This window comes from Bartonella rattaustraliani AUST/NH4 (assembly GCF_000312565.1).
Lineage (GTDB): Bacteria > Pseudomonadota > Alphaproteobacteria > Rhizobiales > Rhizobiaceae > Bartonella > Bartonella rattaustraliani.
In genome coordinates this window covers 1-57,671 of the sequence record NZ_CALW02000031.1, presented here as the reverse complement: position 1 = coordinate 57,671, position 57,671 = coordinate 1, and the positions used below count along the sequence as shown (strand labels likewise).

Below are 57,671 nucleotides of genomic sequence, written 5' to 3'. Positions count from 1 at the left end.
TCGGGTCTAAAAGGTTACAGTGTTGCTGGCTCACTTCATGTCATTATTAATAATCAGATTGGTTTTACGACAGATCCACGCTTTTTGCGCTCTTCACCTTATCCATCTGATGTAGCAAAAATGATTGATGCTCCTATTTTTCATGTGAATGGTGATGATCCTGAGGCTGTTGTTTTTGTTGCAAAAGTAGCAACAGAATTCCGTCAAATTTTCCATAAGTCAGTAGTCATTGATATGTTTTGTTACCGTCGTTATGGGCATAATGAAGGCGATGAGCCTTCTTTTACACAGCCACTTATGTATAAGGCTATCCGTAATCACAAAACAACGTTGCAGCTTTATGGCGATCAGTTGGTAGAAGAAGGGGTGGTTTCTGTAGAAGAAATTGAACAGAAAAAAAAGCTTTGGCGTGATAAATTGGAGGGTGAGTTTGAAGAAAGCTCTTCTTATAAACCTAGCAAAGCTGATTGGCTTGATGGAAGCTGGATGGGGCTCAAATCTTCAAGCAATACTGGTGAACAACATAATAAGAAGACAGGGGTTGAGTTAAAGACTTTAAAGGAAATTGGTCAAAAACTTGTCGAAATTCCAGAAAACTTTCATGTTCATAAAACCATCCAGCGCTTTTTAAACAATCGTGCTAAAATTTTTGAGACTGGTGAAGGTGTTGATTGGGCAACAGCTGAAGCACTTGCTTTTGGTTCACTTTGCGTAGAAGGATCACCGGTTCGTCTTTCCGGTGAGGATGTTGAACGTGGAACTTTTTCACAACGTCATTCCGTTCTTTACGATCAAGAAAATGAAAAACGTTATATCGCTTTGAATAATTTGCAAAAAGGACAGGCATTTTATGAAGTCGTTAACTCGATGCTTTCTGAAGAAGCTGTTCTTGGTTTTGAATATGGGTATTCTCTTGTTGAACCAAGGGGATTAACGCTTTGGGAAGCGCAATTTGGTGACTTTTCTAATGGTGCACAGGTCATTTTTGACCAATTTATTTCATCTGCAGAGCGTAAGTGGCTCCGCATGTCTGGTCTTGTATGTTTGTTGCCTCATGGTTTTGAAGGGCAAGGGCCAGAACATTCTTCCGCGCGTTTGGAACGTTTCTTGCAACTTTGTGCAGAAGACAATATGCAGGTTGCTAATTGTACGACCCCTGCAAATTATTTTCATATTTTGCGCCGACAGATTAAACGTTATTTCCGTAAGCCATTGATTTTAATGACACCAAAATCACTTTTACGCCATAAGAAAGCGGTTTCTCTTCTTGATGATATGGGGCCGGAAACAAGTTTTCATCGTTTGCTACTTGATGATGCGGAGTGTCTTAGAGATTCCGTCATTAAATTGCAGAAAGATGGTAAAATTCGGCGTGTTGTTCTTTGTACGGGTAAGGTTTATTATGACCTTTATGAAGAGCGTGAAAAGAGGGGTATTGATGATGTTTATTTACTTCGTGTTGAACAGCTTTATCCTTTTCCTGCAAAAGCTTTGGTGGATGTGTTGTCGCGCTTTTTGCAGGCAGAAATTGTTTGGTGCCAAGAGGAACCAAAGAATATGGGGGCTTGGTCATTTATTGAGCCTTATTTAGAATGGGTTTTGACGCATATTAATGCAGAATACTCACGCGCACGTTATGCAGGGCGTCCTGCGAGTGCATCACCTGCGTCTGGGTTGATGGTGCAACATCTTGAACAGCTTGCTGCGTTTCTTGAGGACGCGTTAGGCTTTTAATTTACGACTACTCTGAAATGTATGGAAAAATATTATGACTACTGAAATTCGTGTTCCTACTTTGGGCGAATCGGTTACCGAAGCAACTGTTGGAAAATGGTTTAAAAATCTTGGTGATGCTGTTGCTTTAGATGAGCCCTTGATTGAATTAGAAACTGATAAGGTAACAGTTGAAGTTCCTTCACCTGTTGCGGGAAAATTATCTGAAATCATTGCAAAAGAAGGCGATACGGTTAAAGTAAATGCGCTCTTAGGAAGAGTGGAGGCTGGCGCTGCTGGTGCTTCCAAAGCGGCGCCGTCTTCTGAGGCGTCTGTGTCTTCGACACCTTCTGAATCAAAGCTGTTTACTTCGGGTGATGCGATGCCTCCTGCACCTTCAGCAGCAAAATTGATGGCGGAAAATGATCTTACAAAAAACGATATTTCAGGTTCTGGAAAGCGTGGACAAATTCTCAAAGAAGATGTTCTTAATGTGTTGACACAAGGAGCAAAAGAGTCTGTTTCCGCACCTCGTTTTGCGTCTGTTTCTAGTTCTTCTCGCGCTCCTGTTCAGGAAGTGCATGAGGAACGGGTTCGTATGACAAAATTACGTCAAACAATTGCTCGTCGTCTTAAAGATGCACAAAATACGGCAGCAATGTTAACCACATTTAATGAAGTTGATATGTCTGCGGTGATGGATTTGCGCAAGCGTTATAAGGATGTTTTTGAAAAGAAACATGGTGTTAAACTGGGGTTTATGGGCTTTTTTACCAAAGCAGTTTGTCATGTATTAAAGGAACTTCCTGCTGTTAATGCAGAGATTGATGGAACTGATATTGTTTACAAAAATTATGTCAATGCTGGAATTGCTGTTGGAACGGACAAGGGTCTTGTTGTTCCAGTGGTGCGTAATGCGGATCAGATGTCTTTGGCAGAGATTGAGAAAGAAATTGGTCGTTTGGGGCGTCTTGCTCGTGATGGAAAATTAGCTGTTTCTGATATGCAGGGTGGAACTTTCACCATTACCAATGGGGGGGTTTATGGGTCGTTAATGTCCACGCCAATTTTGAATGCACCACAATCTGGTATTTTGGGAATGCATGCGATTAAAGAGCGGGCAATGGTCGTGGGGGGGCAAATAGTGATCCGTCCTATGATGTATTTGGCACTTTCTTATGATCACCGTATCGTAGATGGCCAAGAAGCTGTGACTTTCCTTGTGCGTGTTAAGGAAAGTTTAGAAGATCCGGAACGTCTTGTTCTTGACTTGTAAAAGTACAATTTTCAGGATGAAAGGAAAAGCGGATGTCTTATGATGTGGTGGTGATTGGCGCGGGTCCAGGTGGTTATGTTGCAGCAATAAAGGCGGCACAATTGGGGCTTAAAACAGCAATTATTGAGAAGAGAATGACTCTCGGTGGTACATGTCTTAATGTTGGCTGTATTCCATCGAAAGCGTTATTACATGCTTCGGAAGTTTTTGCTGAAACACAGCATGGTTTTGAAACACTTGGTATTTCTATCACAAAATCTAAGCTTAATCTTGAGCAGATGATGGCGCATAAAAAAGCTGTTGTGACAGCCAATACAAGTGGTGTTTCTTTTTTGATGAAGAAGAATAAAATTGACACTTTTTTTGGTACAGCAAAAATTTTAAGCGCAGGTAAAATTGAAATTGTGGCGAGGGATGGGAATTCACAAACCGTAGAAACAAAAAATATTATTATTGCTACCGGTTCAGGAAGTGCTGGCATTCCTGGTGTGGATGTTGAAATTGATGAAAAAATGATTGTTTCTTCTACGGGTGCACTTGCTCTTGAAAAAGTGCCAGCGCGTATGATTGTCGTTGGTGCTGGAGTCATTGGTTCAGAGCTTGGTTCTGTTTGGAGTCGTTTAGGTGCTAAAGTCACCATTATTGAATATCTTGATAAAGTTTTGGGATCAATGGATGGTGAAGTTTCACGGCAGTTTCAAAAAATAATGGAAAAACAGGGGATTGAATATAAGATTAGTACAAAAGTAACAGCCATTACGCAATCTGGCTCAAAAGCGCAGGTGGTTTTTGAAGGTGTTAAAGACGGTGCATCTGAAACTTTAGAGGCTGATGTTGTGCTTATTGCAACAGGACGTTTTCCTTATACAGAGGGTCTTGGTTTGGAAGAGGTTGGTGTTGCATTGGATGAACGTGGCTTTATTGCCATTGATGCACATTGGCAGACCAATGTTCCAGGAATTTATGCAATTGGTGATGTCGTGAAAGGGCCAATGTTAGCGCATAAGGCAGAAGAGGAAGGTGTTGCTGTCGCAGAAATTTTGGCTGGTCAAAAAGGCCATGTTAATTTTAATGTCATCCCTAGTGTTGTTTACACACAGCCGGAAATTGCTAGTGTCGGAAAAACAGAAGAAGAACTCAAAGCTGCCGGTGTTGATTATACTGTTGGAAAGTTTCCTTTTATGGCGAATGGTCGTGCACGGGCAATGCAAAAAAGTGATGGATTTGTTAAAATTCTTGCTGATAAAAAGACAGATCGAGTTTTAGGAGGGCATATCCTGGGATTTGGTGCTGGTGAAATGATCCATGAAATTGCGGTTTTAATGGAATTTGGTGGTTCATCAGAAGATTTGGGGCGTTGTTGCCATGCGCATCCTACTTTATCAGAAGCAGTGCGAGAAGCAGCTTTAGCAACCTTTGCAAAGCCACTTCATATCTAAAGTTTTTATGTATATTAAATATCTCAAAGTGCCGGTTTTGCACCTTTTGAAAAAGCACAAGATATTTTTTGCTGTTTTATTTTGGTCTCTAAATAAGGTGTTTTTACGTTTTTAAATTTAAAGTTGTTCTTTTATCTTTGTGTCTTAAAAAACCACCCTTAGAAGGGTGGCTTTTCTTTCTTTATTGCTGGTATGTAAGAATATTTTTAGCCCATGAAGAATGGGTTAAAACTGTAGTTTTTTCTCTTCTTGTTGTTCTCTTATATAAGTAGGAAGTCCCATATTATCGAGAGATTTCAAGAAAGGATGCGGTGGTAATTCTTCAACATTGACCATCGTTTTAACATCCCATTCACCGGTGGCAATAAGAAGGGCGGTGGCGGCGGCTGGGACACCCGCAGTATAGGAAATTCCTTGTGCGCCGGTTTCATTAAAAGCTTGTTTGTGATCGGTTATATTATAGATAAAGACTTCTCTTGGTTTTCCATCTTTTTCGCCTTTGATAAGGTTTCCAATACATGTTTTTCCTGTGTATTCGGGTGCTAAAGAAGATGGGTCAGGTAAGACAGCTTTGACAACTTTTAAAGGAACAACCTCTTGTCCTTCCGCTGTTTTAATGGGTTGTTCTGATAAGAGACCAAGATTTTTTAAAACAGTGAAAACAGTGATATAACGTTCACTAAATCCCATCCAGAAACGGATATTTTTTACATCAAGATTTTTGGATAATGAATGAATTTCATCATGTCCTGTCATGTAGGCTTTTTGTTTTCCCACAACGGGGAGGTCCCATTCATGACTCACTTCAAACATTTTATTGGAAACCCATTGCTTATTTTGCCAAGACCATACCTGCCCTGTAAATTCGCGAAAGTTAATTTCTGGATCAAAATTGGTGGCAAACCAACGTCCATGGCTTCCGGCATTAATGTCAATAATATCAATATCGGTAATCGTATCAAAATAGTGTTTATGGGCTAATGCTGCATAAGCATTGACAACACCTGGATCAAAGCCAGCACCCAAAATAGCGGTTATACTAGCTTTTTCACATTCTTGACGGCGGGGCCATTCATAATTGCCATACCAGGGAGGTGTTTCACAAATTTTCAAAGGGTCTTCATGAATTGCAGTATCGATATAAGCGCATTTTGTTTCGATACAAGCTGAAAGAACAGACATATTAAGAAAAGCCGACCCAACATTGATGACGATTTCACATTTTGTTTTTTTTATGAGTTTCACAGTTTCTTCGACATTCATTGCATCAAGTGTATGTCCGATAAAAACACCTTGTTCTTTCATTGTGTTTTTTTCTTTAATGGAAGCAATGATGGCTTCACATTTTTTGAGCGTTCGTGAAGCAATATGGATTTCACCGAGAATATCATTGTTTTGAGCACATTTATGCGCAACAACTTGTGCAACACCTCCAGCACCAATAATGAGGATGTTTTTCTTCATTGTGTGTTGATCTCCTTCTTTAAGACTGTTCCAGATGATTTTTAAAACGGCTTTTTTATGAAAGACTACTTTTGTAGTCATGATAGCTAAATTGTCGTTGAATTTTTAGGGTACCATCAAGTTCTTTAATAACAATAGCAGGCATTGCAACGCCATTAAACCAATTCTTTTTCACCATTGTATAGCCGGCAGCATCTTGAAAAGATAGTCTGTCACCTATTTGGAGGGGCTTGGGAAATTGAAATGTGCCAAAAACATCGCCAGCAAGGCACGATTTTCCACAGACCATAATTTCATGACGTCCTTGTTTTGTTTCTAATTTTGCATTTTCGCGATAAATAAGAAGATCAAGCATATGTGCTTCAATGGAACTGTCAACGATAGCAAGGTTTTTTTCATTATACAATGTATCAAGAACACTTACCTCCAGCGTGGTGCTTTTTGTAATGGCAGCCTCTCCTGGTTCCAGAAAAACGGTGACTCTATGGGTTTTTGAAAAATCTTTTAAGCGTTTGGCAAAAGCTTCTAGAGGATAATTTTCAGCTGTGAAATGAATTCCGCCACCAAGACTTACCCAGTCAATTGCAGAAAAAAGTTCTGAAAATTTTTCTTCTATATTTTTGAGCATTTGATTGAAGAGATCAAAATCAGCATTTTCGCAATTGTTATGAATCATCAAACCATTTATAAGGGGCAAAACTTCTTTTATGGCACTTGGATTGATTTCACCCAAACGGCTAAAGGGGCGAGAAGGGTTTGCAAGGTCAAAATGGGAAGCACTGATTCCTGGATTTAATCTTAAACCTCGTTTAATGTTTTTTGTTGCATCAGCAAAACGCTGAAGTTGTTGAATGGAATTAAAAATTATTTTATCGGCATAACCACAGGCTTCATCAATTTCATGATCTGCCCAAGCGACCGAATAGGCATGGGTTTCTTTACCAAATTTTTCTCTTCCCAATCGCAGTTCATAGAGAGAGGATGATGTGGTGCCATCCATAAACTCAGACATAAAGTCAAAAACGCTCCATGTGGCAAAACATTTCAAAGCAAGCAAAATTTTTGCACCAGATATTTCGCGTAAGCGAGCAACCATTTCCATATTTTTTATGAGCTTAGATTTATCTATAAGATAATAGGGAGTTTTTATCATTATTTACCCATTCTCTTTTGAAGGATCTTATTCTTAAGATTTACGTTTAATGCAAAGAGTAACAGAATGTCTCAAAAAAAAGAATTTGTTTCTGTTTTATGGTGGATAAGGCTTTCTGTAACTGCGTTTTGTTTTGATATTTTGAGTTTGCGTTATGTGTATGAAAAAAAATTTATATTATGTTTTGCTTCTTATATGTGTTGGCAGTTTCTTTATTATAACAACCAATATTGTTGATTTTTCGCAAAATAGAAGTGACGCTAAAGCGAAAGCGGTTCCTCAAGCTTCTGTTCAGGAGAATGCGGTCCCTTTGATTGTGACGGGACGTAGAGAACTGAATGGTTTTAAGGGTTATCATAATTATCGACCTGGTTATCGTAAATATGGAGATAATTGGTGGTATCCTGAAGCAGCTTTCGTTACAGCCTCGCATTTAAACACGAAGCATACGCCATTGAGAGTTGTATCCAGTGAGAAAGGGGTGCTTTCAACCTCTTCTTTAGAAGGAAAGAAGCCATGGATGATCAAACAACATATTGAATCTTGTCGCAGGCGTTATCGTTCTTACAATCAAAATGATAATAGTTATCAGCCTTTTCATGGACCGCGTAAGCAGTGTCTTTCACGCTTTTTTTAAGGGTAGACATTTTTAAATGTAAAAAAAATTCTTTCAAACCTTGTCGTGGGCATTATTGTTTTTAAAATAAAAAGGAAACTTCAATGCTGTATCATTTGGGGTGCAGCAATTGTTTTTTGAAAAATTTAAATGCTTTTAAGTTTTATTAAATTTTATTATCGTTAAGTACAAGATAGGGGGGCAATATCAATTTGATTTTGTCGATGACAAAATATTGAAGGGCAGTATGGAGTTTGAAGAATGACAACACGGGAAGCAATGTTGATGTTGCTCGTTTTGCTTCCCTTTTGTGGAAGTGCTGTTATTGGTTTTTTTCGTTCGACAGCAAAAAATAATGAAGCGTGGCTTGCTGGAGCTCTTGCACTTTTCGCTCTTCTTTTTACAATAACGCTTTATCCAGCAGTTCGCGAAAACCACATCGTGCGTTTAGATATACCATGGCTTTCAGAGTGGGGCGTTGATTTGGTCTTGCGTATGGATGGTCTTGCATGGCTTTTTTGTTTACTCATTACAGGAATTGGGCTGCTTGTTGTTGTCTATGCACGTTATTATATGGACCCATCGGATTCTGTGCCGCGGTTTTTTTCTTTTTTTCTCGCCTTTATGGGTTCAATGACAGGGATTGTTTTATCTGGAAATCTCATCTTTTTGGTTGTTTTTTGGGAACTCACTAGCATTTTTTCTTTTTTGTTGATTGGCTATTGGTACCGTAATGCAGGTGCGCGTGATGGTGCACGAATGGCTTTAACAATCACAGGTTTTGGTGGTTTTGTTCTTTTTATCGGGATTTTATTGATTGGATACACTGTTGGCAGTTTTGATTTGGATAAGGTATTGCAGTCAGGGAATATCATTCGGTCAAGTCCTCTTTATAGTCCTATCCTTATTTGTATTTTATTGGGAGGATTGACAAAAAGTGCGCAGTTTCCTTTTCATTTTTGGTTGCCTGGTGCAATGGCTGCACCAACACCTGTATCGTCTTATTTGCATTCAGCAACAATGGTAAAAACAGGGCTATTTTTGCTTGTTCGTTTATGGCCCGTTCTCTCTGGAACAGAATCTTGGTTTTGGTTGGTTGGCTTTTCAGGACTCTCAACCCTGTTACTTGGTGCTTATTTTTCTATGTTTCAGCAAGATTTGAAAGGACTTCTTGCTTATTCAACGATTAGTCATCTTGGGTTGATTACCACGCTTTTAAGTCTTGGGAGTTCCCTTGCTTGTGTGGCAGCGATCTTTCATATGGCTAATCATGCTACTTTTAAAGCCTCTTTATTTATGGCTGCGGGCATTATTGATCATGAGACAGGAACGCGTGATATGCGTAAGCTAACAGGTCTTTATCGTTCTATGCCTATTACGGCAACGCTTGCTTTAGTAGCGAGTGCAGCGATGGCTGGTGTTCCTTTGTTGAATGGTTTTTTATCGAAAGAGATGTTTTTTGCTGAAGCGGTTGAAACGCATATGGAGTCATGGCTTGATTGGATTGCACCTTATGTGGCAACGCTGGCAAGTCTCTTTAGTGTGATTTATTCTATACGTTTTATTCATGGTGTTTTTTTAGGACAAAAACCTGTTAACTTACCTAAAACTCCGCATGAACCACCGCATTTTATGCGTTTACCAATGGAATTTTTGGTGTTTATTTGCTTAGCAGTTGGTATTTTTCCTAATTTAACAATAGGACCTATTTTAGATAATGCCGTTGTCTCTGTTTTAGGGCCGATGACAATTTCCTATAGCTTGGTTGTTTGGCATGGCTTTACAACCCCATTAATGATGAGTTTGGCGGCTTTATTGGGGGGTGGTTTTCTTTATGCTGTCGGACATCGTTATTTTTTATCTTGTGATGATGGTCCTCCTTTTTTTCGTCATTTGAAAGGAGCACGTATTTTTGAACGTATTCTCGTGATTATTTCTTGGAAATGGGCACGTGCTTTGGAGTCTTTTTTGTCAACACGCCGTTTGCAAATACAATTGCGTTGGATTTTTGTCTTGTGTTTTGCCTTTGTTGGTCTTTTGCTTTGGTATGATGGTTTTATTTCGGTGGGCCCATTACCGCTTTTTCCACTTGATATTCCTTTTCTTGCTCTTTGGTTGGTGGGTGGAGTGTGTGCGCTTCTTGTTGCTTGGCAAGCAAAGTTTCATCGTCTTGCATCACTTATGCTTTTAGGAGGCGCTGGTTTGATGACTTGTGCAACCTTTTTATGGCTTTCTGCACCCGATTTGGCAATAACACAGTTGGTTGTTGAAGTGGTGACAATCGTCTTATTATTACTTGGTTTACGGTGGTTGCCCAAGCGTTTGTATAGTCCTGCTTCAATGTCTGTGTGTTTTTCTGTACGTTTGCGTCGCATTCGTGATTTCTTTATCGCTTTTGTGGGTGGTGTTGGTGTTGCGTGGCTTTCTTTTGCGATGATGACACGCCCTCAAGGGACAACAGTTTCCGATTTTTTTCTAAAAAATTCTTACAGCGATGCTGGTGGTCGCAATGTTGTGAATGTTTTGTTGGTTGATTTCCGTGGTTTTGATACTATGGGAGAAATTGTTGTTTTGGTGGTTGTTTCTCTCACTGTTTTTGCTCTTTTGCGACGGTTTCGTCCTGCGCCTGAAAGTATTGAGGCGCCTTTTCAACAACGTGTTCAGAAAGCTTTTGATATGGCACAACCTGATAGGGATGTGGGGGATACAGTCTTAAATTATCTTACTGTTCCTTCTGTCATTATGGGGTGGCTTTTTTCAGTGATTATTGCTTTTTCGATTTATCTTTTTATACGCGGGCATGATCTTCCAGGAGGCGGGTTTGTCGGTGGTGTAACTTTAGCAATAGGCTTTATTTTGCAATATCTTGCACGTGATATTCGTTGGGTGGAAAGCCATTTGAGGGTTTTACCTTTACGTTGGATGGGGTTTGGATTATTGTTATCGGTTACAACGGGAGCAGGGGCTTGGTTTTTTGGCGCTCCTTTTTTAACATCCTTTTTTCAATATATTCATCTTCCGTTGATTGGAAAGGTTCCTATAGCCTCCGCCTTTTTATTTGATTTTGGCGTATTTTCTCTTGTATTAGGAGCGACTGTTCTCATTTTAATTGCCCTTGCACACCAGTCAATTCGTAGTTACCGAATTGGTAAGAAACCTCTTTTGGAAGAGAAGGAAAATTAATGGAAATTATTCTTTCTTTAGGGATTGGTATTTTGGTTGGATCGGGCATTTGGCTCATTTTACGTCCACGAACTTTTCAAATCATTCTTGGTTTGTCTTTGATTTCCTATGGTGTCAATCTTTTTATATTTTCAATGAGTAGACCGCGTAGTAATGCTGCACCGATTGTTGATCCCTCCACGGTTATCAATCCTGAGAATTACGTCGATCCTCTTCCACAGGCTTTGGTTTTGACAGCAATTGTGATTGGTTTTGCAACGACAGCTCTCTTTTTGGTTATCCTTTTGGCTTCACGCGGATTAACAGGTTCAGATCATGTTGATGGACGTGAGGTACAATGATGGAAACTTGTTTGCACCATCTTCTTATTTTGCCGATTCTTTTACCGTTAAGTACTGGGGCACTCCTTCTTTTTTATGATGAACGTCGTGCAAAACTGAAATCCTCCATAAGCTTTGCTTCTGCGGGCTTGTTGGTTTTGATTGCTGTTTTATTGATTATGCGTGCTCTTGAAGTTGCTCCGGTTTCGGATGTTTATCAGCTTGGCAATTGGCCTTCTCCCTTCGCAATCGTTTTGGTCCTTGATCGTCTCAGCGCTATGATGCTTTTGCTTTCCAGTTTGTTGATCATTGCTGCGTTGGTGTTTGCACGCGCGCATTGGGATAAAGCGGGGCCCCATTTTCAATCACTGATGCAATTTTTTATGGTTGGAGTAAATGGTGCTTTTTTAACGGGTGATTTATTCAATTTATTTGTATTTTTTGAAGTGATGTTAACAGCTTCTTACGGGCTTGCATTGCATGGTTCTGGGCAGCTACGTGTGCGTGCAGGGTTGCATTATGTTGTGGTGAACCTTGTTGCTTCATTGTTTTTCTTAGTCGGTGCTGCACTCATTTATGGGGTTGTTGGTACTCTTAATATGGCTGATTTAGCTGTAAAAATAAGACATATAGCGGCTGAGGATATTGTTTTATTCGAAATAGGTGCTGGGCTTTTGGGGATTACTTTTTTACTCAAAGCGGGTATGTGGCCTCTGAATTTTTGGCTGATACCAACTTATAGTGTAGCTGCAGCGCCCGTTGGGGCTGCTTTTGCAATTTTGAGCAAGGTTGGTATTTATGTTATTTTACGTTTGACATTGTTATGGTTTGGTCCTGAAAGTGGACATTTTAGCCATTTTGGTCATACAGTTTTGTTTTATGGTGGGCTTATCACCATGGCTTTTGGTTTTATTGGGATTTTGGCGAGCCAAGTTTTGGTACGTTTGGCAGTTTATAGCGTTCTTGTTTCTTCTGGTACATTGCTAGCAGCAATTGGGATTGGTCATACAGAATTGATATCAGGTGCACTTTTTTATATTGTTTCTTCAACCTTGGCACTTGGCGCTTTTTTTCTTTTGGTGGAGCTGGTGGAACGCTGTCAAGATGTGGCTGCGAATGTTTTGTCTGTCACAATGGAAGTGTATGGTGATGATGAAGAGGAAGAAGATGATGAAGCTGCCATTTATTTACCAGTAACTTTGGCAATTCTTGGGACTTGTTTTGCTATCTGTGCTCTTTTGATTATTGGTCTTCCACCCTTTTCGGGCTTTGTTGCCAAATTTATAATGTTTATGGCAATCTTAAACCACTCTCATGAGGAGGGGACTGCTTTTCTACCGGTTTACCAAGATTGGCTTTTTCTCATTTTTGTTACCCTATCCGGTTTTTCCGCTTTAATCGCTTTGATGCGAACAGGAATTCGGACGTTTTGGGTTTCTCTTGAAGGAAGGATTCCGCGTGTGCGGGTAATTGAATTTGCACCTATTGCTGTGCTTCTTGCTTTGTGCTTCCTTATAACAATTGTAGCGGGTCCTGTTAGCCACTATATGTCTGAAACCGCTAAGATTTTGTATAATCCTCAAAACTATATTGGGAGTGTTTTAGGTGACTTTTCTCTTAAAAAAAGGGGAATTCATCAATGAATTATTTTTGTCCTTTTCCTTTTTTTAGTGGGCTCATTGTTTTAATGTGGTTAACCTTAAACGGTTTGAGTTTAGGTCAATTGCTTTTAGGAATTATAATCGCTCTTTTGAGTGGTTGGATCATGCGGCTTCTTGAACCAGAAAAGGTCACAATTAAGAACTGGCGTGCAGTTTTTCGTCTGATTTTTCGTGTGTTTATTGATTCTATCGTTTCAAATTCTTCAGTGGCTTGCTTTGTTTTAACAAAAAGATCTCGAAAACAGCAGTCTGGTTTTGTTGTTATTCCTCTTTTACTTGAAAATCGTACTGCTTTGGCTGTTTTAGCATGCATTCTTGCGGTAACTCCGGAAACTGTTTGGATTGCTTATAATAGAAAAAATAATGAGCTCTTGCTTCATGTTTTAAACTTTAAAAATGGATATAATTACCAACAGATGATTAGAAAACGTTATGAGCAATTGCTTTTGGAGATCTTTTCATGAGTATGATGATTCTTTATTGGGGGATTTTTATTGCACAGCTTTTTTTAAGTCTAGCAATGATTCTTGCACTCTTTCGGTTGATTCGGGGTCCACGAGCGCAAGATCGGATTGTGGGCTTAGATGCTCTTTATATAACAACTGTTCTTTTGTTTCTTACATTCGATATTCGTTCAGGAACAACTATTTATTTTGTTGCAGCTCTTATTATTGGGCTGTTAGGTCCTCTATCAAGTATTGCCTTGGCAAAGTTTTTAATGCGGGGAGAAATTATTGAATGAAAGATGATGTGTCGCTTATCATTGCTATTGCTGTCACAATTTTTTTAATATTGGGATCTGGTCTCACATTGATTGGAACAATAGGGTTGGTTCGTCTTTCCAGTTTTTATAAGCGCTTGCATATGCTGTCACTGAGTACAAGTTGGGGGGCAGGAAGTATTCTCATCGCTTCATTTCTTTATTCCATATTTGTAGATCATCATTTTGTCTTTCATGAAATTTTATTGATGATTTTTTTATTCATAACAATACCCGTGGCTTCTATGCTGGTTTCACAGGCAGCCGCTTATCGACATCATTCAGAAAATATATTAGAAAAACCGCTGACTCTTTTATCGCATAAGGGGGAGGAAAAACCATCCTTATCGGAACAAATATCACGCGATGAGAGTCAGCATGGTTTTTGATATAAAACATTTTTTATTGTGGATTTTTTTCTGCTACACAGAAAATAGGCTTTTTTTCTTCTGGGTCACTTAGAAGATCATAAAATGTGGCTTCATCTCCTTTTGTCCACCAAATATATGGGCCTCCTACATATTTTGCGCCAGAAGCAGCAATGACATTGGACGCAATAACACGCTTTCCTTTCCATTTGAAATCAACGAGTGAAATTCCTTCAGCATTGTGATAAGTTGCTTCAACACGTTCCTTATTTTTTTCCATATCACATTGATAGGTGATGGTTTCTGCTGTTGCCTCTGGGGTATCTGGCACTTCAATGATTAAAGAGCCTGCGAAGGTTTTGGCTGAGCCGAAAAATAAGAAACTTAAAGTCGTAAAAAGTCCTAGGGTAAAAAATTTTTTTTTCATCATATTTCCTCCGTTATTTAGAATAATAAGGTTGTTTCATCTTTACAGAGTATGGGATTTTGTTTTTCTGGATCATAGATAAGATCATAAAGTATGATCTCTTTGTTATTTTCCCACCAGATGTATTGAGCACCCGCATATTTTTTCCCCGTGGTAGCGATGACATTGGCAGCAATAACACGATCGCCTTGCCATCTGAAATCAACCAACGAAATATTGCCAGTGTTAAGGTAAGTTGCTTGAACGCGTTCTTTGCCTGTTTTTGTTTCGCACTGATAAGTAATTGTTTCTGTTATTGGTTCTGGATTGTCTGGTACTTCAAAGGTTAAAGCACCAGCAAGAACGTTGGTTAAATTGAAGAGTGATAGATTCAAAGCGGTGAAAAATCCTAAAATATGTAGAGTTTTTTTCATAAATGCTTCCCTAATAATTACGCATTTGACTGATGCGATGGTGTCTACGGCAGGATTCGAACCTGCGACCCCAGGATTCATACCACTTCGGTTTTCACCGCCAGCTTTACTGTTTGTGGTCTGGACTGTCTCTTCACCCTGAAGCTTACGCTTTTTAGGTGCTGCCCGTTCAGTCTCTACACCTTCCTTCCATTTGAGGAGAGGCTTGGCTCGGGGTTGGCATATGGTTACCCATAAAGCTTTCCCCGAATTTGAGCAGATCCACTTTGAGGATTTCTCCTTAAAGCGCCCAATTTCTTTAGGAATCCTGTGCTCTATCCTACTGAGCTACGCAGACATCATCATTCTATCACTTTAATAGAAGTATAAAAACGAATCAATTATATTCAATATGAATTAACGGATTTCTGCTAATTTTTGTTCCAAAAAGATAAAAACTTTATCTGGTGAGACATTTTTTGCAATAAATGATTGCCCAAGTCCACGTGTTAATATGAACGTTAAGTCGTTTTGAGAAACTTTCTTATCTTGGGCAATAAAAGTCATCAGTGTTTCGGCATTGGGTAAATGGCCTGGAACATCTCCTATACGTGTTGGCAATCCCACGGCTTTAAAGTGCGTTTCAATACGCTGTGTAATTGTAGGATCTATTAAATTCAGTTGAGTGGAAAATTGGTGCGCTAAAATAGTTCCGATTGCGACAGCTTCACCGTGAATTAAACGGTTTGAGTCATAAGCGGTTGCCGTTTCAAGCATGTGCCCGAATGTATGGCCAAGGTTTAATAATGCGCGTTCCCCTTTTTCATATTCATCGCGCGCTACAATTTCAGCTTTGAATTGGCATGAACGGACAATAGCTTCTGTTCGTATTGAGCCATTAGAAAAGACTTTTTTCCCGTTTTTTTCAAGCCATTCAAAAAAATCAGGCTGGTTAATGAGACCATATTTGACCATTTCTGCATAGCCAGCGCGAAATTCGCGTAGGGGTAGTGTATCAAGAAGAGAAGTGTCAGCAATAACGCACCATGGTTGATAAAAAGTACCGATAAGATTCTTACCAAACTGGCTATTGATTCCCGTTTTTCCGCCAACAGAAGAATCAATTTGTGCCAGTAATGTTGTGGGCATTTGAATGAAGTTCATACCACGACGTATGATGCTTGCAGCAAATCCTCCCAGGTCACCAATAACACCGCCACCAAACGCAACAACGCAATCACCTCTTTCTAAACGTGCAGAAAGAATTTTATTGATGACCGTTTGCAGCGTTGAAAATGACTTTGATTGTTCCCCTGCTTCGACAATGATTGGAACAGTATGAATTTTATTTTTTGTTAGTTCTGTTTGGAATCTCTCTAAATGCAGAGAGGCAACATTTTTATCTGTAACAAGTGCTAAACGTGTTTGATGAAGATCTTTTTGCTGAAGAGCGCGCTTAATCTGTGAAGCCGCCTGTGTGATAAGATCTGGACCAATGATGATGTTATAAGAATGCTTATCCAGTTCAACAGTGACTGTTTTTGCTTGCATGCTTGTTGTTCCTATCATTATTTTCTGTATACAGATAGTGTTCTATAGACCATATGACATTTCGTGCTACGGTTTGGCGGCTTTCTTTATGGCTGTTAATTGTTAAGTTTGCTTTTTCATAGATAGGATAACGCTGTTCCATGAGTTTTTGCATGGTTTCTTTCGGATTTGGTGTTTGAAGAAGTGGTCGTGTCGGGCGCAATAAAACACGTTCCATGAGAATATCAAGATCGGCTTTGAGCCAGATGGATATTCCATTTTGATGAATGGTTTTTCGAATATCTTCATTTATATAAGCACCGCCACCTGTGGCTAAAACAAGAGGTTTTTTTTTCATGAGGTTTAGAATAATACGTTGTTCAAGAGAACGAAATTTTGGTTCTCCATAAACTTTAAAGAGTTCAGTAATGGTCATTTGTGAAGCTTTTTCAATTTCATCATCAGAATCATAAAAGGGTAAATGGAGCATGTTAGCGACACGTTTTCCAATCACTGATTTACCTGCACCCATAAGACCGACAAAGACAAGTGCTCGTTTATCAAGAAATGATAAGAGCTGATTTTTTAGCTGTGTTATCGGAATATGTTTGGGGCGATCATTTTTCATATCTTATTTCGGCATTTATCTGTTTTAAAGTCAACTCCTGTTAATCTTTGTCAGGCATAATCTTAAGAGGTGAAGTATTTTTAGACAGTTTATTATTTTATGCCAACATTAACCAGATTTTTCATAATTCTTTTTATTCTGTTTGTTGTTCTTTTCAGTATAATGGTTACTCTTGTGGTCTTTGTTGAACCAACAACTGTGGATATGTCAGTTGATGTTCCTTTGGATTCATTCAATCTTTTTTCGAAAAGCGAATCAATGAGATGAACAGTGGTGCTGTGATAGAACGTTTTCTTGAAATGATGAGTGCAGAACGGGGTGCTGCCGACCATACGCTTGCAGCGTATCAACATGATTTGCAGTGGGCACAAGATAAACTGCTTTCGCATTCTGTTTCCATTTTTTCAGCGCAAAAAGAAGATTTAATTGGTCTTTTGTCTCTTATGCACACTCTTGGTTTTGCGGCATCTTCGCAAGCGCGTCGTTTATCAACTTTGCGTCAGTTTTATCAGTTTCTTTATGCAGAGGGTTTAAGAACAGATGATCCTTCTGATGATATTGAGGCACCCCGCTCGGGGCGTCCTTTGCCTAAAATTGTCAATGAGGATGTGGTGACAAAATTACTCGATTTGGCGCAATTAGAAGTGGATGAAGCAGATTATGGGTCAAAGGGCTATTTGCATGCACTGCGTCTTCAGCTGTTGATTGAAATGCTTTATGCAACAGGGCTGCGTATTAGTGAATTGGTAAGCCTTCCGGTGCAGGCTGTTCGGGGGAAGGAAGACAGTCTTTTGGTTCGTGGTAAGGGCAAAAAAGAGCGCGTGGTGCTCTTATCAAAAAAAGCATACCAAGTTCTTTTACAGTGGCTCAACTTACGCGATCAAGGAAAGGATGCGGCAAGTTCTTACCTTTTTCCTGCTCGTTCAAAGACAGGGTATATTGCTCGACAAGTTGTTGCACGAGAGTTGAAAAGTCTTGCTGGAAGAGCGGGAATAAAAAGTAATAATTTTTCTCCGCATGTGTTGCGTCATGCTTTTGCTAGTCATCTTTTGCAAAATGGTGCCGATTTGCGTGCCGTTCAACATTTGTTAGGTCATTCTGATATTTCTACTACGCAGATTTATACACATGTGTTGGAAGCAGGACTGTACCGTTTAGTGAATGAGCATCATCCACTTGCCGATGAGCAGGAGACTGGATAAGAATAATGTGATGTTTTTGAAAAATACTTTATAAAGCACATTATAAGTGTATAAGTGATACCAAATAAGTTGGATACAATGTATAATTATCTTGATTTTGAAAAACCAGTTGCTGATCTCGATGGAAAAATTCTTGAGTTAAAACAGATTTCTCAAGAAGAGGGCAGTCTTGATATGAGTGACGAGATTGTGCGTCTTGAAACGCGTTCTCAAACGGCATTGCGTGATATTTATAAGAAATTATCGCCATGGCAAAAAGCACAAGTTGCTCGTCATCCTGATCGTCCCCATTTTATGGACTATTCTGCACGTTTGCTGACCGACGTTACGCCTTTAGCAGGAGACAGAAAATTTGCTGAAGATGAGGCTATTCAAGCAGGATTTGCACGCTTTAAAGGTGCAGCAATTGCCTACATAGGTCAAGAGAAAGGTCATGATACGCAAACGCGTTTGCGCTATAATTTTGGTTCTGCACGCCCAGAAGGGTATCGCAAAGCCGTACGTATTATGGAAATGGCTGATCGTTTTGGTTTACCATTGCTGACTTTTGTTGACACAGCTGGTGCTTATCCTGGTGTGAGTGCTGAAGAACGTGGTCAAGCCGAAGCAATTGCTCAATCAACCGCCGCGACTTTGCGTTTAAAAGTTCCTGTTGTTTCAGTGGTTATCGGAGAGGGTGGTTCAGGCGGCGCCATAGCGATTGCTGCGGCTAACAAAGTTTATATGTTGGAACATGCAATTTACTCTGTTATTTCTCCAGAAGGTGCAGCTTCTATTTTATGGCGTGATTCAGCACGTGCGAAAGACGCTGCAATGAATATGCGTATTACTGCTCAAGATTTGCACCGGTTGAAGATTATTGATGGCATTATTCCCGAGCCATTAGGAGGCGCTCATCGTAACAAGCAGAGTGCTGTTGATGAAACGGGTGCAGTGATTTTTACTGCTTTAGAAGCTATGGCCGGTAAAGATGGTGAAGTTCTTAAACAAGAACGTTGGGAAAAATATCTTCAAATTGGTAGGTCTTTAGCATAAGTCATGTTTTGTAAGGGAATGATTCGGAGGTTTATTCAATGATAGTCAAGAGGTTCCTCACAATATGTGTTTTGTTTGCTGTGGGAGTTTTAACGGCATGTGAGGGAAGGTTGCCAGCCTCTATCCGTGCTAAAGTTGAGCAGCCACTTCCGCAAGAGATCCAAAATAGAATGGCTCTCTATGATATTGATCCCTATGCACCGATTATGATGCGTTTTTTTAAACAAGAGAATCTTGCTGAAATTTGGAAACAATCCCGCTCAGGGCGTTTTATGTTGGTGGCTCGCTATGGTATTTGTAAATGGTCGGGGCAGCTTGGACCCAAATATAAGGAAGGGGATCTTCAGACACCGGAGGGTTTTTATACTGTTAGCGCAAAGCAAATGAATCCTTATTCGAAATATTATCTTTCTTTTAATATAGGATTTCCTAACCTTTATGATCAGGAAAATGGTCGTACGGGAAGCAATCTTATGGTGCACGGTTCTTGCTTTTCTGCAGGGTGTTATTCTATGAGCGATAAAAATATGGCACAAATTTATGCTTTTGCACGTGATGCCTTTAGAGGGGGACAGAGAGAATTTCAGTTACAAGCTTTTCCTTTCCGCATGACTGAAGAGAATATGGCGCGTTATAAAAATGATCCTCATTATAAATTCTGGGTTATGCTTAAAGAAGGTTATGATCTCTTTGAGGAAAATCGTAAACCTCCAATGGTTGAAGTTTATGGAAGACGTTACGTTTTCAATCGTAATAATGGTGAAGTTTCAGCTTCTTTAAAACCATGAATATCATTTTATTGTGACAATGAAGATCAATTTATTTAAAATGCTGTATGAATGCTTGGAGAGCTTTTGTGATACAGTAAATGGGGTGCTTCTGGATATCACAGCTCTCTTCTGTTTTAAACAGTATAGGTTCATTTGCAACACTCTCTGTTCCTCTCAGAGCACAGGGTATCCTTGTTTTCTTAGTTTTTGTTTGAACAGATTAACGGCTTTTCTGTGATAATATCTATTTTCATTGCACAATTCTGGATTTTTGGTTCGAAAGCGTAGATAACTGGTGCTTGTCTTTATTAGGTGCCAAGAACTCTGCTACTCTATCAAGAAAAGCATAATTGAGATATTTTTCCTTTGCGACTTCTTTTGCTAGTACTATAGCACGTTCAAGATAGGTTTTTCTAATGCTTGTATCGAAGCCAAGGCGATAGCCTTGTGAAAAGCTTTTGTGATAAGTTTGCAAGGTCTCGACGTCGTCCAGCAATGCAAGAGCCCTAAGATGAAGTAGAGAATAAGAAAGAAAGTTTTGAACATCTCTGGGATGTTCAAAAAAGACTTCTTCCATTTTTAAATCAAAGTTCGAGCTCTCATTCTCTTGCAAGTTTTCGTTATTAGGTTGTAAGGTTTCGTCATCATCCGACAATTTAAACATCCCCAAATTACCCTGATAATAACGCGTTTTCTTAACGGCCTTCATTTTACAAGGTGGTGTGCTATAATAGAAGAGAAGCATTTCCTTCAGGTCAACAACTTCTGCTGCCCTTATTAAAGATCTACAAAGCTCTTTCTTTAAGCGCTTTTTAGTGACCTTGTCTTCGCAAATTCTCAATCCCTTTGCGTCAAAATCCAGTTCGAGATCTGGTAATGTTTGAGAATTGACAGGATTAATCAGGTGACAAGCAGCAGTAAGAATACCGTTGACAACCAAAAATCCACCATCAAATTGCGGAAAATCCTCATGAATTTCATCATTATAAAAGATCTGTATTTCGCGATCGGGTAAAAAGAGTGTCGCTACATGATTTCCCACACTGTCGATTTCGACCGACCATCCCAATTTTTTTAGAAGTGCTGTTGCATTCTCCATGGTTAAAATTTCATCATCATCGTCGTTATAATCATCTTCAACATTTTCTTCTGATCTTTTTTGCTCAGATGTTGAAACAATATTGCTCTTGTTTTCATTATGTAGTCTTTTCAGTGTTTTTTCACATTGCAATACATTCTGGCACGTTTGAAAATAAAGTAGCAGAGTGTGACAATAAACTTTAAAGCGAAAAATAAAAAAGCCACTGTAAGTCATACAGTTAAAAATGTTATAAAATGATTGTTCATTTTTCCCCCATCGCCCTTTAGGTGACTTGTTTTTAAGACAATTTATTTTGTGTTGTTTTATGTGCAGATTGCTTTCTTAATTTCTGGATCTTTTTCTTTAATTATGATCCAGAAAATCATATGAAACCCCAATATAACCACTACGAGAAACATAAAATACATTACAACAAACTCTTGCTATGCAAAAAAAAGAGCGACAATGGCAGCATCCTGTTATTTTCCACTCGTAAAGAGAGAAACATATAATTTCGTTGTAATAGATAAAAGATCACGAGGGTAAAAAAGATTCTTCTGCAATCTCTTTTTGATAAAGAATCTTCTTCAAACGAAAAGAATCTCAGCGTCTTATGCGGCTCTTGATAAAATTCCCAATTTTGCCCTCTGTATTTCCCCCTTTTTGTCTTTTATTTTTGCTAGATTTTTTTAATTTTGTACCAAAGAACGCAATCATTTTATCTAACAATGAATTTCTCTCAACCAGTTTTTATACCCACTCACATTCTTTAATATTTGCTTCCACAAAAACCAATGTTTCACCCTCTTCTATTAAAGACAATGCTCTTTCGCAGCTTCTTTTACCAAAGCTAGCGCTCTTCATCATTTTTTCACCACATAAACTGTTCTCCTATCTTAAACAATATATTGATTTATAATGACTATTTGTTGTTATTTCTCTTGGATCATAACCCTGAATATCCATAAGGTTCTCTCTTTTCAAATCTCTTTCTATTGAGTTAATTTTTTCACTTGGCTTTATACTATTAGCGGGGTTGGCATAAGGATCAAATTATAGAAGAAAGGAGGAAAATACCTCTCAGTAACAGCCTTCATGCAGTGGCTGTCGCAATCTCACAAGTTTGTCAATATACCATGAGTTGGTAAATAGAATGACGGTGCTGACTTTTCGCAACACCATGAGCTAGTAGAGATATGGTGCCGGCTTGTCTCTTTACTAGTGTGAAGATGGTGGTGCTCAATGGGTTTATTAGTATACAGGCTTTATCGTTATACAATTCACTAAAACAGCGCCGCGAAATGGGTTTAAGTGTTTCTCAGAGAAGTCTCTTTAAGACAAGCCTATGAACGTGCAACATGGGTGGCGTTCTGTTTTACATGAGGGTCGTGACCCCATTAAAGAGCGTGAGAAACAAAAGCGTGAAGCAATGCGATATCTTCATTCTCTCAAAGGCTGTGGGTATTTTTGAAAGCCGTAAAACTGAATTAAAGGATGATGATAAGTCTGGATATTGGTTTTCATCTTTACAATTTCATGTACTCCCCAAATGAAGCTGTCTACCCATTTCAGAAATTACACAAACAGAAATGCGCAACACATTTGCCCGCGTATGGCATACAAAAGCAGGAATAGCCTATGAACATGTAACGTGGGTGGCGTTCTGTTTTAAATGAGGGTCGTGATCCCATTAAAGAGCGTGAGAAACAAAAGCGTGAAGCAATGCGCACTCTTCATTCTCTCAAAGGCTGTGGGTATTTTTGAAAGCCGTAAAACTGAATTAAAGGATGATGATAAGTCTGGATATTGGTTTTCATCTTTACAATTTCATGTCTTCCCCAAATCATGCTGTCTATTCATTTCAGAAATTACACAAACAGAAATGCGCAACACGCTTGCCCCCGTATGGCATACAAAAGCAGGAACAGCCTAGGACGCGCTCATTCGTCTTAATCTTTGTTTCAAACATGCTGCTGCATTGGGATTGGATGTTGATTGACAAGTAACAGAGAAAGCACGCGCCCTCTTAGGAAAACAACGCCATAAAGTTATGAATATATCTGCAATGGATTGGAAAGATGTGCAGGCTTTTTATCAAATACTTTGCCAAACACCACCTCTCACACAATTAACTTTGCGTTTGCTTATTCTGACAGGTGTTTGTAGCGATCTTTTGTGTTATATTCGTGAAGATCAGATTGAAGGGAATATATGGACTATTCTTGGCTCGGAAATATGAAAGGAAGGTGTGATGTGATAACAGAATTTCGCATTCCTTTCCCAAATACAGTTCTGGATTTGTAGCGTACAGAAGCGCTTCTTAACATCCTCTTTCATTCCCAAAAATACCTTTTAGCATCCTTTCTGGAAGTCACAAGTTTGTATCATTATTCTCTTTATCGGTTCAATTCTCTTTACTTGCTTATGGTGTTGCGATGGTCTTAGCATGGGGACGATTCATAAAAGGCTTTTTCGTTTTTTAAATCGTTTTTCTCTACAATCCTTTTCATGATAGGCGAAAGAGTGGTTGTGTGGTTTCAAGATTAACTAGGTTTGAAATGAAAGAATTTTCAAGATTCAAAACTCTCACTCACGATGTAAAATGATGATTTATCATTATAAGTCAATGTGTTGTGCTATAGTATGGTCTGATTAAAGGTTGGCTCTCTTGTTTATTAAGGTTTTCTTACTGAAGATTTAAGTTTCTCACTAAAGATTTGAAAAAAATTAAAATTTTATTCCTGGAACAATCAGGGGATTGTCCAGTAGAGCGGTTTTGTCTGCAGTATCTATTGCTGGTTTGTTTAGAAAAGCATTGAAGAGTTTTTCTATTGCTTCTTTTTCAACACCATCGGCAATAATGACAAAATGCGTTTGTGTGGTCTCTTTTGGCCATGCTTCTAGTCTTACTGGAGGGTGGAAAAATGTTTGTACACCATGCAAGACAAGCGGACGATTTGGATCATCATGCAATGCGATGATTGCTTTAATACGTAATAATTGACGGCCATAAAGGTTTGTTAAGAGATCTAAAAAAGCTTCGATAGTGGCATAATCCATAGTCTCTTCACACTTTAGCGAAAAGGTGTGAAGTGTCTTGTGATGAGAATGGTTGTGAGGGAGGCATTGTTGAGATTGTGTATTTTCTTCTTTTTCATCCCATAGTGTTGTATTGATTAAGGAATTTAAACAGAAATGATCAGAATGGACATCAATTATTTGTGCCGTAGGATTTATTGTTTTGAGTGTACCAAGGAGTGTATTTGAAAGCGTTTTTGAAGTGATAAGATCTGTTTTTGTAAGGATAATTTTATCAGCAAGTACGAGTTGTTTATATATTTCAGGATAGCATTCGAGTATGGAAGGTGTGTTTAAGGTATCAAATGTTGCAAGAACAGCGTCGATTGATAATGTTTGCATAAAGAGTGGGTGGCTTAGAAGAGCTTGTAAAATAGGCGCTGGATCAGCCATTCCTGTTGTTTCAATAATAATGCGATTGAGTTGTTTGAGACTTCCTGTTTGAACGCGATTGATTAAATCAGCCAATGTATCGATAAGTTCACTGCGCAAATTGCAGCATAAACAGCCATTTGCAAGTTCGATAATTCCTTCCGTTGCTTTTTCAACTAGAAGGTGGTCAATGCTTATTTCACCAAATTCATTGATGATAACGGCACAATCAGTCAAAAGAGGATCGTGTAGAATGCGGTTGAGTAAAGTTGTTTTACCAGAGCCTAAAAAACCGGTAATAAGTGTGAGAGGAATGCGTTTTGTTTTCATATATCTTATCGATTGTGATTTATAGGTTTTGTCATAGAACGATTGGCTGGTTTTGGGTGCGGAATATGGAAATTTTTTATTGGCTTTCCTTTAACTTCACGTTTCTTTGGTGCACGAATGAGTCGTACTGATAAAGGCGGTGCAAAAGCAGGTGAATCATTGATTAAAGGTGAAGTAAAAACAATATTTCCTTGATCGTCATAAGAATTTTCATGCATTTGTATGTTTTCAGGAGTGCACACTTGTTTTCTCATATCCGTTGCTTGTGCTATTTTTATACCATAGGGTTCTAGTGTTGCCAATGTTAATTGGAGCGATCCGTTATGTAAAAATCCGGTTTCGAGCAATTGTGCGGCTTGTTCTTCTCTTTCATTTATATTGTGAGCCCCTAAGATAACAGCAATAATTGTGCGTTTATCGCGGGTTGCTGAGGCAACAAGATTGAAACCGGAGGCACAAATAAAACCTGTTTTCATGCCATCTATTCCATTAAAGCGACCAATGAGGTTGTTTGAATTGTGCTGGATTTTTCGTTTGTTCCCAAAATCAATGGCGGGAATAGAGAAATAATGGGCATATTGAGGAAATTCACGGCGAATTTGCACCGCTAAAAGAGCAATATCACGTGCTGTAGAGTAGTTTTGTGTGTTTGGTAAGCCGCTTGCGTTCGCAAAATGTGTTCCAAACATACCTAGGCGTTGAGCGTTTGCATTCATTCTTTGTACAAAAGCCTTTTGTGAACCAGCAACTGCCTCACTCATAGCAATAGCTAAGTCATTGGTGGATTTAACCATAGTAATACTTAAAGCCGTATCAAGTGTGAGAACGGAACCAGCTTTATAACCTGAATTGTAAGCAGGTGCTTTTGCTGCATATTCGCTGATGGTGATACGTTTGTTTGATGAAATTTCTCCTTGGCTCATGGCACGAAAAATGACATAAGCGGTCATTAATTTTGTTAAGGAGGCTGGGTACCAACGCTCAAAAGCTTGATTATGTTCTAGGATACGTCCTGTTTCAACATCAACAGATATAAAAGGATGCGCCAAAGCAAAAGTGCTTGTTAAAAGCAAAATAAAAGATAAAAATACATTATAAAAGAGTCGTTGCATTCAGTTAAAGTCCAATACTTTTTTATCAATTCTTTAGAATAATGTAATACACAGTGCTTTTTTATCCGTGATAGAGAAGGAAAATGGTTAATATTGTATCAGTTTTTCTTTAGAGGATAAAATCAATCTCTCTTTGATCATTTTCCCCCTTGAATCCAACTTTATAACTTATAAAAAGTCTTTCGAACACTCTCTTTCCAAGAATGGATATTATGCAACGTCTTATTTTGTTTGTCATGTTCTTTGATAGAATTACATTTTTCTTGAAGAAAGTTATAGCGTTGCTTTGCTTTTTCATATACTTATTTTGAAAAAAGAAAATTTATTTTGTCTTAATTTTATCTTGAGCGCAACCCGTGAATGATATTAATGATATTATAGTCTCAAGCACATTTTGCCCCCTTATTTTTATGCTTAGAAGGGGATGAGATTGGCATAACATCATATTGCTTTTTATCTTATGGACACCTAATTTTTGCATTGAAATGATTGATTAAGGGGTATCTTTACGTCTTTCCCAAAAGTTTTTACTTACACATTCTTTGCTCTTTGCAAGAAAGTTTGTTGATAATTCATTGATGAAGATAAAAATGAATTATCCTCTATTTCATATTTTCGACCTTATATACTTATATGAATGATAGTGAATTATCTTTATTAAATCAATCAATTAACTTGCTTTTATTGAGTTCCTTAAGCCTTTTAATAGCACAAGGCGGCATAGGTGGAGGGGTCGGGTCTTGGGCGGCTAATAAAAGCAGTTCATCACAGGCTTTTTCTGTTTTCTGTACAAGTTGATCTAGGAAATCACGTTTACTTAAACCGGCTTCTATGGGGGGAAGAATGCGAACGCGAATTGTTCCAGGATAACGGCGAAAATTATTGCGTGGCCAATATAAACCGGCATTGTGTGCGATAGGAACAACTTGAAGTTTTAATTCATTGTAGAGCGCAACGATTCCTGATTTATAATTTGGCTCTTGACCTGGTTGTTGGCGTGTTCCTTCGGGGAAAATCAGAATTTGGCGTTCCTGTTTTACTTTTACTTTTGCTTTTTGTATGATGGTTTTTAAGGCTTTAGTGGGTGTTGTTCGGTTGATGGGGATAATTTGCGTTTTTGCCATATACCAGCCAAAAAGTGGAATCCATGTAAGTTCACGCTTTAGGATGAGGGCTGGATCATCCAAATAGGGAACAAGGCCGAAGGTTTCCCATGCAGACTGATGTTTGGGAGCGATGATATAGGCTCCTTTGGGGAGATTTTCTAATCCTTCAATTTCATAACTTGTGCCCGCGATATATTTTTGTAAAAAGAGTGTGACGCGCGCCCATGTTTTAGGCACAATCCAGGCTTTTTTACGTGGCATGAAAAAATAGACAGGTGCATAAAGAATCATTTGTATGAGAGTCACTATATAAAAAGTTAATGTGAAAAGAAGAGATCGAAGAATAAGCACTGTATTTTCCATTTTATATCTGCAAAAATACCATGTATATAATGTAGTTTAACATGAGAAAACATCTCTCTTTACGTTTTTTCAGATGTCTTTTTTTTTAAGAACCTATTTTTTGATATTTTAAGACATAAGGAAAGAGGCTGATGAAATCACAGGTTGGCCAAGATAAAACTTTTATTCCACGTATTTTATCTATTGCTGGAACTGATCCTTCTGGTGGTGCAGGAATGCAGGCCGATTTGAAGGTCTTTTCAGTGATGAAAACCTATGGCATGAGTGTGATTACAGCTGTTGTTGCACAAAATACCCAAGGTGTACGTGCTTTTCAGGCATTGGAGGCGGCTTTTGTTGCGGATCAAATTGATTCCGTTTTTGAGGATGTTGATGTTGATGCCGTGAAAATTGGTATGGTTGCAAATGCTCAGATTGCACAGGTTATTGCAGAGCGTTTAGCTTATCATAAACCCCGTTTTATTGTCTTTGATCCGGTGATGGTAGCAAAAAGTGGCGATGTTCTTTTAAAGCCTGATACAATTGAAATCATGCGTGATTTTCTTGTTCCGCTCTCAACTTTGATCACTCCAAATTTGCCTGAGGCAGCCATGTTGTTGGGATGTGAAGTCCAATGGTCATTAAAGGCGATGTATCAATATGTTCCACAGCTTTTGACACTTGGTAGTAAGGCGGTTTTATTAAAGGGTGGGCATCTTAGCACTCTTTCCCAGGCACACGAGGCTTATTATGAGCATTCTAGCCCTGATCTTTATTGTGATGGTGAAGGTATCGTGACGCTTGAAGCTTCACGTTTTGTCACCACCAATGATCATGGTGCGGGTTGTACCATTTCAGCTGCAATTGCAGCTTTGTTGCCGACGCAGCCTTTGGTTTGTGCGGTTAAACAAGCAAAAGATTATTTGAGTGGTGCTTTATCTGCTGCGAGCACTTTACAAGTAGGGAAAGGTCGAGGCCCACTTCACCATTTTTATACATTATGGAAAAATTGATGAAGCCATTAATGTGAGGGGAAAAAGAGAGGGCCAATTAGCTTGTAAAGCCTGATGCGATTGAAATTATGCGTGGCGTTTTTGTTCCGCTCTTAACTTTGATCACTCCAAATTTGCCTGAGGCAGATCTGTTGTTAGGAAGTGAAGTGCAATGGTCATTAAATACAATATGTCCCACAGCTTTTAACACTTGGTAGTAAGGTAGTTTTATTAAGAAGGTAGGCATCTTAGTGCTCTTGCTCAGGGGAATGAGACTCATTGTGATTATTCTAGCCCTGATCTTTATTTTATGATTGTAAAGATCTTGTACAGCTATGTTGTTAGGAAGTGAAGTGCTCATAGTTATTAAACACTCTGTATCTATGTAAACACGGAAAACCAAAGTAAGTGCAGAAAGTCAAAAGGGAAAGTTATTCGTGGTCATTAGATACTAAAATGATATGGTAGATTTTGCTGTTTGATCAGTACTATTATTTAATCAAAGAGCGAATTTTGTATTTTGCTACAAAGCTTAGCTATCTTAATATTTACTGCTTGTGGTGTTCGTAATCACTCTATAACTTATGAAAGTCCAGGTTTTTCTTAAACGATTTTATTGACATTTTAATTTGGTTGGTGGTGGGTGTGTGGTTTTATTCATTCATCATAAAAGTGAGAAGATTTTATGGTACTTTTTGTTTTCAATTTATGTCGGAAATAGTAAATTAATATTATAAATCAATGCGTTATTATTACAAATAAATTGAGTACTGTCATAACAATCCGGCACCATCATTCTCTTTACAAGCTTATTGTATATTGAGCAACTCATGGCATTGCAACAGCTCTTGCATGAAGGCGGTTTATGAGAGGCATTTTTCTTCTATAATTTTTATCTCTACTACAATCCTGCTGATAGTGTAAAGACAAGTAAACAAAATTGATTCAAGATAAAGTGATTTGAGATGAGAGAATCTTACGGGTATTCAGAGTTATAATTTAAGGGAGAGAACAACAAATAATCTTTATAAATACAAATAAAATAAATGCTACCGTTAGAAAGAATAGTATTGCAATCCCCCTTTATTTTCACTCCATGTGTAATTTAAAGGAAGTTTTGCACTTTAGGGGATTTTTTAAGAGCCTTTTCAAATTCTTTGAAAAAGGACATTGCTCTGAAATCTGTACAACAATATACAAAATCCAGTAACGAGCTTCAATCGCATAAACGATTGTAGTTTGATAGTAGGTTTTGCATCAAGTGGGAAGAGGTGGGATTCGTTCGGAATACGTGGTAATCTGTTGTTTTTACGACTATTTTTTACCATTAAATGTGCGTTTTATCAAAATAGACTTTGATACCTAAAATTGGAAAAAGATGCGAAAAATAGTAAAAATTGCGATTTTTAGCAAAAAAGAAAAAGGTGTCTTAAAGGGTCTTTAAATAATTTTTGAAAATCCCTTTAAAAACTCTTTGAAAAAAATAACTTAATGCACAGCCTATTGTCAAATTATGCAAAATTCGATGACAAGCTAAACCAGTTGAATCCTTTTGTTTCAAACCAAACATCTGCTTGTCACTCCAATTAAATTAAGAGACTATCAAAGTATTTTAATCCTTTAAGTGCTTCTGCTTTCAATTTGAATGTACTCACCTCTTTCAAATTTTTTCATTGTTAATGTTTCAGAGGAATTACACTTTCATCATTTTACCTTTCGTGTAGGTTTCCACCCACATAAACGCTCACCTTGTTCGTTATGTTTTAAAATATCTCTTGCCAAATTAGGGCTAATGACACTGATGTCTTTTCGATTCAAATAAATTGGTAGCCATCCGATACAAGAGGTTCGTTCATTCGTCACGCAACCAGTTAGAAAGCTTATTACGCACATCAGCATCACTTTTCTTGTTAATTTCATTTTCTACCTCAAGCCGTGTTTTCGCTATATTAAAAGCTTCCTTTGTTTGTTTTTGCTTTTCAGCCCTTTTTCCAAGAAAAAAGGCTTTCACTAAAGCTATAAAAAAAACTGCTATGATTGCTGACGTCATAGTCAGATATTTTTTTATCCATAAGATCATAGGCGGTGTTCCTGAAAACGCTTAGCAATATATACCATAGCTGTACAAGCAGCTACAACCATAATGCCTGCTAAGGCCCATTGGACAGGGCCATTTCCGGCAAAAAGTCCCCCAAGTCCTGAAAAAGAGCCTATGATTGGGGCAAGAGCTTCTATTTTGCAAATGCCTGTCACACCTTCTGCTTCTATTACATGATAATTGGGGGCAACATGAGCTCCTTTCACCCATAACCCTGCTTCGGCTGCTCGACGATTGACAAGACCTTGAATACGTTTTCCTCCTACTCTTGTCCATTTTTGCAATTCAGTTGGTATCGTTTCATATTCACCTTTATTGAGCTTTTTTAAAAGTGTAGATTTGCAAAAAGCTGTTATTCCTACATTATAGCAAAATGATACTAATGCTGCGAATTGTTCATCGTTTAAAGGAACTATAACGGCTTTTACAACAACGGATTCACATTTTTTCAAGTCCTGACGAAGGATTTTTTCAGCTTCTTTTTCCGTAATTTGCATATCTTTATGGACAGTTGGAGCGCCAGCTGCACTTGTATGCCCATAACCAATTGTCCATACCCCGCCGGAATCTTCATAGGCCTCTAAACGTAAGCCTTCCCATTGCTTAATCAGTGCAAGCGCTTCTGTTGATATTTTTCGCATTATTCTTACCCTATAAAAAACCTACACAAAGCAGGATATGAATTCAAAACTTACATCTACTCAATTTTTAAGAACGAAACGGCGAAATGGACTCATTGAGCTAAAGCCACCATAGCACGATACGTTAAAGACCATATCGTTTTAATTACAACAAAAAAATATTTTAATTACTATTCATTTTGTAATAATTAATTTTTCTTGATCCTTAAATACAATAACTTTTCATAAATCAATTTATAATCAGATATTCTACCTATAAATATAATTGATCTAAAATAATTCAGAGAAAAGTTACTTGAAAAATTTCAATAATTTTAGCAAAGAAAAGCTCTTTCCAATAAAAAATGGATAATTAACGAACGAACAGGCATTGATTTTTAAGTAATAATAAAATCCATTACCTACGTAACGGAAATTTTTGTAAAAACAAAAATAGACATTATAATTAAACACTCCATATCTAATAATTATTTTAGAATCATACATCAAATACATATCGTATTATACATATTGAATCAAAAAATCCATAGTTAATTTAATTGTTATTTATTTTTTCCTCTAATTGCTTAATTTCCTTAAAAACATACTTTCATGAATGATTTGAAATAAAGTGTTACATAAATTTTGTTATAAATAAAATATATTTATATAAAAACATAATAGATATTTTATCCCTCTCTTATCGTCTGTTTCCAACTGAAAAAATATATTAGAGGAGCATATTCAATATATAGATCAATGATATTTGATGTTTCTTTTAAGAATATTGTACTGTAATAAACTTGAACGATAATCTTGGTTATATATTTTTTCATATGAATAATGCTTTCGTCTTTATTCATATCAAGCGCATTTACCGTCGTTTAGCAGGTGTTACCATTGAACATTTAGATTGGTTTGAGTTTATCAGGCGCTATGGCCGGAAGAACACCTTGTTTTACCTTGATCCGCCTTATTGGGGTGCTGAGGATTACTATGGAAAGGATTTGTTTAAGCGAGAGGATTATCAGAGGATGTCCGCACTGCTTGCACAATTAAAGGGGAAGTTTCTTCTGTCTCTCAATGATGTGCCCGAGATCCGTAAAAGCTTTAGCCCATTTAAGATAAAAGAGGTCACCACTTCTTATACCTGCTCTTCATCAAATAAGCCGACTCCGGCTCAAGAGCTCATCATTTCCAATTGTGATTTTTAGCAAAGGAGAGGAGAAAAGAGACATGGAAAAAGTAAACCGGCTAAAAACGGAAAATTCAAGAGACAGCTTGCTCTCTTCTATTCGCCAACTCCCGCATAATATTGAAGCCGAACAAGCATTGCTTGGAGCAATTCTTGTTAACAATGATGCCCTTGATCGTGTTGCAGATTTTTTGAAAGCAGAACATTTTTTTGAAACTCTTCATCAAAAGATTTTTGCTACAGTTTTGCATATGATCAAAAACGGCAAAGTTGCAACCCCTATTACCATTAAATCCTGTATTCCAGCTGAAGAAAAAATTGGTGATATTAGCGTCTTTCATTATGTTGTTCGTTTAGCCAAAGACGCGGTGACAATCATTAATGCTGAAGATTATGGACGGGTTATCTATGATCTTTTTATCCGACGCTCGTTGATACATCTTGGACATCAAGTTGTCACGACAGCCTTTGAGGCTCCACTCGAGCTTACACCAACACAACAAATAGAAACTGTTGAACATCAATTGTTTGAACTTGCCGACAAAGGCAAATATGGGGGTGGGTTTGAAAACTTTGATACAGCCATTGCAAAAGCACTGAACATGGCGAGTGCTGCTAAAAAGCGCTCCTCAAGGTTTTCAGGGTTAGCGACTCATATAAAACCATTGGATGAAAAAATGGGAGGGTTGCAGCCATCCGACTTGATTATCATAGCTGGGCGCCCAGGGATGGGTAAAACTGCACTTGCTACCAATATTGCCTTTCATATTGCCAAGGCTCATTATCATAGTGAGAAAATCAAAGATCCCTCACAAGCCCATGAAGGAGGGATTATTGGCTTTTTCTCATTGGAAATGTCATCAGAACAACTTGCAACCCGTATTATCTCTGAACAAACAGAGGTCTCTTCTTGTGATATTCGACGAGGCAATCTCTCAGAAGAGCAATTGAGCAAAATTATTCGTGCAACGCATCATTTACAAAAAATACCCCTTTATATCGACCAAACTGGTGGTATCTCCCTTGCCCAATTATCCGCCCGTGCAAGGCGTCTCAAACGCCAACATGGTTTGGGTGTCTTAGTCATTGATTATATCCAGTTAATGACAAGTAGCGCAAAACGTTCTTCAGAAAACCGTGTTCAAGAAATCACAGCGATTACCATGGGGCTTAAAGCTTTGGCAAAAGAACTCAATATCCCCATCATTGCTCTTTCACAGCTCTCACGCCAAGTTGAAAACCGAACAGATAAACGTCCCCAGCTTGCCGATCTACGAGAATCAGGTTCCATTGAACAAGATGCCGATGTTGTGCTGTTTGTTTATCGTGGAGAATATTATCTCAAAAATGAAGCACCCAAAGAAGGCTCCCTTGAGTATAGTAAATGGCAAGAGGCAATGGAGAAAGCCAAGGGCAAAGCTGAGGTTATTATAGCCAAACAACGTCATGGTTCGACAGGCGTCGTTTCTCTTGCCTTTCAATCCGATTTTACACGCTTTAGCAATCTGGAAGAGAGAAGATAATCGGTAATATCTTAGAAAAAATCCAAGAGGCTCTCACCCAAAATTATGCATCTTAAAACGCCCTTTGAAAGACCTTTGAAGACCCTTTGAAAACCTCTTTAATTTTTTTAAAAAGACGTGAATTTTAAAAATGAATTGCTGCAAAACCTGGTGTCAAATTCTGCAAAACCTGGTGACAAGCTACAGACAAGCTACACCGCTGACAAGCTACACATACATAACAAATTCATGGAGCGGGCGATGGGATTCGAACCCACGACCCCAACCTTGGCAAGGTTGTGCTCTACCCCTGAGCTACACCCGCTCATCGATTCGAAACATATTTTGCTTCAGATGTTGATTGTATGGCGCAGGCTTTTACGAATTGCAACAAAAAAATAACATTTTAAGCGGATTTATTTTGCGAATGTTTCAAAAATTAAAGATTGATTTTAGAAATTCTCTTCAATACGTTACCCTTTCTTTATTTTTCATACAAAGAGGAGCGGAGTAAAATTTTAAAAAGAATAAGTCTCTTATGGATTGTCATTGCAACTGTTTTTACCATGAAAAATTTTGCAAAAGCTGGTGATCATGTTAAAGTTGCCATAACACAAATTATGGCACATCCTGCTGCAGATGCCGTTCGCAAAGGGGGTATAGGTTTCCTTGTAGAAAGTGGTTATAAACAAGGTGAGAATTTAGAACTTACCTTTTTATCAGCGCAGGGCAATATTTCTACAGCAACGCAAGTTGCACGTAAATTTGTCGGTGATAAGCTTGATGTCATTGTTGCTATTAGTACACCTTCAGCACAAACAGTGTTTGCTGCAACCAAGACGATTCCTGTTGTTTTTGCTGCAATTTCTGACCCTATCGGTGCGAAAATAGTTTCTTCACTGACCAAACCTGGTGGTAATGTGACGAGAACTTCTGATTATATAGATGTTGCAAAAAGTCTTGAATTTTTGCAAACAGTGAAACCAGATTTAAAAATAATAGGCTTCCTTTATAATGCTTCCGAAGTAAATTCTGTTTCAACACTTAAGGTGTTAAAAGATGTTGCAAATAAAGTTGGAGTTAAAGTTATTGCTTCATCGGCGCCTAAATCTTCTGATGTTCAAGCCGCAACACGAGCTTTAGCGGACAAAGTGGATGTTATGTTTGTTCCTGCTGATAGTACGGTTTTTTCTGTTTTAGAGGGTGTAGCAAAAATCACCTAGGAGACGAATACGCCTTTATTTACTGTATACTGTGATTCTATTGGGCGTGGTCCTTTTATGACACAGGGAGTCAATTTCTACGATGTGGGCGTTGAAGCTGGAAAACTGGTTGTCCGTATTTTAAAGGGTGAAAAGCCTAGTAATTTTGATGTGGTACAGGCTGCTAATAATGATATTAGAATTGATCTAAAAGCAGCTAAAAAAGTTGGTATTGTGATTCCGAAAGCAATTATTGAAAGCGCGACAAAAGTTATTCAATAATCTTTTATGGGGGTGATGTTGATACGGTAAAGCTACGTGCGGTTTTTATGAGGATGGTCTTTGGATGAGTGTCTTTGCGTTTTCTGGAGCTGTGGAGTTAGGCCTTAATTTATGCATTTGTTGCTATAGGGGTTTATCTTTCATTTCGTATTTTGGATTTTCCTGATTTAACCGTTGATGGTTCATTTCTTCTTGAATCATGTGTTTGTGGCGTTTTGATTTTTCTAGGGTTTAATCCATGGATCGCTATGGCATGCGCTTTTTGTGCAGGTATGGTAGCTGGTTTATTGACCGCTTTACTTAATTTGCGTTTTGGCATTTTGAATCTTTTGGCTTCCATTTTGACAATGTCTGCACTTTACACAATCAATCTTCGTATTATGGGGATTATGGGAGGGGCCAGTGTTAATTTGGCACTTGCTGATACTGCTTTAACGCCCTTTTATAATGTGTTTGGTTTGCCTGATATCTTTGTACGTTCTCTTTTGGTTGGGGTTCTATTGCTGATTGTGGCATTTTTGATTTGGCGTTTTTTAGAAAGTGAAATAGGTTTTGCAATGCGCGCTAATCCACGTATGGCTACAGCGCAAGGGGTTCATACGTCGGGCTTGATTTATTTTGGTATGTGGCTTTCAAATGCTTGTGTTGCGCTTGGTGGTTCTCTTTATATACAAACTGCAATTGCGACCGATATTACCGGTGGAATAGGGACAATTATTTTTGATTTAGCAGCACTTATTATTGGTGAAACTTTATTCTATACGCGCAATATTTTTTGGATTGTTGTGAGCTGTATTGTAGGGTCTGTACTTTATCGTATTACAGTGCAATTTGCTTTTGAAGCAAACGGAATTGGTATTGATACATCGACAGATCTTCAGTTGATTACAGCACTTTTAGTTGTTTTAGCTGTTATTATACCACGCTATTGGGGGAGGCGTAAACAATGATTGGGTTTTCTCATGTCGGGGTCACTTTTAAACCGCGAATGCCTTTGGAAAAACAGGCACTCATTGATATTAACCTTAAGATTGATTGGGGAAGTTTTGTCACGATTATTGGTTCAAATGGTGCTGGTAAATTAACTTTGTTGAGTGTTTTAGCGGGCGCAATTTTTCCTACAGAAGGAAAAGTGGTGATCAATGGACAAAATGTTTCCAGACAATCAGTCAGTGAGCGCACTGGAAGGGTTGCGTGTGTTTTTCAGGATTCGTTAATAGGAAGTTGCGGTTCTTTAACAATTGAAGAAAATTTGGCTCTTGCTGCTCTTCGGGGGAGCCGTCGTGGTTTGCGTTTAGCTTTAAAGCATGAAAAACGGAAATTCTTTCGAGAGGAAGTTGCCAAATTAGGCATTGGTCTTGAAGCATATATCCATAATCCTATAGATAGTTTGTCAGGCGGACAGCGCTAAGCAATTTGTTTGGTAATGGCGACCTTAGCGCATGCGGATGTTTTATTGCTTGATGAGCATACTTCAGCATTAGACCCAAGAATGGCTGATTTTGTCATGCAGTTAACCGAAAAAATCGTTGAAGAGAAGAAATTAACCACTATTATGGTGACACATTCTATGCGTCAAGCTCTTGACTATGGAGATCGCACATTAATGTTGCATGGCGGAAAGGTGATTTTGGATGTGTGTCAAGAAGAACGTAGGAATTTAGGTGTAAATGATTTAATTGGCATGTTTCAGAAAGTTCGTGGGGAAGTTCTTGATGATGATGCCCTTTTAATGGATTAGTATTTTGGCTCAGAAAAAAGCGCATGAAGTTGATCATTTTCTCACACGTTTCTCACGTGCCTTTCCTATTGTTCTTATTTACGGGCCAGATCGTGGTCTTGTTTGTGAGCGTGCGCAATGTTTTGTAAAGCTTACACGGGTGGCAATAGACGATCCTTTTTCAACAATTCGTTTGGATGCAGTGGAAATTGATAAAGATCCTGCACGTTTGGGGAATGAAGCACGTACTTTATCACTCTTTGGAGGGGACCGTTTGATATGGATTTCTAATGGTGCCAATCAAAAGGGTTTTCTTACAGCTTTAAAGCTTTTAATTGAAGATCCGCCAGAGGCATGTTTTATTCTTATTGAGGCTGGAGATTTGAAAAAAGGAACAGGGCTGCGCAATGTCGTTGAAACGGCTTCAAAAGCAATGGCTTTGCCTTGTTTTGCAGACGATGCGCGTTCTCTTGATGGTTTGATGGACGAGATTTTAGGGCATTTTAAAAAGACCCTCTCTTTAGATGCACGCAAGTGGTTGCATGAAAGTTTAGGGGCGGACCGTCTCGTTTCGCGGGGTGAATTAGAGAAGCTTTGTCTTTATGCTTCAGAGAGGTGTATCACTCTTGAAGATGTAAAAGCTGTGGTGAGTAATGTGAGTGCTCTTTCTCTTGATGAAGTGGTTGATGCCCTTTTATTGGGTGATATTTCAGGTTTTGAGGCTCACTTTAGTCGATATGCAGCATTGCATGGTACAATTTTTCTTATTTTAACTACGGCACAAAGGCATTTTCAGCAGTTACAACTTTTGCGTTATCAAGTGGAGGTTGAAGGGAAAACGCCTTTTACAGTGATTTCTCAAGCACGACCGCCGATTTTTTTCCAGCGGAAAAAAACAGTTGAACACGCTTTAAGATATTGGAAGTTGGAATATATTTCTTATGCAATGGAAAAAATTCAAACCGCTGTTTTAGAGAGTCGTAAAAATCCGCTTTTAGGAGAAGCTATCATTCGTCAAGCTTTACTGGGGCTTACAATTATTGCACGACGCCAAATGGCAGCTTAAAATATTGTGCTGTCTTGGAGCAGATTGGGTTGTATTTGTGTAGATTGATTTGAAAGTTTTGTGAAAGACTTCTCTCATAAGGTTTATCTGTTTTTTGAAAAATCAAAATCGTGGTCTCTAAAAGGCATGTTTGACAAGTTTTTCATCGGGTATTTGGGTTATCTGTTCTCATAAAACTAAGGGGTTTATGGTCAGAGTATTTTTGTATGTTTTATAAAAGAATTAACATATTCATTTATAACGATCATAAATTATTTTTCTTCTTGAGAGTAAGGCTTAAATGTCGTGAAGTTCTCTTCATTTCAACTCTTTTTTCATGATGAATCAATCATTTCGTTGCACATTTTATGCATGGGAGAGTTTGTGTGCATAAAACCGTTTTAAGGCCAACTGAAAATACTTCTTATGCGCTATTTGAGGGCATGAAATGGTAACATTAGAAGTAGAAAATATAATCAAAGTACTGGCTATAATGGTTGTGCTCATCGTTATGAGTGCACCGGTTATAACAGAGGCATTAGTCTTTTTCTTTACATTGGTAAAGAAAATTGCCTCTTATATTTCTGTATAATTGCTTACTGGAAAATACTGGAATATGAGAGTATGCAATGGGTTTTGCACGCATTCTTGCGTGAGTGCCGTTGTGAAAAGTACCGTTGTAAAAAGTTATTAGGCTTTCATTGAGAGGTATTTGAGATCAAGATAAATGCTATTTTTGTGCTGAGTTTCTTCCTTTTCTTAAGGATATTATTTTTTCTTGGTTTGTTAAAATAAATTTGATTCCTATGAGAATGATTTATGGTTTAACGCGATTGTGGGAGTATAGAGAAAAAATGCTTTTAAAGCTATAGGGTATTTTTTTGCATAAGTTGTTTGGTGGCATTTTCCACATTTGAAAAATTTATATTAATTTCGACTGTGACACACCGACACCATCATTCTTTTTACCAGCTTGTGGTATATTTAATAGCTCATTCCGTTGCAGCAGACCTTGCATGAATGCGCTTTATGAGGGGCACCGTTCTTCCTTTTCTGTAGTTTTATACTCCACGCCAGCCTCTTTTATGGCGTGCAAGAAAGCGCTTAAAATTGTTTCATCGTGAACAGATTTTAAATGGGAAAATTTACAATATTTAGAGTCATAATTTAAGTTGAATAATGATTATTTATTATTTCAAATCAATGCGTTGCTTTTAAAATTGAGGCGTAAAGTGTGCTTCAACTATTGTGTGAGAGAGTCATTTTGTTTACATTTTTGAGAAGTTTTATAAAAGAGTTGGGAATGTTTTATGCAAGTGGGCTGTTTTTATCGTCAATAACCTGTGAGAGGATTTAAGTGTTTTTTGCTTTTATGTATGCTTGTAGGGCAATGAATTGATATGTTTCAGGGCTGGTAATTGCTTTTGTGATTCATTTTTTGAGTGCACTTTCCAGGTAAAAGTGATCTGTTGGTAGTTTGCAAAGGTGATGATTGGGGCGCCCACGTGGTTTTATTATTTTTTGTCTTATTGGTTGTGATTTTTAAAATGTTTGATACATAACTCTTGAAAAGATAGGCAGAAAAATTGCTATTTTTTAAAGAGTCTTAAAAGGTGAAAGATGCTCCATATTCGGTTTGAAAAAATAGCACTCATTGGGATTGGTCTTATTGGCTCTTCTTTAGCACGTGTGATTAAAAAGAAAAATCTTGCAGCGCATGTTTCTATTGCAACGCGTCGTCAAGAAACATTGAAAAGAGCGCATGAATTGGAACTTGGAGATTCTTATACGACTGATAGTGCAGAAGCTGTTGAAGGAGCAGATTTGGTGATTGTTTCTGTTCCTGTTGGAGCAAGTGCAGAAGTAGCAAAAACCATTCATAATCATTTAAAACCTGGAGCGATTGTGAGTGATGTTGGTTCTACAAAAGCGTTGGTTATTGCAGAAATGGCGCCTTTGTTGCCAAAATCAGTTCATTTTATTCCTGGTCATCCGATTGCTGGAACAGAATATTCAGGACCGGATGCTGGTTTTGCTGATTTGTTTATGAATCGCTGGTGTATTTTAACGCCGTTTGCTGAAAGTGATGTTGAGGCTGTCGCGCAGTTAACAGCGTTTTGGGAGGTTTGTGGGGCACGTGTTGAGAAAATGGATCCTAAACATCATGATCTTGTTTTGGCTATTGTTTCGCATTTACCGCATTTGATTGCTTATAATACTGTTGGAACGGCGAGTGATTTGGAAAAGGTGACAAATTCAGAAGTGATTGCTTATTCCGCTTCAGGTTTTCGTGATTTTACGCGTTTGGCATCTTCTGATCCTGTTATGTGGCGCGATATTTGTTTGCATAATAAGGAGGCTATTTTAGAAATGTTAAGCCGTTTTAGTGAGGGGCTTTCTTCTTTAGAGCAGGCAATTCGTTTAGGCGATGGTGATACACTGTTTCATTTTTTCACGCGTACGCGCGCTGTACGTCGTAATATTATTGAAGCTGGACAGGAGATTGATGCTCCTGATTTTGGGCGTCATAGTGTTTCTCAAGAAGATCGGTAGAAGATTTGCGTTGTTTTTTTAGAAATCTCTCTTTTTTCAGTTGTGGATTGCTCGTAAAGGAAAAAGGCAATTTCTTGCGTGTAAATAGGGGCAAGAAGTTTTAGGAGAGTAGGTTATCATCTGTGGTTCTCTGTAGTACATAAAGATCATAAGATATAAAGGAGAAATTTTAAAATAAGCGATTGTAAAACTTTATAAAGTACAATTTTCGCTTTAGTTTGAGGGCTGTTTCGCGGATCGTTTCATCTATGTTTATATTTTGATTGTTTTCTGCACTGTTTTGTATCAGTGGAGAAGAATATAAAGACATCAAGGCACAAACAAAATTTTCTTAACCTTTCTCTTTTTCATTCCGTTTTAGGATTTTCAAAATTGTCCAGAGTCACATCTTCTCAATAAATAGATATTTCACATTGTTTCATGCTTTTGTTTATTATGTTCTTCATAGGACTACACCTCTTATCAAGGGGTGCCGCAATATTATGAGCTGGAAACTATAATAGAAGTGCAGAACGTTGTTGTTTGGTTTGTTTATATGTTTTGTTTTTCTCTTTCATATACATTTTAGAAAGATATCTGCTCCTAAGCCCTCATTTCACGGTGGTGTTTATAATTGTGTAACGATAAGCCATTGAGAACTAACATTTTTACGCTTATATAGGTACAACTTTACACTTATGAAGCTTATGCTGGCACACTCATTGCCTTTACCAGCTTCCAATATATTTACCAGATAAGGGGGGTGAGAGAGCTTTGCATGAAGGCGGCTTATTAAAGGCATTTTCCTTCTTTCTTCACTCGTTTATATATATATATTTGCTCTGCTTATGATGTACAAGCAAGTAATTTGAATTGATTTCATATGAGAGGATTTTTGATAAGAGAAGCTTTCAAGATTCGGGAGTCTTATTCAATGTGCAAGAGATAAATTATCTTTATAAATTAATATGTTCTTTTATCTAAGATCAAAGAAGCCATTTGGTATGTGTTTAAATTTGCAACAAATACCACATCTTGCTTTACGCAATTTATATCGATGTATATATCTTGTTTGACCGATAATATCGATCGATGAATAGGTTACTCATTTTATTGTTTTTTTGTTTTTAATGAGCTGAATTTGTTCAGGCGTTTTTTCAGTTCTGCTATAAAGTTAGACTTGACCATATTCGTGGTTGTCTTTTATACTGTATGAAGTTTGTTGTTAAATTCTGCAATTTGTTTTGATGAAACTTGTATAGACAAGAGAAGGTGTGGCCAGAAAGTATTGTGGTTTGTTAAAAAATATCTTTTGGTATAGCTATCGTATTTTTGTTAATGCAGTAAGCCATTATTGGCGTGATAATGGAAATGCTTTTGCGAGTCATGTTGCGCTTTCAGGGCTTTTAGCATTTTTTCCTTTTTTTATATTTGGGGCATCTCTTGCGAGTTTTCTTGGTGCTTTTACATACACGCCACAAAAAATTAAAGCGTTGATACAGTTATTGCCAGATGTCATTGCCGAACCTTTATCTCAGGAAATTGTCAATGTTTTAACTATTCAGAGAGGCGGTGTGTTAACGCTTTCTGTTATTGGAGCGGCTTATTTTTCTTCTAATGGGATAGAGGCTTTACGTGCGGCTTTGAATAAAGCTTATCGCGTTGTTGATCAGCGGAGCTTGTTGTTTTGTCGTTTTCAAAGTTTATTTTTTGTGCTCCTTGGAGCTTTTGGTCTTATTGTTATCAGCTTTTTGCTGATTTTAGCACCTTTGATGATCAAAATTATGCAAAAATATTCTTTTTTCATTACCGAATATATCGGTATTATTCGTTTATGGCGTTATACTATTGCGGCTGTTGTTCTCTTTATTAGCCTTTTAATCGTCCATAAGTGGCTACCAGCAGAGCGACGGAAGTTTATCGATATTTTACCAGGGGTTGTCGTAACAATGTCGGTATGGTTTATGGCGTCCATTGCTTTTGCGCATTATTTGACAATGTTTGACTATATTTCTACTTATGCAGGCTTAACATCTATTATGGTTGCTATTATTTTTCTTTACATTTTAAGTGCGATTTTTATTTTTGGCGGCGAGATAAATGCGGCGATCATGTTTTATCGCAATCATTTGCAACATTCAGGTAAATAAAAGAGCCTGTTATTGTCTGAAAATTTAGAAAAAAATTCACCAATAAAACCAGCGATTACTTTGTTTATTGATGCGGATGCTTGTCCTGTAAAGGACGAAGTTTATCGTGTTATGAATCGTTATCAACTCAAAACATTTGTTGTGGCAAATCGTTTTTTGGTTTTGCCAGATGAAGCACTTCTTGAAAGAGTGATTGTGGCTGATGAGCTTGATTGCGCAGATGATTGGATTGTAAAACATGTGCATGAGGCAGGTATCGTTATTACCAGTGATATCCCTTTGGCAGCGCGTGTTGTACGGGCTGGGGGTATTTGTCTTTCATCAACGGGGCGTGTTTTTGATGCAAGCTCAATTGGTCACGCTTTGGCAATGCGCAATTTGATGGAAGATTTGCGAGGACAGGGCAACATGATGATAAGTGGTCCCCGTCCTTTTTGTCGCAAAGATCGTTCTGTTTTTTTATCAGCATTAGATTTGGTTGTACAACGTTTAAAAAGGCGCGGTTATTAGGATTATTGTTCCTCTTTCATGACAGCTTTTATAAGCGCTTTGGCATCGTCATTAGCCCATGGAGCTGCGCCGTTATATGAGGCAAGGAGATAGCCATTTTTATCAACCAGAAGTGTTATGGGAAGTCCTAGAGCAAGTCCTTGTTTTCGCACGCTGTTAAAAATATCCATTGTTTCATCGCGATAGTAAAGCAGATTATCAGCATGAACATCTTTTAAAAATTGTTGAATTTTTTCAGGAGAAGCCGTTTTATCGGTATTAATAGCGATGACATCAAAATTGTTTCCACCCAATTCACGTTTTAATTGTGCAAGTTCAGGCATTTCTGTGCGGCAAGGTACGCACCAAATAGCCCATAGATTGATGAGCAACGGTTTGCCGGTAAATGCAGCAAGTTTGTAGTCTTTTCCCTGAATATCTTTGAAAGAAAGTTGGTTCATATCATAGGGTTTGTTAGCAAATCGTATGCGGGTAAAAAAACCTTTTGCGTTTGCTTTGATGGTTGTTATTTTTTCCGCATGTGTGTTTTCTGTATTTGTTTCTTGTGCTGTTGCTGTTGAAATGAAATTGGAAAAGAAGTCCCCTCTTTTGTTATGGTCGTTGATTATTGTGTATAAGCTTAAAGCAATGATAAAGGATACAATAGAAAGCTGTATTTTTCTTTTGGTGAATGTGTGAGGGATCATCATTTTTATCCTTTTTATGGGTCTTTTCAGAAATGATAAATGAGAAATTCAAGAATCAAATAAAGAGTGGCAAGTTTATAATAGCATTTTCTACAATTATGGAAGAAATTAATGCCTCAATTGATTTTGATCAAAAACTTTCTCGACAAGATATTGACAGTTCTCTTGTTCATGCTGCAATGTGAGCGCAAACGAGGATTATTTCACAACCAGATGATGAAAAAATTGTTCGTGGTTTAAAATTTATTCGTCAAAAAATTAAAAGAGGTGCATTTATTTTTTTACGAAAACGCGCAGATATTCATACGAATATTGAAGTAGGATTTTGTGAATTCATTGGCTCTGTCGCAGGGGATTTTATCAAATAATATTGATTTATAACGACTATTTGTCGTTATTCATTTTGAATCATACACCTGAATATTGTAAGATCTTCTCATTTCAAATTTCTTCATGTTAAGTCGATTTGGTTTATGCTATCAGTGGGGGTGGCGTAAGGGTAGAAATTATTGGAGAATATAAGGAAATGCTTCTCATGAACCGCCTTCATGTGAAGGTTGTTGCAACGCCATGAGTTGGTAAATATATTAGGATCTGGTAAAGAAAATGACGGTATTAGCTTGTTATTGCATACGGCATGTTTACGCAATGATCGGTTTGCTGTTGATTTTCGTTTGTTGGTGCGTGAGGCGACAGCGAGAATAGCACAAGCTTAAAAACATTCATAGAAAAGCTGCTGGCATAGAAAAATTATTGGTTTGAGCAGACAACATATCATTATACCAAGCTTTATGCATTTACGATCGGCACAGCTATGGTCAGCACAGCCTGTAATGTTTGGTTGCGATTTATCAAGGATGTGTGAGATGACTGAGCAAATGAATGAATCATCTTTAGAGGTTGCTTCCCTGTGACATGTCCGCAACATGTCATAAGGATATATTTTCGTCCTAAGATCTTGCATCACAGGACGGATTTTGCTATTCATAATTTGTCGATTAATGAAGAGCCTTGTCCGTTCTTACGTGACAAGGTTTTCTTTTTATGCAGCGTTGTTGCTACGGTTGTTTTTTGCTTTCTCTATCACACCGTGAAGATCAGATTGTAACCAACGCGACAAAAAACCAAACTTTAAGGGTTTTGGTAAAACACCGTTTGTCACATGACGGCGGAATGTTGAAACACTCATATGGAGCAATTTTGCACTTTCACGATCTGTAAGAAGAGTATCATTTTCGGTCATTTAAAAATCCTTTCAGAACACAAATTGTAAACAAATCATGAGCACTTATTAACCATATTTCTGCGGGATTGAAAAGTAATATTATCTATAAAAAACAGTCTTTTATCATGTTTTTTAACATTGAATCTTGATGAATCTTAATGACACAATATGAGAAAAGAGAGAGAAAAAGTTATCCACAGGTTAGGGGTATTGCACTCCATATTCTTAAGTTTAACCGGTGACATAAGCAGCCCATTTATCCATATAGACACGGCGCTGTTCTAAATAGTCAGTACGACGATAGGCACGTTCTACTTGTCCTCCTACTGTATGACTTAGAATGGTTTCAGCGACCTCATAGGGGGCATCGGTTGTTTCAGCGAGCCAATTGCGTAAACTAGAGCGAAAACCATGGGGGCAGGCATCAAGACCAGTTTTTTTCATGTATTGTGACATACAAGTGTCTGCAAGAGGACCATGACCGGAGGTAGAAAAAAGGAACTCATTGCGTGTGAGAGAGCGCGCTTGTTCTATCACTTTGAGTGCTTCTAATGATAAAGGAACACGAAATTCTGTTGTCGCATCATATTTTCCTTTCATATTTTCAGCAGGTATAGTCCATATATCTCCTTCAACTTGATCTTCACGAATATGACGTAAAGGATTGGTGCGAACGCCGGTAAGGATAAGCGAACGCAAAGCCAATTGTGGGAGGGTTGTTGTTTGGCAAAGTGTTTTATAAAAAGCAGGCACATCTTTCCAATCCATTGCAGGTCTATTAACAGTTTTATGGCGTTGTTTCCCTAAGAGGGCGCGTGCTTTGGCTGTGACTTGTAAATCAACATCCAATCCTAATGCAGCCGCATGTTTGAAACAAAGATTAAGACGCATGAGGGCTTTCTCTGCTGTTTTTGCTTTTGTATGCCATATGGGGGCAAGCGTATTGCGTATCTCTGTTTGTGTGATTTCTGAAATGGGTAGACAGCCTCATTTAAGGAGTACATGAAGTTGTAAAGATGAAAACCAATCTCCAGATTTATCATCATCATTTAATTCAGCTTTACGGTTTTCAAAAGCGTCTAAAGCAATGTCTTTGAGAGAATGAAGATTACGCATTGCCTCATGCTTTTGTTTCTCACGTTCTTTAATGGGGGCACGTCCTTCACGTAAAACAGAACGCCACTGCGTTGCATGTTCACGGGCTTGTTTTAAAGAAACATCTCTCAAGGCTCCTAAGCCCATTTCACGACGGCGCCCATGAATTGTATAACGATAAATCCATTGAGCACCTCCATCTTTACGCTTATGAAGGGTCAAGCCGGTACCATCATTCACTTTACCAGCACCCAATGTTGCGACAGCCCTTGGCACTTAAGACGATTCATAAGAGATATTTTTCCTCTTTTCCTCTATAATTTTTACCCATCTGCCAACCCCGCTTATGGCATAAAGCTAAGTGAATAAAATTGATTCAATATGAAGTGATTTGAGATGAGAGAATCTTATGGGTATTCGGGGGTGTGATTCAAGGTGATAAACGATAAAAACCATTATGAAACAATGCATTGCCTGTGAAAGAAACAAGCTTTCCAATTGGTCATTTTATGATAACAGAAGTTATGACAACAAAAGCGGTTGGGCTTTTGAGAACAAACACGTAACTTCATTGATAGTATTTCAGAGTGTGGTTTTGCCTTGGAGTTTTTCAGTGTAGATGTTCTTTGTGTGATGCTTCTTTCGTGTTTGACATAAAAAATTACCCTTTTAGCAGCAAGTGAATATTTTTATTTTATCTGTTGATTGTACGCTTTTTAATTGGTGTATCCATGATGCCACAAAAGAAGAAGCTTTGGATGCAGTAGAAGTTGTAAGTGCCAAAGGTGGATTATTAAATAAGGCGTATGACTCAATGGTGCACTGATTGGGCTGTTAACGAAAGGTTTTTAGCTTGCTTCTTCAAGAGATAGGCAAGAAGATAAAGAATATATATGTGATAGGGCTTTGAATGAAGAATGATCATTGGCAGCAATGACAGAAATTACGGGTGAGCTTGAAGTTCATAAAGAGGCGATGAAACAAGCAGCTGATTCTTATTGTGCAACCGTAACACATGTACCGATGGGCTGGTGTGTTAATAGGGGCTTTTTTTCGTGAAGCATACCGTATTTCCGAAAGTGCTGTGGCATTCGCAGAAAAAAGCAATTCATCTTATTAATGAATTGTCATTGAATGAGCTTTAGACGATAGATTTAGATATTCCCGTGGCATTTTTTGATGTTTTAATGGTTGAAAAATCAGTTAAAAGCCGTAAAAGTTTTGGCGGTTCGGTACCTTCAGAAATACCTTATCAAATTGTCTATTGGAAAAAACACCTTGTTACAGCTTGAATGGTCGTCTTTATAGTCCAACAACATAAATTGATAGGAGAAAAAGGATAGATGAAAATGATTTTAAAAAATTTAACAATTGTCCTTTTTTGGGGATTTGTTATCGTGGGATGTGGACGTAAAGGACCACTGGAGATGCCACCACTGCCAAGTGTGGAAAAGCCTGCTCAGGAAGCCTCTGTCGTAAAAAAGGAAGAAGATAAACCTTTTATCCTTGATCGGTTGATAAAGTAGGAGGGAAGGGTGCATTTTTTCTCTTATCATCAACGTATTCTTCATGCTGAAGGTCTTTCGCTTGTTGCTCTTGCAAAGGCTGTGGGCACACCTTTTTATTGTTATTCAGCAAATGCATTGCTTACAGGTTTTAAAAACTATCAAAATGCCTTTCAAGGAATGCGTTGTTTGATTGCTTATGCCGTTAAAGCAAATTCTAATCAGGCAATTTTACGGCTTTTAGCAGCGCATGGATCGGGGGCAGATGTTGTTTCAGAGGGTGAATTGCGGCGTGCACTTGCCGCTGGTATTCCTGCACACCGTATTGTTTATTCTGGTGTTGGCAAAACAGTAAAAGAGATAGACTTTGCTCTTGCTCAAGATATCTCTTGTTTTAACGTTGAATCAGGACCAGAACTCGAACAATTGTCACAGCGTGCTGTTGCGCTTTCAAAAACGGCACGTGTTTCATTGCGTATTAATCCAGATGTTGATGCAAAGACTCATAAAAAAATTACAACAGGAAAGTCTGAGAATAAATTTGGTATTCCACTGTTGCTTGCGAGAGAGGCTTATCAAAAAGCAGTTTCTTTATCTGGGTTGCAGGTGTGCGGTGTCGATATGCATATTGGTAGTCAGATTTGTGATTTAAAACCGTTTGAAGAAGCATTTCTTATTATGGCAGATTTTGTGCGTCAATTATGGAGCGATGGTTTTGCGATAACGCATGTCGATATTGGTGGCGGGCTTGGTATTGCATATGGTCATGAACAACAGGCGATACCTTCTGTTTTTGATTATGCAGCGCTTGTAAAAAAACATATTGTCCCTTTAGGAATTGATATTATCGTGGAACCAGGACGTAGCATTGTTGGTGAAGCTGGTGTTTTGGTGACTTCTGTTCTCTATTTGAAAAAAGGGGAAGGGCGGAATTTTATTATTGTGGATGCTGCGATGAATGATCTGATACGGCCAACGCTTTATGATGCTTGGCAGAATGTAAGGCTTGTGAAACAAGCATCAGAAGATGCAGCGCTTATTCGTGCAGATATTGTGGGTTCAGTTTGTGAAACTGGCGATTATTTAGCATTAGATCGCTCTGTGCCAATTTTGGTACCCGGTGATCTTTTAGCGATTACGGGGGCTGGTGCTTACGGTGCTGTGATGGCAAGCACCTATAATAGCCGACTTTTAATTCCAGAAGTTCTCGTCCAAGAAACACGCTATGCAGTTATTCGTCCACGCCTTAATTATGAACAATTGATAGGATGCGACCATGTTCCAGATTGGATCGAGCGTTGTTAATTATTCTTGGTCTTATTTTTACTAAACTTTGATGAAACAATTTATTTTTTAGAAATTGTCTTGTGTGCGTTTTATCCTTCATGCACGCTTTCAAACATTTTCTTTCGCTGTGGTGCTATAAGGTATATTCATGCATATTAAAAATACAATGTTGTTTTTGTCTGATTTCAGTTTTCTTTTGCAGTCACCAAGTATAAAAGTGTAAAACTGGAAAATATTCAGGGTGGAATTTGTCTGGCAAACCTATGAAATAAATTTCATAAATGGTCAGCAAGTGCAATAAACTGAGAAAAAACCATCTGGTTTTAGACTGGTGGGAGGGGAGATCTTTGCTTTAAGAGGTGAAGGAGAAGGTTAAGATCTCAATTCACTCGACTAAAAGGGGACAAATACTTGTCTATGAAAAATGAAAACATCGGAAGTTTTGCAGCCATAAAGCTTTTGTGTGTGCGCATTTTGATGTGGTTTATCCTCTCATTTGAGCGGATATGGGTGCGGTTGTTACCATTTTTATTGGTTCTTAGTTTTTTTTGTTCTCTAAGTTGGTTTGGTGTTTTTAGGATCCTAGGTTATTGGATACATTTATTTTTGCTTGTATTTTTGCTTTTTGCTGCTGTGGGAAGTTTATTTTTTCTTCTTCGTTTTCGCTTTCCCACAATGAGGGAAGTTTATCAGCGGCTTGAACGTATAAATGGTCTTAAGAATCAGCCTCTAAGCGTTCAAACAGATCGTTTATGTTTTGAAAATGATGAAGATTTTAGTGCAGTTGTTTGGCGTGAGCATAAACGCCGCATGGCAAAACAACTCTATCATTTAAAAACTGGATTTTTTTATCCCAATAGTGCGGTTTATGATCCTTTTGCTCTGAGAGCTGTTTGTGTGCTTCTTGTTGTATGTGCTTTTAGTTTTTCTTTCGGATCACAGGGAGGACGTTTAGCAGATGCGTTTGATTTACATCCTGTTGTTGATGAAAAGTCAATGCGCATTGATGTTTGGGTAACACCACCTGCTTATACCGGTGTTGCACCTCTTTATTTAACAAAAGATGGGAAAACACATTTGACAGTTCCTGAAGGCAGTAACTTGATGGTACGTGTTGTCAATGGTGCTGGCATTAAAGTAAAGGCAATCTCTCAAGAGAATGCGAATGAAGTGTTGTTTTCAAAGAAAAATGAAAAAACGGTTTTAAATGACCCTGTTGTTCATTTTGAAACACATTTAAAACATTCAATAGATCTCTTTGTTTCATCACGTCTTAAGCAACAAAAGTGGCATTTGCAGGTGATGAAAGATCAGCCTCCAACAGTTAATTGGGTGGAAAAGCCAGGGCGGATTTTGACGGGTTCTTTAGAAATTCAGTATGCGCTGGATGATGATTATGGAGTGACAAAGGCTTTTGTTGAAATAGAGCCTTTTTCAAATCGGAATAAAAATGCTTCTTCGCTTTATAAGGCACCTGAAATAAAGCTTCTTCTTCCGCGTAGTGGAAAAGGTAAAATGCGGACTGTACAAGATGTATCCATTCATCCATGGGCTGGTTCACAAGTCAAAATAACTTTGGTGGCAGAAGATGGTGCAGGGCATAAGGCGCGGAGCAAAACTTTCGTTATGACATTACCGCAGCGTATTTTTTCGAATCCTGTTGCGCGGGCAGTGATTGAACTGCGTCGTTTACTGGCTCTTGATATTTCTGCGCAAGAACGTGTACTTGATATGCTTGCTGCATTACTTGTGCGTCCAAAAGAGGGGATTCAAAATTTCACACATTTTCTTGTGTTACAGAGCGCATGGACAAAGCTTTCTATGGTCAAGACAGAGGATGATTTGCGCGGTGTTATTGATTATTTATGGCAGATTGCTTTGGGTATTGAAGACAATGACCTCGAATCTGTGCAGAAAAACTTAAAACAAGCACAAGCTGCTTTGCGTGATGCTCTTCGTTATGGTGCTTCAGCCGCAGAAATTGAACGTCTTGTAGCAGATTTACGCCAAGCTATGGATGCATATATTCACGCTTTGGCTGAAAAATCACAAAACACTGAAAAAGCACAGGGCAATAATCGGAAAAATAAAAATCTAAATCATCCTAATCTTTCAGAGGATTCATTAGAAAAAAAATTGGATTTAATTGCAGAAATGGCCAAAACGGGTTCTTCTTTAGCAGCGGAGCAATTGTTGGCAGAAATTGAAAATACTCTTGATCATTTGCATGTTCGAAAGGGCAAGAAAAATGGGAAGAATGATCAAAGCCAATCCGCAAAAATGAAAGAACAAATGGATCAGCTTGGAGATTTTCTGCATCGTCAGCAAGAAATTCTCAATGAAACACACAAACTAGAAAGTGAACAGCAACCGGATAAGAATATACCGGAAGAGCAAAAGCAATTTTTAGAAAAACGCCAAGCTTTAAAAAAGCGTCAGGCCGAATTGCAGTCTGAATTATCAATGTTAGAAAAAGAATTGTTAGCACAAGGGCTTGAACCAGATAGCGCATTCAAAGAAGCAGAAGAAAAAATGAATTTGGCAAAAGATGCTCTTGATCAGGGAAATAGTAAAACGTCTATGCAAAATCAAGCAGATGCTTTAGAAGCTTTGCGGAAAGGCGCACAAAATACGTTAGAAAAAATGCGTGAAATGTTTAAAGAAAGCGGAGACAATCAAAATGCTACTTCTGGTGCGAAGGATCCATTAGGACGCCCACTTTCTTCACAAACAGATCAAAAAGGAAAAGACGGTGAAATTATACAGCAAGAAAATGATCAGATGCGTGCACGGCAGATTTTAGAAGAAATTCGTAAACGTCTTGGTAAGGAGCATCTCTTAGAGGTAGAAAAAAACTATCTTGAAAGGTTGCTGAATTTTAATTAATCATTCCATTTTCTTTTAATTGCTCTCAAAGAAGTGCATTGGAAGTCTTAGAAAGCATAAGGTTCAAAGAGAAAGAATATTACCAAGGCATTTTTGATGAAGTGATTGTAAAATGTTCGTATAGCTTTTTTGTTTTTTGCGTTTACGATATGGAAAATTAAAGTTTTTTCTATTGTGAAAAAGAGGCATAAGTCCATATAAATGGGGTATATGAAACCTGTGATGTTCAAAATTTGTTGCTACACGGTATGTTGAGTTGGATATAGTCACACTAAAAGATTTTTATGCTTCTGCACTTGGACTGCGTGTACAAGAGACGCTGTGTAACCAATTAAATTTATGGTGGCCAGATCTTGCTGACAAACGGGTGATGGGTTTTGGTTATGCGCTTCCTTATCTTTCTACGTTGCGTCCACGTACACAGCAATGTTTTGCTTTTATGCCTGCTGCTCAAGGTGCCTCTCCTTGGCCTTGTGCGGATCAGGTTGCAACAGCGCTTGTTTTTGAAGAGGATTTGCCTCTTCCTGATGCTTCGGTTGAATGTGTTTTGTTGGTACATGCGCTTGAATATACAGAAAATTCCTTTGAAACACTCAATGAAATATGGCGTGTTTTAACACCCAATGGTCAGTTGATTGTTATTGTTCCTAACCGTTCTGGTTTTTGGGCACGTAATGCTTGCACACCTTTTGGTTATGGTGAGCCTTATAGTCGACAACAAATTTCTCGTTTGTTTGAAAAAACAAATTTTACTTCAGGGTCAGTACAAGAAATGGTGTATTATACACCTTCTACTGGTTATGTTTCGCGGTTGTTCTCATTTTTTTATGAGCCGTTTGCACGTCATCTTTTGCCTTACTTTGGTGGGCTTTTAATGTGTCAGGCACAAAAACGTGTTTATCAGGGATTGCTTGTACAACGCCGTCAGTCGCGGCGTGTTTTTATTCCTGCATTATCACCACAAGCATATGAGTGTTCTTCTCGCCGTGTTTTCAATTCCGTCGAGAAAAGCTGTAGAGGAAATGTAATCCATTGAATCTCACTATTGTTATGCATGCAAAAGACGCGTATTTTTACACATGAAAAAGACGTGTGGGCGCTATTATTTTATTGATGTGTTTAATGCTATGGTTGCTTTTATCTGAATGACGGGGTGTAACGTAAAATCTATAAGATTATTGTATTTTCCATGTCTTTCATTTTTGTTATGTCTTTGAGATCATGAAGAGACCGCATTGCTTCACGCTTTTGTTTTTCACGTTCTTAATGGGGGCACGACCTTCACGCAAAATACAGCGCTACCCACGTTGCATGTTCACAGGCTTGTTTTAAAAAGGCATCTCTTAGAGCTCCTAAGTACTTTTGCAGCAGTGTTTGAGTGAATTGTATATCGATAAATCCCGTATACTGATAAATCTATTGCGCTTCATCATATTCACGCTGATAAAGGTGAAAAGCCGGCAGCATTATCTTTACTAGCTCATGGTGTTGTAAAAGTCGGTACCATCATTCTCTTTGCTAGTTCCCAATACCAGTTCATGGTATATTTACTTCCCTCATGAGATTGCGACAGCTCTTGCATGAAGGCGGTTCACGAGAGGCATTTTTCCTCCTTTCCTCATTCATTTTATCCATATGCCAATCCTGCTGATAGTGTAAGCCAAGTGAATAAAATTTCTTCAACATGAACAGATTTGAAATGAGAAAATCTTACAAGTTGCGGGGTTATGATTTAGGTTCGATAGCGAAAAATTATCATTATGAATCACTATGTTGTTATGTAAGATACAAGTGCCATTATCGGTACAGGTGCATTATCAATATCTGCTGTTTTAAGACGACAATTGGTTTTGCATTGAGATCGTGTATGAAAGAGATATCCCATTCTTTCTCAATGTTTTATTCACACATCCATGCTGCTTGTTATGCTAAGCAAACGGTTCACTATAAAGGGGTGTTGATTATGAGAGAATCTTTCTTTCTTTAAAGCTTTCATTTAGGTTGAAAGATAATGAATTGTTTTTATAAATCATTTTTCTTTTCTCTCATTTCATTTTTTTAGAGAGAATGATGTTATCAAAGTTATTTTTTGAAGTGTTGGAGAAGCTTTAAAGATTTAAGCGATAGCCGTTTTGGTCGGTAATAAGAATTTGCGTATTGGAGGGGTCTTTTTCGATTTTTTTTCGTAAACGATAAATATGCGTTTCTAAGGTATGGGTGACAATATTTTCATCGTAACCCCAAATTTGTTTTAGCAATGTTTCGCGACTAACGATTTGGTTATGAGTACGATAGAGATATTTAAGAATTGCTGCTTCTTTTTCTGTGAGACGTATTTCATTGTTGTGTTGATCAATGAGGAGTTTTTGTCCGGGTTTAAAATTATAGGAACCGATATAAAAAACTGTATCGTCACTTTGCTCATATTGGCGTAATTGGGCGCGAATCCGTGCCAACAACACTGCAAAGCGAAAGGGTTTGATTACATAATCATTGGCGCCTGTTTCAAGATCTAAAAGGGTATCGCAATCTGTATCATGATTACAAATCATGATAACGGGCGCGCGAAATCCTTGAGAGCGTAATTTTTCAACTGTTTTACGGCCATCAAGATCAGACAATTCAATATCCAAAATAGCAAGATCAATATTATTTTCTTGGGTTATTGTTATTCCTGCTTCAGCTGTTTTTGCTTGGAGAACTTCAAACTCTTTGTGTATTTGAAGTTGTTGTACCAAAATAGGACGTAGATCATTATCTTCTGCAACGATTAAAAGGGTATAGCGGCTCATTGTTTTCCTTATAAGCTATATTGAGGCAGCGATTGGTGGAAAAGAGTTTCATGAAAAATGAGATTGTATGCAAGAAAAATTAAAACAAGAAAGTTTTTAAAAATGCATTTTGGTTGCTTCTATGGTTGTTTGCTAGAAAATAGATAATAGTACGTGGGGCATTTTGCGTGTTGATCAAAATCGCTCATTTGTGCTGTCAAGCATTTTGATGTTTCTGCTTTTCAATCGGAGGAGATCGTTCATACCTTTAGGACATAGAGGTTGTTTTAGAGAGGGGCGTAATGTTATTACTCCTTTTCACGTTTGCTTTTGTCTTTGTGCTGCAGTGTAAGATGGTTAGTATAAAACGCGTGACGACACCCAATGATAATCCTTTCGTGTGTTTTTTTTATGAAAGTAAAAAGCCAACACCATTATTATATTTTTTCGTTTATGAATATTGTGACAACCCTTGCATTGAGACGGCTCAAAAGAGACACTTTTCCGCTTTTCTTAAATAGTTTTTGCACATGCTAATCTTGCCTATGATGCAAGAGAATAATTTTGATTGATTCACTATAATTCAGTTTGAAACGAGGCAATCTTAAAGTATTAAGTGCTTTTGTTCGATATATAAAAAGATAAATGATGATTATCAAGAAATGTTTTGAGTTTTCTATAAAAGCACCAAAAATATGCTTCGTGGAGGTGAAGTTCATACAATTTTTTCGGTAGGGTTGGAATGTGCTCAAACGAAAATGGCAGAAGGAAGTGCTCTTTTTATGCATTTTGCATGAAAAAATGACAGGTCAACAGAAGATTGATTTTTCCGCTGTAATAAGCCGGCATCATTAGTCTCTTTATCAGCTTCTGGTATATTGACCAACTCATAGTGTTGTGACAGCCCCTTGTATAGTCCTTGCATGAAGACCGTTCATGAGAAACATTTTTCCTCCTTATCCTCACTCATTTTATCCATATGCTAATCCCGCTGATAGTGTAAGCCAAGTGCACAAAATTGACTCAATATCAAAGAGGTGATGAGAGAATCTTACGGGTGTTAGGGGTTGTGATTTAAACTCAATAATAACAAATTATCTTTATAAATTATATTAGTATTATGAAATCGCTCTTGCTGCACAGAGATTGGCGAACAAAAATGATTGTTTTAAGATGAAAGCTTTTCTTCCTTAAGGTTGCCCATCAAACAAATTTCTTTCCATTCACTTTCTGTCACGGGTTGTACTGATAAGCGACTAGCTTTGACGAGCACCATATTTTCCAGTTTTGGATTCGCTTTAATCTGCTTTAATGAAACAGGCGTTGGCATATCATAAAGTGCGCGGATATCTACGCATTCCCAGCGTGGGTCAGAGGTGGTAGAATCAGGGTATGCTTCAGCACATACTTCTACAATGCCTACAATTTCTAATCCTTTGTTAGAGTGATAAAAAAAACCTTTATCACCATATTTCATGGCGCGCATATTGTTACGGGCTTGATAATTGCGGACGCCATCCCATTGTTCGCCATTAGCGCCTTTTTTCTTTTGCATGTCCCATGACCATTTATGAGGTTCAGATTTAAAAAGCCAATAAGCCATGCGCTCTCCTTTTATAGATTGTTTCTCGCTCATAGAATAGAAGTATTTTTATCTCTCATAGAGAGTGCTGCCAAGTATGATTTTGATGAAATAGGTATGATTTTTGATTAAAAATGAGGTCAATGTTTATGATCGAGTGTTTGCTTTTGTTAAAGCTTTCAGATTTATTTCTTTTTTTTTTTAACAATTGCGTTGTCGTAAAATTAAGGCTCTACGCTTTTTAGTTGTTTCATAAATTGTGTGAAGGTCGTTTATTTTTTCACTTTATAGAGGGAAAATATGTGCATTCATTGAAAAACGAGTTATGGATTGCTCTTATGCATAGCAGGTTTAGTCATTTTTTTAACTTTAATTTAGAGAAATAATCTGTATCTGCGCTGAGTGGAGGAACAGTGCAGGAAAATTAAACGCCCAAAATCTTAAAGATGAAAATTGGAGTGGCAACAGGTAGATTTCAAAGGTAGTGATATTATTTGATACTCTGTTGAGAACAGAGGCAATATGTTTTGTTTATAATAATTCATCATTTTGTTTCTTGAGAGGAGAGCCTTGAATGTTGTCAATTTCTCTTATTGCATACTCACGTTGTGGTGAATGCGTTAAAACTATTTTTTGTATAGAACAAGTGGCATCAGTGTGGAGATATAACAACTGCTTGAGAAAAATACCTCTAGTGAGCTGTTTCAATGAAAGAGTAGGAGCTGAAAGGGGTAGTTTGATTGCCTATTTTGATCATAAATAATGGTGTTGATTTGTTTTGTGATACTTGATTGTTATTTATATGGAGCAGTGAGTGATGCATAAGAGATCTTTCAGTCTATTCTTTCACAGATATTGTTGTGAAATGCGCTTTTTGAGCAATGAGAGATTTCTCTTTGAATGCATATGTATTTGCAATGAAAGCGTGCATGCATTGGTAATGTCATGATGTTTTGTGGTTAGTCTCTCTATTCAAAGAAAATGATAAGACGCGTGTGTCAATGTGTAATCTTCATCGTTTTAAGATATTTCTTTATACGTTTTTAAAAGTTGTAAAATTGAATAAAAAAGATGGTAAAGATGAGAATTCATTTGCATCTTTTATATTTTCCCAAAATTAAATTGTAGTTTCGTTGCAGAAATAAAGAAATATATGCCATATGCTCGTTTCAAGCTGGCATAGAAAAATTGCAATTTTTTGCAAAGGGTTCATGCACCTTGATTTTTGTTACAAACATGTTGTTGTAGTGAGTGTGAGGGTGTTTTCTTATGCTTTCGTGCCACGGCGTCCCATACCTATCAAGGGAGTTGCTTTCTCATCTAATGGCCAACGTGAGCGAGGCGCAAGATCAAGAGGACTTGTTTCTCCTCGTGCGAGTTTTTGTGCACCAGCAAAAGCGATCATCGCCGCGTTGTCAGTACACAAGG

Annotated in this window: 46 protein-coding genes, 1 tRNA gene and 8 pseudogenes (1 of these 55 running past the window's edge); 35 read left to right on the top strand and 20 right to left on the bottom strand. The window is 38.0% G+C overall.

The window, feature by feature from the left end; all coding sequences use genetic code 11:
* The 3 genes in view from BN67_RS04945 to lpdA are tightly spaced (at most 34 nt apart) and all read left to right on the top strand, a layout consistent with a single transcriptional unit that may run on beyond the window.
* Positions 1 to 1,734, top strand: partial view of a 2-oxoglutarate dehydrogenase E1 component gene (locus BN67_RS04945; protein ID WP_019223035.1) — the 3' portion only. The gene continues 1,266 nt to the left of window position 1, outside the view; only the last 1,734 of its 3,000 coding nucleotides appear in the window; the start codon falls outside the window, past its left edge; it ends in the stop codon at positions 1,732 to 1,734.
* Positions 1,735 to 1,768: 34 nt separating this feature from the next.
* Positions 1,769 to 2,989, top strand: a complete 1,221-nt coding sequence (gene odhB, locus BN67_RS04940; RefSeq protein ID WP_019223034.1) for a 2-oxoglutarate dehydrogenase complex dihydrolipoyllysine-residue succinyltransferase — start codon at positions 1,769 to 1,771, stop codon at positions 2,987 to 2,989.
* Between the two features lie 32 nt (positions 2,990 to 3,021).
* The gene (gene lpdA / locus BN67_RS04935) at positions 3,022 to 4,428 is read left to right on the top strand and encodes a dihydrolipoyl dehydrogenase (protein WP_019223033.1); all 1,407 of its coding nucleotides are present in this window, start codon (positions 3,022 to 3,024) and stop codon (positions 4,426 to 4,428) included.
* 225 nt (positions 4,429 to 4,653) lie between these two features.
* Here the strand turns inward: lpdA and BN67_RS04930 are convergent, their stop codons facing one another.
* Complete coding sequence (locus BN67_RS04930; protein ID WP_019223032.1) at positions 4,654 to 5,892, bottom strand: saccharopine dehydrogenase family protein; 1,239 nt, start codon at positions 5,890 to 5,892, stop codon at positions 4,654 to 4,656.
* A gap of 55 nt (positions 5,893 to 5,947) precedes the next feature.
* A complete protein-coding gene (gene nspC, locus BN67_RS04925; protein ID WP_019223031.1) occupies positions 5,948 to 7,045 on the bottom strand; it encodes a carboxynorspermidine decarboxylase in 1,098 nt (365 codons plus the stop codon).
* A 154-nt stretch (positions 7,046 to 7,199) separates the two neighbouring features.
* Between nspC and BN67_RS04920 the strand changes: the two genes are divergently transcribed.
* The 7 genes from BN67_RS04920 (at position 7,200) to mnhG (ending at position 13,974) form a co-directional block, all read left to right on the top strand.
* Positions 7,200 to 7,682: a BA14K family protein gene (locus tag BN67_RS04920; protein ID WP_019223030.1), complete on the top strand. Its 483-nt coding sequence runs from the start codon at positions 7,200 to 7,202 to the stop codon at positions 7,680 to 7,682.
* A gap of 240 nt (positions 7,683 to 7,922) precedes the next feature.
* Positions 7,923 to 10,844, top strand: a complete 2,922-nt coding sequence (locus BN67_RS04915) for a monovalent cation/H+ antiporter subunit A (RefSeq protein ID WP_019223029.1) — start codon at positions 7,923 to 7,925, stop codon at positions 10,842 to 10,844.
* Positions 10,844 to 11,185, top strand: coding sequence for a Na+/H+ antiporter subunit C (locus tag BN67_RS04910; protein ID WP_019223028.1), 342 nt, complete (start codon positions 10,844 to 10,846; stop codon positions 11,183 to 11,185). Before BN67_RS04915 ends, BN67_RS04910 begins: the two co-directional genes overlap by 1 nt.
* Positions 11,185 to 12,807, top strand: coding sequence for a monovalent cation/H+ antiporter subunit D (locus tag BN67_RS04905; protein ID WP_019223027.1), 1,623 nt, complete (start codon positions 11,185 to 11,187; stop codon positions 12,805 to 12,807). Before BN67_RS04910 ends, BN67_RS04905 begins: the two co-directional genes overlap by 1 nt.
* Positions 12,804 to 13,289, top strand: coding sequence for a Na+/H+ antiporter subunit E (locus BN67_RS04900; RefSeq protein WP_019223026.1), 486 nt, complete (start codon positions 12,804 to 12,806; stop codon positions 13,287 to 13,289). Before BN67_RS04905 ends, BN67_RS04900 begins: the two co-directional genes overlap by 4 nt.
* Positions 13,286 to 13,567 carry a K+/H+ antiporter subunit F gene (locus tag BN67_RS04895; protein ID WP_019223025.1) on the top strand — a complete coding sequence of 94 codons (282 nt, stop codon included), beginning with the start codon at positions 13,286 to 13,288 and terminating at the stop codon, positions 13,565 to 13,567. Before BN67_RS04900 ends, BN67_RS04895 begins: the two co-directional genes overlap by 4 nt.
* A complete protein-coding gene (gene mnhG, locus BN67_RS04890) occupies positions 13,564 to 13,974 on the top strand; it encodes a monovalent cation/H(+) antiporter subunit G (RefSeq protein ID WP_019223024.1) in 411 nt (136 codons plus the stop codon). Before BN67_RS04895 ends, mnhG begins: the two co-directional genes overlap by 4 nt.
* 13 nt (positions 13,975 to 13,987) lie before the next feature.
* Here mnhG and BN67_RS04885 read toward each other — a convergent pair whose 3' ends face one another.
* The 4 genes from BN67_RS04885 to BN67_RS04870 all read right to left on the bottom strand — a co-directional run bounded on the left by BN67_RS04885 (position 13,988) and on the right by BN67_RS04870 (position 16,930).
* The gene (locus tag BN67_RS04885; protein WP_019223023.1) at positions 13,988 to 14,380 is read right to left on the bottom strand and encodes an MliC family protein; all 393 of its coding nucleotides are present in this window, start codon (positions 14,378 to 14,380) and stop codon (positions 13,988 to 13,990) included.
* Between the two features lie 17 nt (positions 14,381 to 14,397).
* Positions 14,398 to 14,793: an MliC family protein gene (locus tag BN67_RS04880; protein WP_019223022.1), complete on the bottom strand. Its 396-nt coding sequence runs from the start codon at positions 14,791 to 14,793 to the stop codon at positions 14,398 to 14,400.
* A 396-nt stretch (positions 14,794 to 15,189) separates the two neighbouring features.
* Entirely contained in the window at positions 15,190 to 16,323 is a 1,134-nt protein-coding gene (gene aroB, locus BN67_RS04875) for a 3-dehydroquinate synthase (RefSeq protein WP_019223021.1), read from the bottom strand.
* Positions 16,298 to 16,930, bottom strand: a complete 633-nt coding sequence (locus BN67_RS04870; protein WP_019223020.1) for a shikimate kinase — start codon at positions 16,928 to 16,930, stop codon at positions 16,298 to 16,300. The genes aroB and BN67_RS04870 overlap by 26 nt, the downstream gene beginning before the upstream one ends.
* A gap of 263 nt (positions 16,931 to 17,193) precedes the next feature.
* Between BN67_RS04870 and BN67_RS04860 the strand changes: the two genes are divergently transcribed.
* From BN67_RS04860 to BN67_RS04850, 3 genes are all read left to right on the top strand, one after another.
* A complete protein-coding gene (locus BN67_RS04860) occupies positions 17,194 to 18,132 on the top strand; it encodes a site-specific tyrosine recombinase XerD (protein WP_019223018.1) in 939 nt (312 codons plus the stop codon).
* Between the two features lie 78 nt (positions 18,133 to 18,210).
* The gene (locus BN67_RS04855) at positions 18,211 to 19,167 is read left to right on the top strand and encodes an acetyl-CoA carboxylase carboxyltransferase subunit alpha (protein ID WP_019223017.1); all 957 of its coding nucleotides are present in this window, start codon (positions 18,211 to 18,213) and stop codon (positions 19,165 to 19,167) included.
* 38 nt (positions 19,168 to 19,205) lie between these two features.
* Complete coding sequence (locus BN67_RS04850; RefSeq protein ID WP_026088175.1) at positions 19,206 to 19,955, top strand: L,D-transpeptidase family protein; 750 nt, start codon at positions 19,206 to 19,208, stop codon at positions 19,953 to 19,955.
* 232 nt (positions 19,956 to 20,187) lie between these two features.
* Here the strand turns inward: BN67_RS04850 and BN67_RS13210 are convergent, their stop codons facing one another.
* A complete protein-coding gene (locus tag BN67_RS13210; RefSeq protein WP_156791635.1) occupies positions 20,188 to 21,168 on the bottom strand; it encodes a DUF6990 domain-containing protein in 981 nt (326 codons plus the stop codon).
* Positions 21,169 to 22,363: 1,195 nt separating this feature from the next.
* On the opposite strand from BN67_RS13210, the gene BN67_RS15205 reads away from it, so the two are divergent.
* Positions 22,364 to 22,489 carry a hypothetical protein gene (locus BN67_RS15205; RefSeq protein WP_019223014.1) on the top strand — a complete coding sequence of 42 codons (126 nt, stop codon included), beginning with the start codon at positions 22,364 to 22,366 and terminating at the stop codon, positions 22,487 to 22,489.
* A gap of 218 nt (positions 22,490 to 22,707) precedes the next feature.
* Positions 22,708 to 23,319 (top strand): annotated as a pseudogene (locus BN67_RS14815) (integrase); the annotation flags it as partial.
* A 426-nt stretch (positions 23,320 to 23,745) separates the two neighbouring features.
* On the opposite strand, the gene BN67_RS04820 reads toward BN67_RS14815, so the two are convergent.
* From BN67_RS04820 to BN67_RS04805, 3 genes are all read right to left on the bottom strand, one after another.
* Positions 23,746 to 24,798 carry a CobW family GTP-binding protein gene (locus BN67_RS04820; RefSeq protein WP_019223012.1) on the bottom strand — a complete coding sequence of 351 codons (1,053 nt, stop codon included), beginning with the start codon at positions 24,796 to 24,798 and terminating at the stop codon, positions 23,746 to 23,748.
* 5 nt (positions 24,799 to 24,803) lie between these two features.
* Positions 24,804 to 25,910 carry a D-alanyl-D-alanine carboxypeptidase family protein gene (locus BN67_RS04815; protein WP_019223011.1) on the bottom strand — a complete coding sequence of 369 codons (1,107 nt, stop codon included), beginning with the start codon at positions 25,908 to 25,910 and terminating at the stop codon, positions 24,804 to 24,806.
* Between the two features lie 662 nt (positions 25,911 to 26,572).
* The gene (locus BN67_RS04805) at positions 26,573 to 27,379 is read right to left on the bottom strand and encodes a lysophospholipid acyltransferase family protein (RefSeq protein WP_192813124.1); all 807 of its coding nucleotides are present in this window, start codon (positions 27,377 to 27,379) and stop codon (positions 26,573 to 26,575) included.
* 131 nt (positions 27,380 to 27,510) lie between these two features.
* Between BN67_RS04805 and thiD the strand changes: the two genes are divergently transcribed.
* Together thiD and BN67_RS15405 are read left to right on the top strand one after the other, a co-directional pair.
* The gene (gene thiD, locus BN67_RS04800; protein ID WP_019223008.1) at positions 27,511 to 28,371 is read left to right on the top strand and encodes a bifunctional hydroxymethylpyrimidine kinase/phosphomethylpyrimidine kinase; all 861 of its coding nucleotides are present in this window, start codon (positions 27,511 to 27,513) and stop codon (positions 28,369 to 28,371) included.
* Positions 28,372 to 28,439: 68 nt separating this feature from the next.
* A complete protein-coding gene (locus tag BN67_RS15405) occupies positions 28,440 to 28,568 on the top strand; it encodes a hypothetical protein (protein ID WP_425277076.1) in 129 nt (42 codons plus the stop codon).
* Between the two features lie 1,634 nt (positions 28,569 to 30,202).
* Here the strand turns inward: BN67_RS15405 and BN67_RS04785 are convergent.
* Positions 30,203 to 30,430 carry a hypothetical protein gene (locus BN67_RS04785; protein ID WP_019223005.1) on the bottom strand — a complete coding sequence of 76 codons (228 nt, stop codon included), beginning with the start codon at positions 30,428 to 30,430 and terminating at the stop codon, positions 30,203 to 30,205.
* Positions 30,427 to 31,089 carry a lysozyme gene (locus BN67_RS04780; RefSeq protein ID WP_019223004.1) on the bottom strand — a complete coding sequence of 221 codons (663 nt, stop codon included), beginning with the start codon at positions 31,087 to 31,089 and terminating at the stop codon, positions 30,427 to 30,429. The genes BN67_RS04785 and BN67_RS04780 overlap by 4 nt, the downstream gene beginning before the upstream one ends.
* An 842-nt stretch (positions 31,090 to 31,931) precedes the next feature.
* Here BN67_RS04780 and BN67_RS04775 point away from each other — a divergent pair.
* Together BN67_RS04775 and BN67_RS04770 are read left to right on the top strand one after the other, a co-directional pair.
* Positions 31,932 to 32,282, top strand: a pseudogene (locus tag BN67_RS04775) (DNA adenine methylase); the annotation flags it as partial.
* Positions 32,283 to 32,304: 22 nt separating this feature from the next.
* Complete coding sequence (locus BN67_RS04770; RefSeq protein ID WP_019223002.1) at positions 32,305 to 33,786, top strand: replicative DNA helicase; 1,482 nt, start codon at positions 32,305 to 32,307, stop codon at positions 33,784 to 33,786.
* A gap of 229 nt (positions 33,787 to 34,015) precedes the next feature.
* Here BN67_RS04770 and BN67_RS04765 read toward each other — a convergent pair.
* A tRNA-Gly gene (locus BN67_RS04765) sits at positions 34,016 to 34,090 on the bottom strand.
* A gap of 190 nt (positions 34,091 to 34,280) precedes the next feature.
* On the opposite strand from BN67_RS04765, the pseudogene BN67_RS12680 reads away from it, so the two are divergent.
* The 8 genes and pseudogenes from BN67_RS12680 to BN67_RS04725 all read left to right on the top strand — a co-directional run bounded on the left by BN67_RS12680 (position 34,281) and on the right by BN67_RS04725 (position 43,206).
* Positions 34,281 to 35,249: pseudogene (locus BN67_RS12680) on the top strand (ABC transporter substrate-binding protein).
* Between the two features lie 64 nt (positions 35,250 to 35,313).
* Positions 35,314 to 36,199: pseudogene (locus BN67_RS12675) on the top strand (ABC transporter permease).
* A pseudogene (locus BN67_RS12670) lies at positions 36,196 to 36,990 on the top strand (ABC transporter ATP-binding protein). Before BN67_RS12675 ends, BN67_RS12670 begins: the two co-directional pseudogenes overlap by 4 nt.
* 4 nt (positions 36,991 to 36,994) lie before the next feature.
* Positions 36,995 to 38,035: a DNA polymerase III subunit delta gene (gene holA / locus BN67_RS04745; RefSeq protein ID WP_019222996.1), complete on the top strand. Its 1,041-nt coding sequence runs from the start codon at positions 36,995 to 36,997 to the stop codon at positions 38,033 to 38,035.
* A gap of 427 nt (positions 38,036 to 38,462) precedes the next feature.
* On the top strand, positions 38,463 to 38,606 hold the full coding sequence (locus tag BN67_RS14145) for a hypothetical protein (RefSeq protein ID WP_156791634.1): 144 nt from the start codon (positions 38,463 to 38,465) through the stop codon (positions 38,604 to 38,606).
* A 1,028-nt stretch (positions 38,607 to 39,634) separates the two neighbouring features.
* Positions 39,635 to 40,567 carry a prephenate/arogenate dehydrogenase family protein gene (locus tag BN67_RS04735; RefSeq protein ID WP_019222994.1) on the top strand — a complete coding sequence of 311 codons (933 nt, stop codon included), beginning with the start codon at positions 39,635 to 39,637 and terminating at the stop codon, positions 40,565 to 40,567.
* Positions 40,568 to 41,841: 1,274 nt separating this feature from the next.
* Entirely contained in the window at positions 41,842 to 42,696 is an 855-nt protein-coding gene (locus BN67_RS04730; protein WP_026088171.1) for a YihY/virulence factor BrkB family protein, read from the top strand.
* A gap of 12 nt (positions 42,697 to 42,708) precedes the next feature.
* Entirely contained in the window at positions 42,709 to 43,206 is a 498-nt protein-coding gene (locus BN67_RS04725; protein WP_019222992.1) for a YaiI/YqxD family protein, read from the top strand.
* 2 nt (positions 43,207 to 43,208) lie between these two features.
* Here the strand turns inward: BN67_RS04725 and BN67_RS04720 are convergent, their stop codons facing one another.
* On the bottom strand, positions 43,209 to 43,892 hold the full coding sequence (locus BN67_RS04720; RefSeq protein ID WP_019222991.1) for a TlpA disulfide reductase family protein: 684 nt from the start codon (positions 43,890 to 43,892) through the stop codon (positions 43,209 to 43,211).
* Positions 43,893 to 43,924: 32 nt separating this feature from the next.
* Here BN67_RS04720 and BN67_RS14805 point away from each other — a divergent pair.
* Both BN67_RS14805 and BN67_RS14135 read left to right on the top strand, forming a co-directional pair.
* Positions 43,925 to 44,245 (top strand): annotated as a pseudogene (locus tag BN67_RS14805) (argininosuccinate lyase); the annotation flags it as partial.
* Positions 44,246 to 44,467: 222 nt separating this feature from the next.
* On the top strand, positions 44,468 to 44,608 hold the full coding sequence (locus BN67_RS14135) for a hypothetical protein (RefSeq protein ID WP_156791632.1): 141 nt from the start codon (positions 44,468 to 44,470) through the stop codon (positions 44,606 to 44,608).
* Between the two features lie 326 nt (positions 44,609 to 44,934).
* Here the strand turns inward: BN67_RS14135 and BN67_RS04705 are convergent, their stop codons facing one another.
* Entirely contained in the window at positions 44,935 to 45,135 is a 201-nt protein-coding gene (locus tag BN67_RS04705) for a helix-turn-helix transcriptional regulator (RefSeq protein WP_019222130.1), read from the bottom strand.
* Between the two features lie 213 nt (positions 45,136 to 45,348).
* A pseudogene (locus BN67_RS13565) lies at positions 45,349 to 46,511 on the bottom strand (tyrosine-type recombinase/integrase).
* Positions 46,512 to 47,136: 625 nt separating this feature from the next.
* On the opposite strand from BN67_RS13565, the gene BN67_RS15200 reads away from it, so the two are divergent.
* The 6 genes from BN67_RS15200 (at position 47,137) to BN67_RS04660 (ending at position 52,926) form a co-directional block, all read left to right on the top strand.
* On the top strand, positions 47,137 to 47,271 hold the full coding sequence (locus tag BN67_RS15200) for a hypothetical protein (RefSeq protein WP_019222985.1): 135 nt from the start codon (positions 47,137 to 47,139) through the stop codon (positions 47,269 to 47,271).
* A gap of 107 nt (positions 47,272 to 47,378) precedes the next feature.
* Positions 47,379 to 47,504, top strand: a complete 126-nt coding sequence (locus BN67_RS15195; RefSeq protein ID WP_019222984.1) for a hypothetical protein — start codon at positions 47,379 to 47,381, stop codon at positions 47,502 to 47,504.
* A 51-nt stretch (positions 47,505 to 47,555) separates the two neighbouring features.
* Positions 47,556 to 47,738 carry an LPS translocon maturation chaperone LptM gene (lptM, locus tag BN67_RS04675; RefSeq protein ID WP_026088170.1) on the top strand — a complete coding sequence of 61 codons (183 nt, stop codon included), beginning with the start codon at positions 47,556 to 47,558 and terminating at the stop codon, positions 47,736 to 47,738.
* A 9-nt stretch (positions 47,739 to 47,747) separates the two neighbouring features.
* Positions 47,748 to 49,022 carry a diaminopimelate decarboxylase gene (gene lysA, locus BN67_RS04670; protein WP_019222982.1) on the top strand — a complete coding sequence of 425 codons (1,275 nt, stop codon included), beginning with the start codon at positions 47,748 to 47,750 and terminating at the stop codon, positions 49,020 to 49,022.
* Positions 49,023 to 49,421: 399 nt separating this feature from the next.
* Entirely contained in the window at positions 49,422 to 51,890 is a 2,469-nt protein-coding gene (locus BN67_RS04665; RefSeq protein ID WP_019222981.1) for a TIGR02302 family protein, read from the top strand.
* A gap of 256 nt (positions 51,891 to 52,146) precedes the next feature.
* On the top strand, positions 52,147 to 52,926 hold the full coding sequence (locus BN67_RS04660; RefSeq protein ID WP_019222980.1) for a methyltransferase domain-containing protein: 780 nt from the start codon (positions 52,147 to 52,149) through the stop codon (positions 52,924 to 52,926).
* Positions 52,927 to 53,998: 1,072 nt separating this feature from the next.
* Here the strand turns inward: BN67_RS04660 and BN67_RS04655 are convergent.
* The 4 genes and pseudogenes from BN67_RS04655 to BN67_RS14125 all read right to left on the bottom strand — a co-directional run.
* Entirely contained in the window at positions 53,999 to 54,682 is a 684-nt protein-coding gene (locus BN67_RS04655) for a response regulator transcription factor (RefSeq protein WP_019222979.1), read from the bottom strand.
* A 727-nt stretch (positions 54,683 to 55,409) separates the two neighbouring features.
* Positions 55,410 to 55,586 (bottom strand): hypothetical protein, encoded by a 177-nt coding sequence (locus tag BN67_RS14130; protein WP_156791631.1) that lies wholly within the window; start codon positions 55,584 to 55,586, stop codon positions 55,410 to 55,412.
* Positions 55,587 to 55,829: 243 nt separating this feature from the next.
* Entirely contained in the window at positions 55,830 to 56,264 is a 435-nt protein-coding gene (locus BN67_RS04645; protein WP_019222977.1) for an EVE domain-containing protein, read from the bottom strand.
* 1,246 nt (positions 56,265 to 57,510) lie between these two features.
* Positions 57,511 to 57,671: pseudogene (locus BN67_RS14125) on the bottom strand (tRNA (adenosine(37)-N6)-threonylcarbamoyltransferase complex transferase subunit TsaD); the annotation flags it as partial.

What these genes read in the sequence shown, in the direction of transcription:
- odhB (WP_019223034.1), top strand. Translation starts at nt 1,769, where the DNA reads ATGACTACTGAAATTCGTGTTCCTACTTTGGGCGAATCGGTTACCGAA.
- lpdA (WP_019223033.1), top strand. Translation starts at nt 3,022, where the DNA reads ATGTCTTATGATGTGGTGGTGATTGGCGCGGGTCCAGGTGGTTATGTT.
- BN67_RS04930 (WP_019223032.1), bottom strand. Translation starts at nt 5,892, where the DNA reads ATGAAGAAAAACATCCTCATTATTGGTGCTGGAGGTGTTGCACAAGTT.
- nspC (WP_019223031.1), bottom strand. Translation starts at nt 7,045, where the DNA reads ATGATAAAAACTCCCTATTATCTTATAGATAAATCTAAGCTCATAAAA.
- BN67_RS04920 (WP_019223030.1), top strand. Translation starts at nt 7,200, where the DNA reads ATGTGTATGAAAAAAAATTTATATTATGTTTTGCTTCTTATATGTGTT.
- BN67_RS04915 (WP_019223029.1), top strand. Translation starts at nt 7,923, where the DNA reads ATGACAACACGGGAAGCAATGTTGATGTTGCTCGTTTTGCTTCCCTTT.
- BN67_RS04910 (WP_019223028.1), top strand. Translation starts at nt 10,844, where the DNA reads ATGGAAATTATTCTTTCTTTAGGGATTGGTATTTTGGTTGGATCGGGC.
- BN67_RS04905 (WP_019223027.1), top strand. Translation starts at nt 11,185, where the DNA reads ATGGAAACTTGTTTGCACCATCTTCTTATTTTGCCGATTCTTTTACCG.
- BN67_RS04900 (WP_019223026.1), top strand. Translation starts at nt 12,804, where the DNA reads ATGAATTATTTTTGTCCTTTTCCTTTTTTTAGTGGGCTCATTGTTTTA.
- BN67_RS04895 (WP_019223025.1), top strand. Translation starts at nt 13,286, where the DNA reads ATGAGTATGATGATTCTTTATTGGGGGATTTTTATTGCACAGCTTTTT.
- mnhG (WP_019223024.1), top strand. Translation starts at nt 13,564, where the DNA reads ATGAAAGATGATGTGTCGCTTATCATTGCTATTGCTGTCACAATTTTT.
- BN67_RS04885 (WP_019223023.1), bottom strand. Translation starts at nt 14,380, where the DNA reads ATGAAAAAAAAATTTTTTACCCTAGGACTTTTTACGACTTTAAGTTTC.
- BN67_RS04880 (WP_019223022.1), bottom strand. Translation starts at nt 14,793, where the DNA reads ATGAAAAAAACTCTACATATTTTAGGATTTTTCACCGCTTTGAATCTA.
- aroB (WP_019223021.1), bottom strand. Translation starts at nt 16,323, where the DNA reads ATGCAAGCAAAAACAGTCACTGTTGAACTGGATAAGCATTCTTATAAC.
- BN67_RS04870 (WP_019223020.1), bottom strand. Translation starts at nt 16,930, where the DNA reads ATGAAAAATGATCGCCCCAAACATATTCCGATAACACAGCTAAAAAAT.
- BN67_RS04860 (WP_019223018.1), top strand. Translation starts at nt 17,194, where the DNA reads ATGAACAGTGGTGCTGTGATAGAACGTTTTCTTGAAATGATGAGTGCA.
- BN67_RS04855 (WP_019223017.1), top strand. Translation starts at nt 18,211, where the DNA reads ATGTATAATTATCTTGATTTTGAAAAACCAGTTGCTGATCTCGATGGA.
- BN67_RS04850 (WP_026088175.1), top strand. Translation starts at nt 19,206, where the DNA reads ATGATAGTCAAGAGGTTCCTCACAATATGTGTTTTGTTTGCTGTGGGA.
- BN67_RS15205 (WP_019223014.1), top strand. Translation starts at nt 22,364, where the DNA reads ATGAACGTGCAACATGGGTGGCGTTCTGTTTTACATGAGGGTCGTGAC.
- BN67_RS04820 (WP_019223012.1), bottom strand. Translation starts at nt 24,798, where the DNA reads ATGAAAACAAAACGCATTCCTCTCACACTTATTACCGGTTTTTTAGGC.
- BN67_RS04815 (WP_019223011.1), bottom strand. Translation starts at nt 25,910, where the DNA reads ATGCAACGACTCTTTTATAATGTATTTTTATCTTTTATTTTGCTTTTA.
- BN67_RS04805 (WP_192813124.1), bottom strand. Translation starts at nt 27,379, where the DNA reads ATGGAAAATACAGTGCTTATTCTTCGATCTCTTCTTTTCACATTAACT.
- thiD (WP_019223008.1), top strand. Translation starts at nt 27,511, where the DNA reads ATGAAATCACAGGTTGGCCAAGATAAAACTTTTATTCCACGTATTTTA.
- BN67_RS15405 (WP_425277076.1), top strand. Translation starts at nt 28,440, where the DNA reads ATGCGTGGCGTTTTTGTTCCGCTCTTAACTTTGATCACTCCAAATTTG.
- BN67_RS04785 (WP_019223005.1), bottom strand. Translation starts at nt 30,430, where the DNA reads ATGATCTTATGGATAAAAAAATATCTGACTATGACGTCAGCAATCATA.
- BN67_RS04780 (WP_019223004.1), bottom strand. Translation starts at nt 31,089, where the DNA reads ATGCGAAAAATATCAACAGAAGCGCTTGCACTGATTAAGCAATGGGAA.
- BN67_RS04770 (WP_019223002.1), top strand. Translation starts at nt 32,305, where the DNA reads ATGGAAAAAGTAAACCGGCTAAAAACGGAAAATTCAAGAGACAGCTTG.
- BN67_RS14145 (WP_156791634.1), top strand. Translation starts at nt 38,463, where the DNA reads ATGGTAACATTAGAAGTAGAAAATATAATCAAAGTACTGGCTATAATG.
- BN67_RS04735 (WP_019222994.1), top strand. Translation starts at nt 39,635, where the DNA reads ATGCTCCATATTCGGTTTGAAAAAATAGCACTCATTGGGATTGGTCTT.
- BN67_RS04720 (WP_019222991.1), bottom strand. Translation starts at nt 43,892, where the DNA reads ATGATCCCTCACACATTCACCAAAAGAAAAATACAGCTTTCTATTGTA.
- BN67_RS04705 (WP_019222130.1), bottom strand. Translation starts at nt 45,135, where the DNA reads ATGACCGAAAATGATACTCTTCTTACAGATCGTGAAAGTGCAAAATTG.
- lptM (WP_026088170.1), top strand. Translation starts at nt 47,556, where the DNA reads ATGAAAATGATTTTAAAAAATTTAACAATTGTCCTTTTTTGGGGATTT.
- BN67_RS04665 (WP_019222981.1), top strand. Translation starts at nt 49,422, where the DNA reads ATGAAAAATGAAAACATCGGAAGTTTTGCAGCCATAAAGCTTTTGTGT.
- BN67_RS04655 (WP_019222979.1), bottom strand. Translation starts at nt 54,682, where the DNA reads ATGAGCCGCTATACCCTTTTAATCGTTGCAGAAGATAATGATCTACGT.
- BN67_RS14130 (WP_156791631.1), bottom strand. Translation starts at nt 55,586, where the DNA reads ATGCAAGGACTATACAAGGGGCTGTCACAACACTATGAGTTGGTCAAT.
- BN67_RS04645 (WP_019222977.1), bottom strand. Translation starts at nt 56,264, where the DNA reads ATGGCTTATTGGCTTTTTAAATCTGAACCTCATAAATGGTCATGGGAC.